This window comes from Catenovulum agarivorans YM01 (assembly GCF_000281085.1).
Lineage (GTDB): Bacteria > Pseudomonadota > Gammaproteobacteria > Enterobacterales > Alteromonadaceae > Catenovulum > Catenovulum agarivorans.
The window spans coordinates 366,401-424,071 of the sequence record NZ_JH767522.1; the positions used below are offsets into that span (position 1 = coordinate 366,401).

The 57,671-nt window shown below is 39.3% G+C and carries 58 protein-coding genes (1 of these 58 cut by a window edge); 20 read left to right on the top strand and 38 right to left on the bottom strand.

Features of this window, described 5'->3' with window-relative positions:
• Positions 1 to 460: 460 nt before the first annotated feature.
• The 9 genes from WSC_RS24820 to WSC_RS0104320 all read right to left on the bottom strand — a co-directional run bounded on the left by WSC_RS24820 (position 461) and on the right by WSC_RS0104320 (position 10,507).
• Positions 461 to 637 carry a hypothetical protein gene (locus tag WSC_RS24820; protein ID WP_157447180.1) on the bottom strand — a complete coding sequence of 59 codons (177 nt, stop codon included), beginning with the start codon at positions 635 to 637 and terminating at the stop codon, positions 461 to 463.
• A gap of 1,084 nt (positions 638 to 1,721) precedes the next feature.
• Positions 1,722 to 2,030 carry a hypothetical protein gene (locus WSC_RS0104290; protein WP_016954675.1) on the bottom strand — a complete coding sequence of 103 codons (309 nt, stop codon included), beginning with the start codon at positions 2,028 to 2,030 and terminating at the stop codon, positions 1,722 to 1,724.
• A 181-nt stretch (positions 2,031 to 2,211) separates the two neighbouring features.
• Positions 2,212 to 3,609 carry an MFS transporter gene (locus WSC_RS0104295; RefSeq protein ID WP_016954676.1) on the bottom strand — a complete coding sequence of 466 codons (1,398 nt, stop codon included), beginning with the start codon at positions 3,607 to 3,609 and terminating at the stop codon, positions 2,212 to 2,214.
• Between the two features lie 40 nt (positions 3,610 to 3,649).
• Positions 3,650 to 3,838 carry a response regulator transcription factor gene (locus tag WSC_RS24590; RefSeq protein ID WP_237716285.1) on the bottom strand — a complete coding sequence of 63 codons (189 nt, stop codon included), beginning with the start codon at positions 3,836 to 3,838 and terminating at the stop codon, positions 3,650 to 3,652.
• Positions 3,839 to 3,867: 29 nt separating this feature from the next.
• Complete coding sequence (locus WSC_RS0104300) at positions 3,868 to 5,976, bottom strand: peptidase domain-containing ABC transporter (RefSeq protein WP_016954677.1); 2,109 nt, start codon at positions 5,974 to 5,976, stop codon at positions 3,868 to 3,870.
• The gene (locus WSC_RS0104305; RefSeq protein WP_016954678.1) at positions 5,976 to 7,220 is read right to left on the bottom strand and encodes a beta-barrel domain-containing protein; all 1,245 of its coding nucleotides are present in this window, start codon (positions 7,218 to 7,220) and stop codon (positions 5,976 to 5,978) included. The genes WSC_RS0104300 and WSC_RS0104305 overlap by 1 nt, the downstream gene beginning before the upstream one ends.
• Positions 7,221 to 7,378: 158 nt before the next feature.
• Positions 7,379 to 7,810 (bottom strand): hypothetical protein, encoded by a 432-nt coding sequence (locus WSC_RS0104310; RefSeq protein WP_016954679.1) that lies wholly within the window; start codon positions 7,808 to 7,810, stop codon positions 7,379 to 7,381.
• Positions 7,811 to 7,859: 49 nt separating this feature from the next.
• The gene (locus WSC_RS0104315) at positions 7,860 to 8,354 is read right to left on the bottom strand and encodes a DM13 domain-containing protein (protein ID WP_016954680.1); all 495 of its coding nucleotides are present in this window, start codon (positions 8,352 to 8,354) and stop codon (positions 7,860 to 7,862) included.
• 80 nt (positions 8,355 to 8,434) lie between these two features.
• Positions 8,435 to 10,507: a TonB-dependent receptor plug domain-containing protein gene (locus WSC_RS0104320; protein WP_016954681.1), complete on the bottom strand. Its 2,073-nt coding sequence runs from the start codon at positions 10,505 to 10,507 to the stop codon at positions 8,435 to 8,437.
• A 189-nt stretch (positions 10,508 to 10,696) separates the two neighbouring features.
• On the opposite strand from WSC_RS0104320, the gene WSC_RS0104325 reads away from it, so the two are divergent.
• From WSC_RS0104325 to WSC_RS0104350, 6 genes are read left to right on the top strand one after another with little or no spacing between them, the layout of a single operon-like run.
• Complete coding sequence (locus WSC_RS0104325; protein ID WP_016954682.1) at positions 10,697 to 11,557, top strand: MipA/OmpV family protein; 861 nt, start codon at positions 10,697 to 10,699, stop codon at positions 11,555 to 11,557.
• Positions 11,558 to 11,568: 11 nt separating this feature from the next.
• On the top strand, positions 11,569 to 11,970 hold the full coding sequence (locus WSC_RS21855; protein ID WP_016954683.1) for a DUF3019 domain-containing protein: 402 nt from the start codon (positions 11,569 to 11,571) through the stop codon (positions 11,968 to 11,970).
• Positions 11,955 to 12,665 carry a response regulator gene (locus WSC_RS0104335; protein ID WP_016954684.1) on the top strand — a complete coding sequence of 237 codons (711 nt, stop codon included), beginning with the start codon at positions 11,955 to 11,957 and terminating at the stop codon, positions 12,663 to 12,665. Before WSC_RS21855 ends, WSC_RS0104335 begins: the two co-directional genes overlap by 16 nt.
• Before the next feature lie 21 nt (positions 12,666 to 12,686).
• Positions 12,687 to 13,943, top strand: coding sequence for an ATP-binding protein (locus tag WSC_RS21860; RefSeq protein WP_016954685.1), 1,257 nt, complete (start codon positions 12,687 to 12,689; stop codon positions 13,941 to 13,943).
• Positions 13,940 to 14,278: a hypothetical protein gene (locus WSC_RS0104345; RefSeq protein WP_016954686.1), complete on the top strand. Its 339-nt coding sequence runs from the start codon at positions 13,940 to 13,942 to the stop codon at positions 14,276 to 14,278. Before WSC_RS21860 ends, WSC_RS0104345 begins: the two co-directional genes overlap by 4 nt.
• 47 nt (positions 14,279 to 14,325) lie before the next feature.
• Positions 14,326 to 14,970, top strand: a complete 645-nt coding sequence (locus WSC_RS0104350) for a YchE family NAAT transporter (RefSeq protein ID WP_016954687.1) — start codon at positions 14,326 to 14,328, stop codon at positions 14,968 to 14,970.
• Between the two features lie 27 nt (positions 14,971 to 14,997).
• Here WSC_RS0104350 and WSC_RS0104355 read toward each other — a convergent pair whose 3' ends face one another.
• Entirely contained in the window at positions 14,998 to 15,924 is a 927-nt protein-coding gene (locus tag WSC_RS0104355) for a LysR family transcriptional regulator (protein WP_016954688.1), read from the bottom strand.
• Between the two features lie 157 nt (positions 15,925 to 16,081).
• On the opposite strand from WSC_RS0104355, the gene WSC_RS0104360 reads away from it, so the two are divergent.
• Positions 16,082 to 16,834: an SDR family NAD(P)-dependent oxidoreductase gene (locus tag WSC_RS0104360; protein ID WP_016954689.1), complete on the top strand. Its 753-nt coding sequence runs from the start codon at positions 16,082 to 16,084 to the stop codon at positions 16,832 to 16,834.
• An 18-nt stretch (positions 16,835 to 16,852) separates the two neighbouring features.
• Here WSC_RS0104360 and WSC_RS0104365 read toward each other — a convergent pair whose 3' ends face one another.
• From WSC_RS0104365 to WSC_RS23940, 3 genes are all read right to left on the bottom strand, one after another.
• Positions 16,853 to 17,149, bottom strand: coding sequence for a type II toxin-antitoxin system RelE/ParE family toxin (locus WSC_RS0104365; RefSeq protein WP_016954690.1), 297 nt, complete (start codon positions 17,147 to 17,149; stop codon positions 16,853 to 16,855).
• The gene (locus WSC_RS0104370; protein WP_016954691.1) at positions 17,130 to 17,384 is read right to left on the bottom strand and encodes a type II toxin-antitoxin system ParD family antitoxin; all 255 of its coding nucleotides are present in this window, start codon (positions 17,382 to 17,384) and stop codon (positions 17,130 to 17,132) included. Before WSC_RS0104370 ends, WSC_RS0104365 begins: the two co-directional genes overlap by 20 nt.
• A 96-nt stretch (positions 17,385 to 17,480) precedes the next feature.
• On the bottom strand, positions 17,481 to 18,050 hold the full coding sequence (locus WSC_RS23940; RefSeq protein WP_016954692.1) for a peroxiredoxin-like family protein: 570 nt from the start codon (positions 18,048 to 18,050) through the stop codon (positions 17,481 to 17,483).
• A gap of 164 nt (positions 18,051 to 18,214) precedes the next feature.
• On the opposite strand from WSC_RS23940, the gene WSC_RS0104380 reads away from it, so the two are divergent.
• Positions 18,215 to 18,784, top strand: a complete 570-nt coding sequence (locus WSC_RS0104380) for a CBS domain-containing protein (protein ID WP_016954693.1) — start codon at positions 18,215 to 18,217, stop codon at positions 18,782 to 18,784.
• Position 18,785: 1 nt separating this feature from the next.
• Here the strand turns inward: WSC_RS0104380 and glmU are convergent, their stop codons facing one another.
• A complete protein-coding gene (gene glmU / locus WSC_RS0104385) occupies positions 18,786 to 20,159 on the bottom strand; it encodes a bifunctional UDP-N-acetylglucosamine diphosphorylase/glucosamine-1-phosphate N-acetyltransferase GlmU (RefSeq protein WP_016954694.1) in 1,374 nt (457 codons plus the stop codon).
• 279 nt (positions 20,160 to 20,438) lie between these two features.
• The gene (locus tag WSC_RS0104390) at positions 20,439 to 21,017 is read right to left on the bottom strand and encodes an LPP20 family lipoprotein (RefSeq protein WP_016954695.1); all 579 of its coding nucleotides are present in this window, start codon (positions 21,015 to 21,017) and stop codon (positions 20,439 to 20,441) included.
• A 264-nt stretch (positions 21,018 to 21,281) separates the two neighbouring features.
• Between WSC_RS0104390 and WSC_RS0104395 the strand changes: the two genes are divergently transcribed.
• From WSC_RS0104395 to WSC_RS0104415, 5 genes are read left to right on the top strand one after another with little or no spacing between them, the layout of a single operon-like run.
• Complete coding sequence (locus WSC_RS0104395; RefSeq protein ID WP_016954696.1) at positions 21,282 to 22,196, top strand: hypothetical protein; 915 nt, start codon at positions 21,282 to 21,284, stop codon at positions 22,194 to 22,196.
• Positions 22,197 to 22,218: 22 nt separating this feature from the next.
• The gene (locus WSC_RS0104400; protein WP_016954697.1) at positions 22,219 to 23,091 is read left to right on the top strand and encodes a hypothetical protein; all 873 of its coding nucleotides are present in this window, start codon (positions 22,219 to 22,221) and stop codon (positions 23,089 to 23,091) included.
• Positions 23,091 to 24,236, top strand: a complete 1,146-nt coding sequence (locus tag WSC_RS0104405; protein ID WP_016954698.1) for a hypothetical protein — start codon at positions 23,091 to 23,093, stop codon at positions 24,234 to 24,236. Before WSC_RS0104400 ends, WSC_RS0104405 begins: the two co-directional genes overlap by 1 nt.
• Before the next feature lie 2 nt (positions 24,237 to 24,238).
• Complete coding sequence (locus WSC_RS0104410) at positions 24,239 to 25,384, top strand: hypothetical protein (protein WP_157447181.1); 1,146 nt, start codon at positions 24,239 to 24,241, stop codon at positions 25,382 to 25,384.
• A 27-nt stretch (positions 25,385 to 25,411) separates the two neighbouring features.
• Positions 25,412 to 26,269: a hypothetical protein gene (locus WSC_RS0104415; RefSeq protein ID WP_016954700.1), complete on the top strand. Its 858-nt coding sequence runs from the start codon at positions 25,412 to 25,414 to the stop codon at positions 26,267 to 26,269.
• Positions 26,270 to 26,287: 18 nt separating this feature from the next.
• On the opposite strand, the gene WSC_RS0104420 is transcribed toward WSC_RS0104415, so the two are convergent.
• The 16 genes from WSC_RS0104420 to mnmG form a co-directional block, all read right to left on the bottom strand.
• Positions 26,288 to 27,379: a bile acid:sodium symporter family protein gene (locus WSC_RS0104420; RefSeq protein WP_016954701.1), complete on the bottom strand. Its 1,092-nt coding sequence runs from the start codon at positions 27,377 to 27,379 to the stop codon at positions 26,288 to 26,290.
• Positions 27,380 to 27,484: 105 nt separating this feature from the next.
• On the bottom strand, positions 27,485 to 28,303 hold the full coding sequence (locus WSC_RS0104425) for a hypothetical protein (protein ID WP_169315454.1): 819 nt from the start codon (positions 28,301 to 28,303) through the stop codon (positions 27,485 to 27,487).
• Complete coding sequence (locus tag WSC_RS0104430; RefSeq protein ID WP_016954703.1) at positions 28,266 to 28,658, bottom strand: hypothetical protein; 393 nt, start codon at positions 28,656 to 28,658, stop codon at positions 28,266 to 28,268. The genes WSC_RS0104425 and WSC_RS0104430 overlap by 38 nt, the downstream gene beginning before the upstream one ends.
• Before the next feature lie 110 nt (positions 28,659 to 28,768).
• Positions 28,769 to 29,191: a F0F1 ATP synthase subunit epsilon gene (locus tag WSC_RS0104435; protein ID WP_016954704.1), complete on the bottom strand. Its 423-nt coding sequence runs from the start codon at positions 29,189 to 29,191 to the stop codon at positions 28,769 to 28,771.
• A gap of 18 nt (positions 29,192 to 29,209) precedes the next feature.
• Complete coding sequence (atpD, locus tag WSC_RS0104440) at positions 29,210 to 30,595, bottom strand: F0F1 ATP synthase subunit beta (RefSeq protein WP_016954705.1); 1,386 nt, start codon at positions 30,593 to 30,595, stop codon at positions 29,210 to 29,212.
• A gap of 31 nt (positions 30,596 to 30,626) precedes the next feature.
• A complete protein-coding gene (gene atpG / locus WSC_RS0104445) occupies positions 30,627 to 31,487 on the bottom strand; it encodes a F0F1 ATP synthase subunit gamma (RefSeq protein WP_016954706.1) in 861 nt (286 codons plus the stop codon).
• 40 nt (positions 31,488 to 31,527) lie between these two features.
• A complete protein-coding gene (gene atpA / locus WSC_RS0104450; RefSeq protein ID WP_016954707.1) occupies positions 31,528 to 33,069 on the bottom strand; it encodes a F0F1 ATP synthase subunit alpha in 1,542 nt (513 codons plus the stop codon).
• 12 nt (positions 33,070 to 33,081) lie between these two features.
• A complete protein-coding gene (gene atpH / locus WSC_RS0104455) occupies positions 33,082 to 33,615 on the bottom strand; it encodes a F0F1 ATP synthase subunit delta (RefSeq protein ID WP_016954708.1) in 534 nt (177 codons plus the stop codon).
• Between the two features lie 12 nt (positions 33,616 to 33,627).
• Positions 33,628 to 34,098 carry a F0F1 ATP synthase subunit B gene (gene atpF / locus WSC_RS0104460; RefSeq protein WP_016954709.1) on the bottom strand — a complete coding sequence of 157 codons (471 nt, stop codon included), beginning with the start codon at positions 34,096 to 34,098 and terminating at the stop codon, positions 33,628 to 33,630.
• A 57-nt stretch (positions 34,099 to 34,155) separates the two neighbouring features.
• Positions 34,156 to 34,377 carry a F0F1 ATP synthase subunit C gene (atpE, locus tag WSC_RS0104465; protein WP_016954710.1) on the bottom strand — a complete coding sequence of 74 codons (222 nt, stop codon included), beginning with the start codon at positions 34,375 to 34,377 and terminating at the stop codon, positions 34,156 to 34,158.
• Between the two features lie 49 nt (positions 34,378 to 34,426).
• Positions 34,427 to 35,278: a F0F1 ATP synthase subunit A gene (gene atpB / locus WSC_RS0104470; RefSeq protein WP_016954711.1), complete on the bottom strand. Its 852-nt coding sequence runs from the start codon at positions 35,276 to 35,278 to the stop codon at positions 34,427 to 34,429.
• 18 nt (positions 35,279 to 35,296) lie between these two features.
• Positions 35,297 to 35,707 carry an ATP synthase subunit I gene (locus WSC_RS0104475; RefSeq protein WP_016954712.1) on the bottom strand — a complete coding sequence of 137 codons (411 nt, stop codon included), beginning with the start codon at positions 35,705 to 35,707 and terminating at the stop codon, positions 35,297 to 35,299.
• A 142-nt stretch (positions 35,708 to 35,849) separates the two neighbouring features.
• Positions 35,850 to 36,758, bottom strand: a complete 909-nt coding sequence (locus WSC_RS0104480; RefSeq protein WP_016954713.1) for a ParB/RepB/Spo0J family partition protein — start codon at positions 36,756 to 36,758, stop codon at positions 35,850 to 35,852.
• An 18-nt stretch (positions 36,759 to 36,776) separates the two neighbouring features.
• Positions 36,777 to 37,565: a ParA family protein gene (locus tag WSC_RS0104485; protein WP_016954714.1), complete on the bottom strand. Its 789-nt coding sequence runs from the start codon at positions 37,563 to 37,565 to the stop codon at positions 36,777 to 36,779.
• A gap of 15 nt (positions 37,566 to 37,580) precedes the next feature.
• Entirely contained in the window at positions 37,581 to 38,249 is a 669-nt protein-coding gene (gene rsmG / locus WSC_RS0104490) for a 16S rRNA (guanine(527)-N(7))-methyltransferase RsmG (protein WP_016954715.1), read from the bottom strand.
• A complete protein-coding gene (gene mnmG / locus WSC_RS0104495) occupies positions 38,249 to 40,141 on the bottom strand; it encodes a tRNA uridine-5-carboxymethylaminomethyl(34) synthesis enzyme MnmG (protein WP_016954716.1) in 1,893 nt (630 codons plus the stop codon). Before mnmG ends, rsmG begins: the two co-directional genes overlap by 1 nt.
• A gap of 637 nt (positions 40,142 to 40,778) precedes the next feature.
• Between mnmG and hemH the strand changes: the two genes are divergently transcribed.
• From hemH to WSC_RS0104510, 3 genes are all read left to right on the top strand, one after another.
• Entirely contained in the window at positions 40,779 to 41,864 is a 1,086-nt protein-coding gene (gene hemH, locus WSC_RS0104500; RefSeq protein WP_016954717.1) for a ferrochelatase, read from the top strand.
• 153 nt (positions 41,865 to 42,017) lie between these two features.
• Entirely contained in the window at positions 42,018 to 43,361 is a 1,344-nt protein-coding gene (locus WSC_RS0104505) for an MATE family efflux transporter (protein ID WP_016954718.1), read from the top strand.
• Between the two features lie 756 nt (positions 43,362 to 44,117).
• Positions 44,118 to 45,683: a DEAD/DEAH box helicase gene (locus WSC_RS0104510; RefSeq protein ID WP_026016660.1), complete on the top strand. Its 1,566-nt coding sequence runs from the start codon at positions 44,118 to 44,120 to the stop codon at positions 45,681 to 45,683.
• Between the two features lie 178 nt (positions 45,684 to 45,861).
• Here the strand turns inward: WSC_RS0104510 and WSC_RS0104515 are convergent, their stop codons facing one another.
• The 7 genes from WSC_RS0104515 to rpmH form a co-directional block, all read right to left on the bottom strand.
• Positions 45,862 to 46,662 (bottom strand): DODA-type extradiol aromatic ring-opening family dioxygenase, encoded by an 801-nt coding sequence (locus WSC_RS0104515; protein WP_016954720.1) that lies wholly within the window; start codon positions 46,660 to 46,662, stop codon positions 45,862 to 45,864.
• 147 nt (positions 46,663 to 46,809) lie between these two features.
• A complete protein-coding gene (locus WSC_RS0104520) occupies positions 46,810 to 47,394 on the bottom strand; it encodes a hypothetical protein (protein WP_016954721.1) in 585 nt (194 codons plus the stop codon).
• Between the two features lie 74 nt (positions 47,395 to 47,468).
• Positions 47,469 to 48,833 carry a tRNA uridine-5-carboxymethylaminomethyl(34) synthesis GTPase MnmE gene (gene mnmE / locus WSC_RS0104525; protein WP_016954722.1) on the bottom strand — a complete coding sequence of 455 codons (1,365 nt, stop codon included), beginning with the start codon at positions 48,831 to 48,833 and terminating at the stop codon, positions 47,469 to 47,471.
• Positions 48,834 to 49,182: 349 nt separating this feature from the next.
• Positions 49,183 to 50,814: a membrane protein insertase YidC gene (yidC, locus tag WSC_RS0104530; RefSeq protein ID WP_016954723.1), complete on the bottom strand. Its 1,632-nt coding sequence runs from the start codon at positions 50,812 to 50,814 to the stop codon at positions 49,183 to 49,185.
• A 6-nt stretch (positions 50,815 to 50,820) separates the two neighbouring features.
• Positions 50,821 to 51,084, bottom strand: coding sequence for a membrane protein insertion efficiency factor YidD (yidD, locus tag WSC_RS24595; RefSeq protein ID WP_082196113.1), 264 nt, complete (start codon positions 51,082 to 51,084; stop codon positions 50,821 to 50,823).
• A complete protein-coding gene (rnpA, locus tag WSC_RS0104535) occupies positions 51,051 to 51,410 on the bottom strand; it encodes a ribonuclease P protein component (protein WP_016954724.1) in 360 nt (119 codons plus the stop codon). The genes yidD and rnpA overlap by 34 nt, the downstream gene beginning before the upstream one ends.
• Positions 51,411 to 51,416: 6 nt before the next feature.
• Positions 51,417 to 51,551 carry a 50S ribosomal protein L34 gene (rpmH, locus tag WSC_RS0104540; RefSeq protein ID WP_016954725.1) on the bottom strand — a complete coding sequence of 45 codons (135 nt, stop codon included), beginning with the start codon at positions 51,549 to 51,551 and terminating at the stop codon, positions 51,417 to 51,419.
• A gap of 347 nt (positions 51,552 to 51,898) precedes the next feature.
• Here rpmH and dnaA point away from each other — a divergent pair, with 347 nt between their 5' ends.
• The 4 genes in view from dnaA to gyrB are tightly spaced (at most 18 nt apart) and all read left to right on the top strand, a layout consistent with a single transcriptional unit that may run on beyond the window.
• The gene (gene dnaA / locus WSC_RS0104545; RefSeq protein WP_016954726.1) at positions 51,899 to 53,311 is read left to right on the top strand and encodes a chromosomal replication initiator protein DnaA; all 1,413 of its coding nucleotides are present in this window, start codon (positions 51,899 to 51,901) and stop codon (positions 53,309 to 53,311) included.
• An 18-nt stretch (positions 53,312 to 53,329) separates the two neighbouring features.
• On the top strand, positions 53,330 to 54,433 hold the full coding sequence (dnaN, locus tag WSC_RS0104550; RefSeq protein WP_016954727.1) for a DNA polymerase III subunit beta: 1,104 nt from the start codon (positions 53,330 to 53,332) through the stop codon (positions 54,431 to 54,433).
• Between the two features lie 15 nt (positions 54,434 to 54,448).
• Positions 54,449 to 55,576 carry a DNA replication/repair protein RecF gene (gene recF / locus WSC_RS0104555; RefSeq protein WP_016954728.1) on the top strand — a complete coding sequence of 376 codons (1,128 nt, stop codon included), beginning with the start codon at positions 54,449 to 54,451 and terminating at the stop codon, positions 55,574 to 55,576.
• Between the two features lie 12 nt (positions 55,577 to 55,588).
• Positions 55,589 to 57,671 carry the 5' portion of a DNA topoisomerase (ATP-hydrolyzing) subunit B gene (gene gyrB, locus WSC_RS0104560; protein WP_026016661.1) on the top strand. The gene runs 332 nt beyond the window's last position, so 2,083 of the gene's 2,415 nt are visible here — the first part of the coding sequence; it begins with the start codon at positions 55,589 to 55,591; the stop codon falls past the right edge of the window.

Below are 57,671 nucleotides of genomic sequence, written 5' to 3' on the forward strand. Positions count from 1 at the left end.
ACCAAACATTGTCAACAATCAAACCTGTTCCATGCTATAGTTTTAATTACTTGGTTATTCCATGCTTATTTCGTTTAGGTGCAAAATTAAATTGTGATGATTAGTAGCTTTTTTATTCGGTACTGTTCAATGTACAAAGTTTGGGATTTGGAGAACATTTCCAAGTGGGAACGTCAAAAACACGGTGGGATAATAAAATTCATTTGTTTAGAAGGCGTCATGAAATGGGTGATATTGTCTACTCTGATTTTTCTAAGTTTAAGCATGCTAGGCAAAGAAATGGAACAAGAAGAAATTGTTACCACATGTTTAATCTGGTTGTTGGCGTCCCTTATATACGGCTAGTCGATGTGGCATGGAACAACCCTGTCTTATAAAGCATTCAGCAAAACTAAATCAGAACACAGCTATTAAATGGTTTTGTTAATACGAAATTGGCGATAAGTCACCATTTCAAAAATTACAGTGTTTTTGATTTTTGTTTGGTAAATTTATCAGCAAACCAAGCAGCTGTAATCCAACCGGCTAACGCCTGCATTGCAAAATTAAAAGATACGTCAATAGGCACATCCACCATTCTACATATTATATTTGGAACTCCTGTCATTACAGCAGAAAGCAAAACATATCTGAGCATAAATTGCAGTACTAATCTATTAGTTAAAGCTACGGCGATGCCCTCCTCTATAAACCCCTAAAAATAGTCAAGTACCTAACCTAATATCCCACAACCCAAAGTATTAAAGGCAGCAGCCTATCATATGGTTAACCCCAGACCATTTTAAGGCTCCCTAAATTCAAATTTGCTTATTTATACAGCCAAATTTGTTGAAGAAAATTTACAAAGAGTAATATCGATACAATTGCAAATACCTTTACCGCAATACCACACAGCACCATAGAGAAACAAAGCATTATCATAGATATATAAAGTATTGGCCGGTAGTACTTACTCTGTTTTTTCACGTATAAAAATGCACATTGCAAAAACATTGTTACAGCGGGAACCCACCTTGAACGCTCAACATTTAGCGGAAAACTGTCAATTTCATTAGCAGCCCATGTGAAACAACACAAAAAGAGGCAAAATGCCGACATAAACTGCAAGCTAAACAGAGTAAATATATAATCTCTCCGACTATATTGTGCACCCAACTGTTTCAGCGTAATTTTAAGCTCATGAATTATTTTGGTATTCAGCATCAAATGTAATCATTATGAAAAGGCTTAACTAAGCCATTAGCATGCTTCTTTAATATACCTTTTCAATGTGTTTTTCATTAGCAACCAGCAGACACATATTGAAACGAAACCAGCAAGAATGAATTCTAAGGGCTCCATTCCAGTGATATTCAGAGATTTGAAGCGAGAAAAAATAATTGGGCTTAGTATTAAGAGCACTTGTGAGAACCCGTGATAACCTTTGGTTACTAGAATTGGATAAATCGCAGCAATCACACCTCCCCAAAGTAGTCCTATTAAGGTAACCGCTAAAGATATACCGGAATAAAACACTGCTACTGAATAAAGAAAAATGCTAATTAACAGCATTTTGGGTAAATAGGTAATAATTCGTGTGTCCATAATCGACCTTTATTAGCTGAAAGTTTAAAGAGCTACTCACTCGAAAAAACCTCAAAGCGGTATCAATAGTTCCTAGGGCAAAATGAAATTCAAGCTCTAAAGGCACTCAAGCTTGAATTTCATGTCAATTTAATTAACTAAAATTGGTCTATTTCATAACCAAAGCCAGCGCCAGCCATGCCGATCCCGCCACCCATAGTAGTATTTCCAATCGCAGCGAGCGCCGCTCCGGTATTCCTAACTGCAAAACCAGGTGATACGAAACCACCAGCGAACCCAGCTGCAGCCGCTCCAATCACAGACCCCATCGAAGGGTTTCCGCCTGAGCCTAAATAGGCCGCAGCAGCTCCTGTAACCGCTCCTATTGTGCCCGAAATAGCGTTAACTAAAAATGCTCCGTTAACTTCTTCAATTTCTTCAAATGTTAATTCTCTAATTTCGTTCATGTTCCTTCTCCTTACAATTAGTTAGCGCAAAAAACGCCACCAAAAGACTACAATATACAGCCAACAATTAAACCTACCCAAAAGTATAGTTTTGCAAAATTTATTGTCCAAAAAATTTCAATAGCAAGGGATTCAGTCATACCATTTAATACCCAGTTAACTACAGGTAAAACTTTAGGGTCTAAACAACGCTTCCTCTGATCGATTCAAGTTTTGCTCTTAATTCAAGTACTGTATCTTTAGTTAATGGGTACAGTAAAATTACTACAATGCTTATGCTATATAACGCGATGGGAAGCCAAATACACAATTGTTTCATTTCAAGCAAACTTTCCATTGAAGGAGTTGTGATTTCACCTTCAAAGCCTAAGTAAGATAAAGTTGCCCCCGCCAACATAACACCCAAAGCCATAGCGGCTTTATTAAACCAGCTAACTATTGAAGAAACGCTGCCTTCACGCCGAACGCCGGATTTATATTCATCCCAGTCACAAAAATCGGCAATCATCGAAATAATAGAGATCCAAAATGCTGAAGATGAAAATGCAAGCATTACAACGCTGACAAATAGTAAATTTGGTGACGACTGTGACAATGTCCATTCTTTAGATACCGACGCCAAAAGACTTATAATAAGCCCCCACAAGATAATTTTTTCTTTGGATACAAGATTAGAAAGTTTATAAACCAACCATGAAGAGCACATGCCCGCTATAACCGATGCAGTCCCTAAATAAGCACTAAATTCGGTAGCGCTTTGAATATCACCAGAAAACACATAATAAGTTGTAAGGTAAAAACCCAAAGAGCCAACAAATGCACTGGATAACAGCTCAATAACCATTAAAGTCACAAGAATCCATATTGTTGTATATTGTTTTAATTCTTTGATTGATTGCCAGAAGCTTATACGTTGTTGATTTTTTGCAAGTTTGTAATAACGTTCTTTGCTAAAAAATGCAGTCAACAAACCACAAACAATGATCAGTGCGCCTACCAATGTGGTTACAATGTGCGTTCCTTGAATTGGTGATGAAAAAATATCTGAGTAAATAAATGCCATTAACCAAAAAATACCCATGGTTATTGGTTGGGCGAATAAATTTCTAAATGCGTATAACTTTGTTCGTTCTGAATAACATGGCGTCATTTCAAACGAAAGTGAATTGTAAGAAACTGAAAACACGGTATACGCTGTGTAGTAAAGCAACATAGCCACTGAAAAATAGATTATTTTTGTATTTTCTGACCAACTTAAATCAACAGCCCACAGCAGTGGAAATAACCCGCCAGTCAAAATAGCACCTGCCAGTATAGCAGGTTTTCGCCTACCTGTTCGGGTTCTCAAGTTATCGGTAATACTACCAACTATTGGATCTGATATAGCATCCCAAAACCGACACAATCCCAATATAAAGCCCACAGCGGCCGGGTTAACAGCAAATAGTATATTGTAGATTGGAATTGCCAAGTAAATAATACTTTGTGAAGCATAGTGGTCGGCAATTAATCCTGATGAAAAACAAATTTTTTCTTGCCTAGAAATTTGTGTGCTTTCTTCTACCTGTGCGTTTTTCATTGATATTCAAGCCTATAAAGTATTACATTTTTCATGTGAATTATCCCTGAACTTTAGCTATGCAAATTAACTCAACTCTATTTTTTACACTTAGCTTTGAATATATATTTTTGCAGTGAAATTTAACTGTATGTTCTGTTACATACAATTTTCGAGCGATTGCACTGTTTGTTAATCCTTGAATGATACAATGCAACACTTCTTTTTCTCTGTTGGATAATTGAGACATTTTTTCTACGGATTGCACAAAATTTCTCCTTATTTGAGTTCAATTATTCTATCGGCCATCGCGATTGTTTCAGGTCTGTGGGCGACCATTACACGAGTAATGCCAAGCTGTTTTATGTTTTCATTCACTTGCGCTTCATTTCCTTTATCTAAATGGCTGGTCGCTTCATCTAAAAAAAGTATCTTGGGATTTCGATATAAGGCTCTAGCCAAGATAACTCGTTGCTTTTGACCACCGCTTAAATTGGAACCCATGTCACCAATGAGTGTGTTGTATTGCATCGGCAAACTTAAAATGTCATTGTGAATGCATGCGATTTGAGCGCAAATTACAACTCTATCCATATCAATTTGTTCTTCAAAACAGGCTATATTTTCCATAATGCTGCCACTTAACAATTGGTCATCTTGCATGACTGCTGCAATTTGCGTCCTATATTCAGTAGCTTTGTTTAAGGGTTGGCCGTCTACAATTATTTCGCCCCTACTGATAGGTATTAAACCCATCAAACATTTCAGTAAAGTTGATTTACCACACCCACTTGGGCCAACTATAGCAACACACTCACCTGCCGCTATTTCAAAACTAATACTTTCAAATACGTATGGTTCTATTTCGTCGTATTTGTAGTAAATGGATTTAACGCAAATGTGACCTAAGTGACTGCTCTGTTGTTGTAGAGTATTGATTGAGTTGTGGACTTTAGGGATCATGCAATCTTGCTGCTGATAAACAATATCAGCGAGGCGTTCAAAGTGTAGGCCAATCATTCTAAATTCGATAAATTTTTCAATTAGACTTTGCATCGAACCAACAAAACGACCTTTATAGCTCATAAACGCAAACAACATCCCTACTGTCATTAAATTGTCCATCACCAATATCGCCGCGAAATAAATTACCAAGATATTCTCTACACCAAATAAAATTTGATTAGCGCTGGCAAAACCAATATTCCATTTTTTTAGTCGAATACCTTTGTTAATGCTATTTGCTAGTTTGTTTAACCACTGGCTTTGTCTATCATTTTCTTTTTGGAATAGTTTTATAGTTTGAATGGCACGAACACTTTCCATAAAGTGGCTACTGTCTTTAGCTGCTGTCGTGATACTTTCTTCAGTTAAGATACGAATAGGTCGGTATAAAATTGCGCGTAGCACCGCATAAACAATGACTGTAAATAAAACGATAAAGGATAACTGACTGCTATATATAAACATCATGACTAGAGTGACTATTGCCATCAAACCATCTAGTAGTGCGGCGATCAAGCCTGTAGTTAATAGCGTCCTAATTTGCCCCAATGACGAAAAGCGCGAAACAATATCTCCCATATGTCGCTTAGAAAAATATTCCATGGGCAAACGGATTAGATGCCTGAATACATTCAGCGCCATTTGGACATTTAATCGACTGGATAAATTCAAAATTACCAGCTCTCGGAAAAGCGAAGTTAAGGTGTTGATGATTAATAACAACCCAAACCCAAATGCCAAAGCTACGAGTAAATCTTGGTCGCTGCGCAGCAAAACATCGTCTACCACGGTTTGCATGTAATATGGAGTTATCAAAGAAAAGAGTTGAAGCAGCAGCGACAGCACAAAAATATATATTAGCGTGCGCTTTAAACCAAAAATACGAGACCAGAAATGCGACAACGTTAGTCGGCTTTTTTCTTCTTTTTGTTCAAACTCTGGAGTTGGCGTTAATTCTAGGGCAACGCCAGTAAAACTTTTTGAAAATTCATTGGCAGATAATACACGCTCACCATGTGCTGGGTCGTGTATCGTATATTTATTCCCATTTATTTTTTTTAAAACCACAAAGTGATTTAAATCCCAATGCAGGATACAAGGCATTTGCAACTGAGGCGCTTGTTCAACTTCCAACCTTAAAGCTCGGCTGGATAGCTCTATTTCACTACTAATGCTCATCAATTGTTTAAGTGTAGCCCCACGAGAGGATATCGAAAACTTGCGCCGAAGGGATATAAGATCGGTTTCATAACCATAATAACTAGCTATCATTGCCAAACATGCGAGCCCACATTCTGACGCTTCGGTTTGTATAATTACAGGTAGTTTATTTGGACTAAAATGGGTAAATAAATTATCCAATGGTGTGGAAACTAATGACATTATAAACGTCCTTGTACACTCAAAATAGGTTCTAACAACCACTCGAACAAGTTTCGATTATCCAACACTATATCGGCGGAAAGTGTCATGCCCGACTTCAATGCAATTTGCTGATTGTAAGCACTAATTTTGTCTTGTTTTATTTGAGCTTTAACTAAATATACAGGCTCTTGTACTGCAATATGAGCATGCATGACTTCGTTTGGTAATATAATACTTTGCGAAATTGTAGTGATTTCTCCATCAAACAAACCAAATTTTTGATAAGGAAAAGCATCGTAACGAATTTTTAAACTTTGACCTTGCTGCAAAAAACCAGCAGCGCGAACCGGAACTAAAACATTAGCGATAAACGCTCCATCTAAGGGGTTTATAGTAGCAAGTAAGTCTTGTGACGATACAACATCTCCTTGTTGCATCTGCAAATTGCCAATAACCCCATCCACTTTTGCTTTAACAACATATTTTTGCTGACCGGTTAATTGCAATATATGCTGGTTCAATTCGCTCAATTGTCTTTCAAGCTGGGTAATTTCATTTTTATGTTGCTGAGGCAATATTTTTTGTTGGTAAATAAGCTCTGATAACGAGTGCTTAAGTTTAAGTTGACCTCTTACCGCTGTTTGATATTCGGATTGAATACTGAGCTTTTGCTCTTTAACAGACATATATTGATCTTTAGATACATAGCCTGGGGTTTGTAAATTTTTAAAATTTTCTTCACGAAGATTCACCAGCGCTAACATATCTTTCAGCGTAGCTATCTGTAGATTTACCTGTGAGATCTCTTGGACTAGATTTTCTGCTCGCTGTTTAATTTGTTCAACTTCGAGCGCATTTATTTGTTTTACACTTTCGATACGGCTAGCGATCGCTTTTTGCTGCTCCTTATATTCTCCCAGCAACTCAAATTCTAATTCTTTACCGCTTTCGAGCGCTTTTGTACTTGAGATAACAAAAAGTTCATCACCTCTTTTAACCGTCTGGCCGACCTGAATATTTATTTTTTCAATGGTACCTATGTTTCCATCTGCAAATACTCGTAAAACCCCTCCCGATGGCTCAATCCAACCTGAAACTGTTTCTTTTCTTGCATAATTAGCTGAATATAACCAGACACCAACTAAAACGACCCAAAGTACTAAAATTACAATTGTGGTGACAACAGAAGCTTTTGGCACGATAACAACGTCACCATGCAATTTATCAAATTGATTTTCTAGAGCTTCCTTTCTAAACAACATTCCATAAACACTTAGACAAAGAAATACAAAACACAAGAAACAAAAATACAACAAACAACAAAACATTGTCAACAATCAACACAAAATTCTATTTTTTGAAAATTAAGGAATTACAAGAGGAAGGATCGTGTCTTCTTCAGCTAAAAATACAGATTAGTCTAAAATTTTTGCATACGAAAACCAAACAGAAACAATAAACCCGCAATAAACCAAATAGCACCAGCGGTAATTGAAAAGCCGCTTACCATTTGTGGATACAAAAACGACAGTGGAATAGTTGCTACCCCTCGAACTAAACACACAGCTGAAATGCCATAACTTGCAGTAGTTAGGAAAGGTAGTATTTTAATGAGCCCTGCAGCCGACAAAGCAAATAACCCACAAATAACAAAAAGAGCAGATACAAAAACAGTCGCTATCGGCGCTAATAAAGTCCCGTTTTTTGCAGATTCAATTAGTTGTGGCGGTGCCATTTGTGCTTGGTAACAGCCTGGCCCTAAATAAATACACGACATGTGCGCAAAGGCGGTGAATCCCGCAATAGCTGCAAATGCACACAACATAGCGGTTGAGATGTTTTTCTTGTACATAATACGTCCTTGTAAAATTTAATTACTCTGTAGTTTGAGCCATTTTTTACTACATAAACAACCCATCACCAAAACTAACATTAAAATCCGCACACCAGACACTGAGACCGTTTAGTTTGTCGAGCTGGTCTGCTGAAGTTAACATCACGTCTATACTGTCGCCACTATAAACAGTGCCATTGAGCATAGGGCCAATCGCAAAACCAGCGCCGTCATCTCGGTAGTTACCATCAATGCCGCCATAAAAATAAACAGCTGGGCCACCACCGTCATAGTTAAAAGCAGAAACCCGAATGGTACAGTTATCAATGATTTGTGCTGAACCACTAACATCATGGGCTAAAGAGCTAAATACCATAGTTTTACCAACACTCGGATGGTCATTCTGGCCACATTGATAATCAGCCATCATGTCCATGTCATCATTCATTTGTTCTGAATTTGAACCACCTGCATCTATATCAACTTTAGTATCACTGCCACAGCTAGCTAACGTTAATACAGCCGCCAATAACACAGTATACTGACTCAGTTTAACCTTCATCTCGCGAATCCTCTGTTGTTTTTCACTTAAAACCTTGCATGAAAAACTAGACCGAGAAACGATTAAAAAACTTTCATTGGTTAAAAAGTAATACTCATACCAACGGATGGAAAAATGCCGAGATCTTGTTCTTCTTCAATAAACAATTCGCCTGTTTGATTTACCCGTTTGTAGTCTAAATCTCGCCCTATGGTATTACGTCGATTCAGTGCGTTTATCACATCAACAAAAAATTTAGCCTGGTTGTTCATTAAGGTAAATTCGTGTTGCAAACGTATATCTAAGCGCGCATACACAGGTAATCTATCGCCATAAGGCTCGTCATAAACGCCTATATATCTGTCTGGAAACAATGGATTTTCCTCAATGCCGACAGGTTTGTTATAGGCTTCACCAGATTTAGCAACAAAACGAAAACCAATATCCCAAGTTGGACTGAATTGATAATTGGCGACTAAATTAAACACCAGTGGGGTATCAAGTCGGTAATCTGCAGTTTGGCCGGTTAAATTGTTGCTTCTTTGACTGCGTGAATAACTAACTGAGGCCCAACCATACCAATTATTTGCACGATCGCGATTGAGTAATAAATCAACACCTTTGGCATCACCCGAAGTTTGTGCAACATAATATTCTTGTTCTGGGTCGTCTTCTTCGGCTAACGCTGTTGGTAGTCGATCAAAGGTTTTGTAATAACTGTCGATTTGCCAGTTCCAGTTTTCGGCTAAATCACCTTTAAAACCAAATGTGTAATGATTTGACACTGGCTGTTGCATATTTGGGTTACCAATTTCAGGTAAAACAGTGCCTATATCAGCAAAGCGGTTATAACGTCCGGCTGACGACAACAAAGTTAAGTTGCGCAAAATATGCCAAGTGAATGCCATGCGCGGATGGACAAATTCTTCATCTAAATAACTGTTGTAAGTAGCTTGCACGCCCGTTTCTAAACTGACATTCGGGTTAAGTTGCCAATAGTCACTGATGTAAAATGAGCTATCTTCACTGTTAAGTTGATGTTGAATTTGGATATTGTCGCGCCGTGTCGTTTGGCACTGGCTGTCAAACTCAGTGCAGACAAAATGCACTGAGTCGAGATCATATTTAAATTGTGTTTTTTTGTGCTCTGCGCCGACAGTAATATTGTGCGCTTGGCCAAGTGCAAACTTAATTTGCCCTTTGATATATTGCTCAACAAAATCAATTTTTTCGTAGTAGTCTTCACCCCATTCTGTGGTCATTTTGTCTTGGTAACGGGCAAGTATCCACTTCATTTCTGTACTGTGACTTGGGTTGTACAACCAGCTAATTGCTTGGCTATCGAACCCCTCATCAATTTTTGCTTCCCCTGCAAAATCTGGATTTAATGCGGCCATATCGGATGCTTGAGTAAACTCGGCTTCGGCATAATCACTGGCACCAACAGCCATTAAGGTAATTTGATGATTTGAGTTAATATCCCAAACATATTTGGCTAAATAATCACTGTCTTCTGGTGGGCTAATAATTCGAAAACCATCTTCATCCGCTTCATCTTCTTCTGGGATAAAATATTGAATCAGACCTTTACGTGCTGATAAATAAAATGCTGAGTTGTCTGTCACTTGTCCTTCAACAAACACACCTGCGCGCAATAACGACGCATCTAAAGTAACAGCTAGCTCTTGTTTTTTCGGATCGCGTAAACGCACATCAAAAACAGCACCAGTTGCACCAGTATACTCAGCACCAAATCCAGCAGAATAGAGTTGAAAATCTTGAATGGTTTGCGCATCAAATATCGAGGTATTAAATTGATGGAAAATATAACCTGCCGGCATGCCGTCTATATAATATTTATTATCTGCTGGTGATGAACCACGCACTGCTGGTTCGCCGCCAGAAGTTGGCATAATCACACCAGGCAAGGCACTCACTGCTGCAATAGGATCGCCCATAGACCCCGGCATACTAGTAAGTTTTTCAGCATTTTCGGTAATTTGTGTGTAATAAGCACGGCGACTGCCAACTACGATAATTTCTTCAGTTGCTGACGATTTTTCTACTGATTCTGCTTGCGCCAATTCTGAGGGTAATTCACCATCTTGGGCAAATACATTTTGGCCGACTAACATTAGCCAAGCGAGATAACTGGGTTTGAGTGAAAATTGCATAACAGGATTCCTTTCAAATAATATGCAGCAAGCTTACACAACAAGTTCAATTGTTTTTGTATCCGAGCTTTGCTGTTATGTATCAATTTGTAACGCTTTGATTTAACTAAAGCTCTGTTACACTCGGTTACACATATAACAGAGATAATCGCGCACAATTCAATAACGGATTATTAAGGTTTCAGTTTTATGCAATTGTTTAAGTTTTACCTCAGCTGTGTGTTAGCTGTGGCAACATTATCCAGCCCATTACAAGCAGACGATATAAGCCACTCAGTCCGGGGAGGCGCGAGTATTCCAGCTGATCAAAACGGCGGATTTTTAGATCTTGGGTTAGGCATTAGCTATTATAAAAGCCCGCTATGGGGTTATCCTGAAGACAATATTGACCAAGATTTTGGTTGGGCACCTGAATTCTATTTAAATATTAATGGCCGTTACCAATATAAAGGTTTTTTTATAGAAGCTTATGCGGAAGGCATTAACGGCTTTAACATGGGCTATAACCTAGTGAGTGATTCTACTTGGTCTGTTGATATCATAGGTGCGCCAGTGCATTACGGCATGGGGGATGATGATGACAACAAAACGTGGAAAAACTCTAAGTTAAAACCACGTGAAGGCGATTTTAATTTAGGTATTAGAGCCAACTACGCCCACCCAGATTACATGGTAGAAGTACGGCTGTTGCAAGATATTTCAGGCTCGCATGACGGCCACACCATCTCCACTTTATTGGGTAAAAACTGGCAGCAGCGTAATCTAAATCTGCACCTGTTGGCTGGGCTGGTTTATCACAGTAAACACGCCGGAGAATATTATTTTAATGTCAGTCCAGAAGAAGCCAGTGAAACAATTTCAGCTTACTCAGATGCAAAAGCTGGTCTAGGGGCCAATGCTGAGTTTGGTTTGACTTATCCAATTAAAGAAGACTGGGTATGGCGTGGTTTTTATCGATATACAAAAATACTCTCTGGTGTTGACGACAGCCCACTACTAGTTCATGACGAAGCACATATCTTTGCTTCGTCAGTAAGCTACGTATTCTGAGGAACAAGGATTTGTTTAAAACAAGCTTAACCAGTTTATTGCTAATTGTTAGCCTAAGTTGGCAGCCAAACGCTAACGCCGAGCAGCTTGATGCAAGCATGCAAGCCACTCCGGCTCGCTGCGTTGCATTACACCAAGGGCAAACTTGTTATCAACTGGTTGATATTAACTGGCAGATAAACACAAAAGGCTCTTATTGTTTATTTATTAGCTCATCGCCTCAAGCTTTAACCTGCTGGCAACAAAACGGCCAACAAGCTGGTTTTTTCCAATACGATGTGCAAAGTACTGAAGATGTTGTCTTTAGTATTAAAAATAGCTACTCGCAGCAAACCTTAGCCCAATTGCGCTTTGAAATTGCTTGGGTATACAACCAATCGCAACAAAGGCGTTCGTCATGGCGACTGTTTTAACAGACAAACTAAATATTTTATTGGTAGAGGATGATCAGTCGCTTGCCCAATGGATCAATGACTATCTAGTTAGCCATAAGTTTAATCTTATCCATGCGGCTGATGGAGAGCAGGCGATTAAACTATTTAATCAGCACTCGATAGATTTAGTCATACTCGATTTAAACCTACCTAAACTCAGTGGTTTTGAGGTCTGCCAGCATATCCGCAGCCAACAACCAACACCGATTCTAATGTTAACCGCCAGCAGCGAAGACAATGACGAAATAAAAGGTTTAGAGTTAGGCGTAAGTGACTTTATGCACAAGCCCGTGCGCCCTCGGGTTTTATTAGCACATATTCAAGCATTGTTGCGCCGAGAGAAACCAACAACCACAGAGCAGCTGCAATTCGGCCAATTGTTGATAGATAAAGTCAGCCGAGGGGTAAAACTAAACAAGGAAAAAATTGATCTTACCGCCAATGAATTTGATCTTTTATGGTTACTTGCAAGCCAAGCCGGTCAAATTGTTTCACGGGAAACATTGTTAAAAGCATTACGTGGTTTGGAATACGATGGTTTTGATCGTTCGATAGATATCAGTATTTCGCGTTTGCGCAAAAAACTCGGAGATACGGCACAGCCTTCAGAAAAAATAAAAACCATACGCGCCAAAGGTTATTTGTTTAACCAACAAGCTTGGCACAATAGTTAGCTGGCTCTAGGCTCAACAACAATGCGAACTTTCACTCTATCATTAATAACAGTGACTTTATGTGCGGCGATAGGGTTAGGCTATTTGTTAGATTATAGTTACCTTAAAATTCAGCGGCAGCAACAACAAGACATCCAGCTCAATCAGCAACAAAGTTTTTTATTTGCATTAGCAAAACAGCTGACAACTGCAAGCCAAGTTCAAGCCCCTTTAACTTTGAGCTTAACCAGTGTATCCGACTTCGCTTTACCCGCTGAGTTAACCACGCATATACAAACTGGTGAACCGTTATTTTTACAGTCTAGCCAACAAATGTCGTTACATTGGTTAGATACCAACAATCCACAACAGATAATGAGTTTAAGTTATCAACTACCCGCCGAGCAGTTAATACCGGCACAAACAACTGACTATAGATTATGGTTCACACTGTTTTTTTATGCGGGTATCGCCTTGTTGGTTATGTTGTGGTCTGCTCCCTTGATCCGCCGGTTATTTGTTATTCAAGCGGCATTAAATAAATTTGGCAGTGGCGAACTCAGCCAGCGTATTCCCAATAGCCATTTTAGTTACATTAAACAAATAGAAATTGGTTACAACCAAATGGCGCAGCGCATTCAAACCTTATTAGATGACAATAAATTGCTCAGCCGCGCTGTCTCTCATGATTTACGCACACCCATTGCGCGTTTGCGTTTTGGCATAGATTGGCTCGAAGAAAAATTTGAAGATGATGCAGATGCACAGCAACATATAAACCGCCTGAGTCGTGATTTAGACGAAATGTCTAACTTAGTTGAAACCCTGTTGCAATTTGCCCGCTTAGAGCAACAAACAATTGCGCTAAAACTACAAAGCTACCGAGTAAAACAACAGCTGCATAATTTATTGCAGGTCAGCAGCGAACATTATCCAGATAAAAATATTCAGCTAGATATTAACGACAATGCCAGTATTCAGGTTGATCACAACTATTTTAATATGTTGCTGAATAACCTAATCACTAATGCATGTCGCTACAGTAAACAGCAAATAATAGTGTGTTTTAAACAAAACAAACAAAGCTGGCAACTGAGCATAAATGACGACGGCAAAGGTATAGCCGCAGATATTAGAGACAAAGTTTTATTGCCTTTTTACCGTGAAAAAAATTCACAAGGTTATGGCATGGGGCTGGCAATAGTCGCGCGAATCGCCAAATGGCATAACTTAGACCTGCGGTTAGATGAGTCTGAGTTAGGTGGTTTAAAAGTAACTTTACAAGGAAAACATAAATGAAACTGAATACAAGATGGCAAAACTTACTGGTGGCATCAGCACCTATCATATTGGCAGCTTGCATAGTTGTACCGCAAAAAATTCAGTACTACGACAAAGACTGCCAAGTCGTCAGTAAAAAATACACCTTAACCACACAAGAAGTACAAACTTACCGCCCCGTCGGTAACTGCTCAAATGATGAATGCGTAAAACAATTTGCCAGCGCTGTGTTTAGCGCAGTTATTATGGTGCCAATTAGCGCGGTTGTATCTGGCTCTATTGTGATTGTTGGCAATACTTTTTATTGGCTCGAAAAACAAGGTGAGTGTATATCAGCTGTAGAGGATGAATAAATTCAATTTTAAGCCATACTAAAATTACCGCCCACTGTGAGAATACGATGTTAGATTTAAGCGAATATTTAAAGATATTTATTGGTCTGCTCGCGATTATCAACCCAATTGGCGCTGTACCTTTATTTATCAGCATGACACACAATTTCAGCCAAGTTGAAACAAAAAGCACCTGCAATCGCGCCAGTTTAACTGTCGCTGTTATTTTGTTATCCGCGCTGTTTTTAGGCGACTATATTCTTGCTGTATTCGCCATTACCATAGACTCGTTTAGAGTAGGCGGCGGTATTTTAATTTTGATTATGGCGATCTCCATGTTGCACGCCAGCACCAGCCCAATTAAACAAACTGAAGCTGAAGCACATGAGTCAATAGATAAAAGCGCGGTAGCCATTGTCCCCTTGGCCATGCCTTTATTAGCAGGCCCGGGCGCTATTAGTACGGTTATTTTAGCCGCACATAAAGGCGATACGATTGGCCATTATCTAATGCTGGCTTTAACCTTATTAGTCTTAACCGCCTGTTTATTTGCGGTATTACGCACAGCCCCGTGGTTAGCAACCAAAATTAGCACTACAGGCATCAATGTATTTTCACGCATTATGGGCTTAATTTTATCCGCTATCGCAATTGAATTTATCGCCAATGGTTTGCGCGGATTGTTTCCGTTGTTAACAGCTGCACAGAGTTAACCTGACCACATATTAGTTAGATGAGTGTTAAACCACATCCACTTGCAACAATTCTGGCATTCTTACGTTTAATACGCGCCATACTTCATCTACCGCTTTGCTACGCGCTTGTTTACCTAAACAAACCAAATGAATCGGCATGGTATTTGGGTGGTGGTAATCGGTAAAAATAGCCACCAATTTACCTGCGGCAATTTCTGGCTGAATTAACAAAGGGTCAACCATCAAAATACCTTGGCCTAAACAAGCTAACTGTACCAAAGTTCGGCCATCGTCTACTGTAACCTTTTGTTTCACTTGGTAATTGATAATCTCTCCTTGTTTATCAATAAACTGCCAATGATTCAGACAGATATGTGAATTTTTAAAAATTAAACAGGCGTGTTTATCTAATTCTTGTGGTGTACTTGGTGTACCAAACTTGTCTAAATAACTTGGACTGGCATACCAAGCCCACGACTTTTGACCTATTTTACGCGCAATGAGTGACGAGTCAGGCAACTGCCCCACCCGCACAGCTATGTCGACCTTGTCGGCAATTAAATCAACCACATTGTCAGTTAAATTGAGATCGAGCGATATTTGTGGATAAGTTTGGGTAAGCTCAGCTATTAACGGCAATAAAAACTTCTCACCAATAACGGTAGAGCAGCTTATTTTCACCCGTCCAACAGCTTGTTGTTGGCGTTTCGACAACATCTGCTGGGTATTATTCAGCACCTCTTTTAAACTTTCGGTTGCTTGTAACAAAGCTAAACCATTTTCGGTTAACGATAGTTTTCGGGTAGAGCGCTGTAATAATCTCAGCTGTAAATCCTCTTCCAATTGCTGAATTTTTTTACTGACAGACGAGCGCGGCAAACTTAAAACATTTGCTGCTGCTTGAAAACTGCCTTGTTGTGCGACCAATCTGAATAGATACAAATTGGGTAAGTGTTTGTGTAATTCTTGCATAGCCGCCTCGTTATTCGTTCCGCAACTTACCAGCATTCGTTCCGAATGGGAAACAAAGTGTTCATCCATAACCATCTAATCAGCAACAATTAAAACCAATAAACTCTGTTGTGTAAATAACCAACAGATTAAATTTATTCACAAAAAGGAAATAGCTATGAATACACAAACCGTTTTTATTACAGGTGCAACTTCAGGTATTGGTTTGGCTACAGCAAAACATTTTGTAGACCAAGGCAAAAATGTTTTATTCACAGGCAGGGATGAGGCAAAAGTAAAACAGACGGAGCAACAATTAAGTGAATTAGCTGGAACAAATCAGATCACAGGTTTTGTCTGTGACAATGCCGATTTTGACCAAATTAACTCTTTAGCCGCACATTTAACTAACCAACAAATTAAAATTGATAGTTTAATTTTAAACGCAGGGGTATTTTACCCAGCCATGTTTGCAGACAATAGCCAACAGATGATGCAACAAACCATGGCAATTAACTTTTTTGGTCCAGCAATTATGTTGCAAAGCTTTATCCCTGTATTGGCTAACCCGTGCAGCGTGGTCTATGTATCTAGCGTTGCTGTTGAAAAAGCTTGGCCGACCGCTTCAGTTTATTCCGCCAGTAAAGCCGCGTTTGAAGGTTTAACAGGCTCAATTAATTTAGAGTTAGCTACACAAGGTGTGCGTATAAACCATTTACGCCCAGGTGTGACTTTAACTGAAATTCAAACTAAAGCTGGTATGTCAGATGAACAAATCACAGAGTTAGTAGGCAATATGAGTGGCACACCTATGGGCCGAATTTTACAACCAGAAGATATGATTGCCGCCATTGACTATTTAGCATCAAATGCATCTAGCGGTATGCGTAATGCGGCAATACGAGTAGATGGCGGTTTTTGTTTAGGGTGATTGTTGCTAACAATATTCTTATAGGTGTGCTAAGTAATCCATTCTTTTATGCAGCACACCTATTATCAAAATATACTCTTGTTCAATAGAATAAAAAACAAGATGCTGTCCTTGTGGATAACAAAAGTATCCTTCTCTTAAGTCTTTGCGGTTAGTACCAAGTTTTGGATGCTTAGCTATCCATATGAATCGGCTACGTAATTGTGACACATATTTTAGTGCTTGTGCTTTTCCCCATTCCTTAGCTGTATATGTAGCAATATCGATTAGGTCGGCTGCAGCCCTGTTAGATATTTTAACCTTCAGTCCCGTCAATTTTTCGCTCCAACAACTCCATCATGTTGCCTATATCCATATCGCTATAATTGCCAGATACAGTATCACTTGCACCTTCATCCAAATGTTTGCGCAAAGCCATTATTTTTTTATGTTTAACTTCCATATCACGAAGCGCTTGCTCTACTACATCACTCTCAGAGTGGTAGCGACCACTACTAACTTGATTCTGGATAAAAACCTGCCAATGTTCATCTAAATCAACTTGAGCCATGTATTCGCACCTCTATTGCATCACAATACCTGTTACACTTTACACCTAGTCAAACTGCAATTCCAATAAAATACTTGGCGATTAATGCTAATAAATCTACAAAAATTTCTGCAACACAGTGCGAATTTGTTCACCTGTTGGGCGAGTTTTATAGTCTTTATCTACATAAAACCATACAACTTCCCCCCCTTTTTTAACCAAAATAGTTGCCGGATGTGGCGTAGTTGCATCTTTTTTCAAACCTAAACTATCAACAAATTTAAGCTCGGGATCTGTTAAAAACAAATAACCTTGGCCAAATTGCTTCTGGGTATTTTTAGTCGTAGCTTCATCATCGGGGCTAATTGCGACTAAACGTGTATTATGATTTTTTAATTCAGGCAACGCAGCTTCAAATGATTCCAATTGATTAACACAAAACGGACACCACTCACCACGATATATAACAAGCAATAAGTTTTGCTGATTAGCTAAGTTGCGTAAATTAAACAGCTCCCCCTGCCCATCTTTTAATGCAACTGACGGGATATTATCACCCGTATTCAGTGTAAAAGTTTCAACTGTTGTATATGTATCTTTAGTTAAATATCTATCTTCGATAGCCGCAACCGAGCAGCCAGCCAAAAACGCCAATAAGATAACTGGAACGAATTTTTTTAAATTCACCTAAAATCCCCTAAACAATAAATTATGCAATATATACAACTATAACCGCTTATTTAGCCAATAAATTTCAAATAACTAAAATATTTTTGCGACTGTGGGTCATAAAAGCTGAAAAGACGACTACATTTATTGATGGACAAGGTAAAAAATAGTTGAGGATAACTATGAAAAATTTATCGCTACACTCAGTCGAACAACAAGATCACTTGGTTCAACCAGAAGAGTTTGAAGAAACTAACCTTCGGTCAGCCGCTATCGCAATATTTACCGACTTTAAAAAACACAAACCTTTGATGATAGATAGCCAAACTTCGGCTTTAGAGGCCGAGCAAGAGATGATCCGCACCCATGTAAAAATGAAACTTGTGGTTGACCAAAACAAAGAGTTGATAGGTTTAATTAGTTATGACGATATTTGTAAACAAAGCGTCGTCAGTATGGTCGTCAATGGTTTTCAGCAACATGAAGTATTAGTTGCCGATTTAATGCGGCCGCGCGACAGCTTACGAGCACTCGACTATTCAGACATAATAAAATCAAGCATTGGTGATGTGGTTAATACTTTGCAAAAAAATGGTGTGCAACATTGTTTAGTTGTTGACCAACAAAACAATCATATTCGAGGATTAATCTCGGCAAGTGATATTGCCCGCAAACTCAGGTTGAACATTTCAATTAAAAAAGCGCCGTCGTTTGCAGACATATTTACCGCAGTTAGAGGGTTAACTGACTAGCTTATTGTTTATTTTTAACTGGTCGTTCCCAACCGCTGATATGGCGTTGCTTGGCACGTGCTATTACTAACTCATCAGCTTGTGAGCTTTTGGTCACAGTTGAACCCGCGCCTATGGTTGTGCCTTTAGCAATAGTGATTGGCGCAACCAAAGATGAATTTGAACCAACAAACACTCCGTCTTCAATAGTGGTACGGAATTTATTCGCACCATCGTAATTACAAGTAATAGTACCTGCGCCTACGTTTACCCCAGAGCCAATATCAGAATCACCTAAATAAGTTAAATGATTGGCTTTCGAACCTTTGGCTATTTTAGTGTTTTTGGTTTCAACAAAGTTACCAATATGCACACCTTCAGCAAACTCAGAACCTGGACGAATACGCGCAAATGGACCGATAAAGCAGTCATTAGCAACTTTAGCATCTTCAACAATTGTATTGGCTTTAATTAAGGTGCCATCGCCAATTGAACAATTGCGTAAAATACAATTCGCTTCAATTTGCACACCATGACCCAAAGTCACTTCGCCTTCAAAAATAACATTTATGTCCACAGCTACGTCTTGGCCAACAGTTACACTGCCACGCACATCAACACGGGCAGGATCACGGAAAGTAACGCCTTCAACCATTAAAGCTTCAACTTGTTTCTGTTGATAAATACGCTCTAGTGCAGCTTGTTGCAAACGGTTATTCACACCTTCAACTTCATAACTTTCAGCAGGTTGCGCTGTTGCAATTGGATAACCTTGCTCTGCACACATAGCAATCACGTCGGTTAAATAATATTCACCTTGCGCGTTGTCATTGCTGAGCTGCGACAGCCAAGTTTTTAATAAACCAGCAGGTGCCGTTAAAATACCTGTATTAACTTCGTTGATTTGTTTTTGCTCATCAGATGCATCTTTTTGTTCAACAATAGCAACCACATTGTTTTCGCCATCACGAATAATGCGGCCATAACCTGTTGGGTTAGGTAAATTAACCGTTAATAAACCAATACCTTTGGCCGGAGCTGCTGCCATCAAAGCATTTAAAGTTTCAGTGGTAATCAGTGGCACATCACCGTACAAAATTAAAACTTGCTCGTCATCGGCAACATGCGGCACTACTTGTTGCACGGCATGGCCTGTACCCAATTGTTCTGCTTGCTCAACCCAAATAAGTGATGGTTCAGCAATGTGTTGTTGCAGTTTTTCACCACCGTGACCATAGATCAAAATAACTTTTTCGCTATTAATGGAACGGCTCGCATCTATTACATGTTCAACCATAGCTTTAGCACCTACTTTATGCAGCACTTTTGGCAAGGATGATTTCATGCGAGTGCCTTTGCCCGCGGCTAAAATAACACTGGTAATTGGTTGAGACATGCTCACGTCCTTTTAATTATTAATCTAGTATTTAATGCCGCTTAGGATAACCAAGCTAAATGACGATGTGAAGACGAAGGACACTAAATTTGTTGGTTTGGGATCTTGTATTGGTGTCAATTCGGATACTGGTTACATATGTCATCTATACGAAAAAGATGTATGGAAGTGATTTTTGGAAAACTTCAATCAACATGGATGTTGTTTGAGAGCGTACATGGAAGTATTTACAGCGTTTTTCCGAAAAATACTCCATGCAGCTTTTGGCCATAGTTGCGTCTAGTTAGTTAAACGCTCAATTTCAGCCGCTAAATCTTGCTCAGCTTTGTATGCTTTAAATTCTTGATACAAAAACTGCTGATCTTCAGGATTAATTTTCTTACCCGCTTTTTCAACTAAAGTCGCAAATAAGTTTTCTGTAGCAGACGGATTTAACTCCATTAAAGAACAAACATGATCTTTACCAGCAATGTTAACAATGTCAGTTTTAATTACACGCGCACCAGATAAAGTTTGATTAGTAATTTGTTTTGAAACCGAGCTAAAAGTTGTACCAACAGTCGTCTCTTCATTCGCGTCAGTGCGGCTGCTATAAGTTTTATCTAAAGCTTCCACTTTCGTTTGAATTTGCTGCGCCAATGCAACACGACTGTTCGCTGCTGCCATTTTAGAATCAACCGACAAATTACCCGAAAATTTCACACAATCCGTAGCGGCAATGCCATTTTCAACCAATGGGTTTAATACCCAATCAGGGATATTTGAACCAACAGATGATGTTGTACCTTGTTGTGTAGAACCACATGCAGCTAAAACACTCATAAAACCCGTAGCCAAAACAATGCGTTTGATATTCATATCAATTCCTTTCCAATAAACAATAGAAGTATTTGCTGTACATGAAGCCCTACAAATCCCTTCATGCATAACCTTATTAACCGCATAAGCATGTAAAATATTTAGGAAGGAGTAAAGTTAAATTTTGTAACCTTTCACAAACAAAGCAAAAGCTGTGGGATATTTAACACTTTTGCCTGCAAAATTAATTATAACTAGACTAAAATTATGCTCTAATTAACGTTCAACAAAGCAGTATAATTTTATCAACAGGGAGTCGCTTGGATGCGATTATTTAAGTTAGTTATTACAAGCTGTTTTTTATTACTATCAGCATGTGCAAATACTGCCCAATTCGAGTTTAATGCTCCTGCCGACGATAACCGTAATTTATATACGCTTGGCACTGGTGATAACGAAAAACTCGCGATTGAAGATGCCTTGGCCAATTTAAGCTTACGTCTAAGTTCAGATGTAAGCAGTCAAGTTCATACTTTATTACAGCAAAGCCGCAACAACTTTGCCGTACATGACAGCAGTGTTTTTTTTCAACAGAGCAGTCAAATCGCCCGTCCGTTCACTTTCAATAACTACCAAGTTATTAAAACCAATAAGTTAGCCGAGCAAATTCAAGTAACAGTGTCTGTTGCAAAACAACCATTTTTCTCTAGCTTGCATAGAGAAGCGACCCAACGATTAACCGAGCTTGAGCAAGTGCAAAGCTTGGCCAAGCAGCAAAATAATTTAGCACACTTAGCGGTTAGTCAATTTCAGCTCAAGCAAATGCAGAGTAAATTGTTCAAAGACATAGCGCTACTCAAGGCTTTTGCTTACTCAAATTCTTTGTATCAAGATTACCAAGCGTTATTACAAAACGCGATAAATGCATCTGCTGGTTTTAGCTATCAATTTGTTGTCCCTAATGAACTCAAATATCTATTTGCTCAGAATAATTTATACCAAAATGCAGTTGGTTTTATTGGTCAACAACCGTTAACTATTTTTGTTAGTGGTGAAGTGATATTAGGCCAATACCAACAAAAAACAGCGGAGAAATTACAATTGGCAATAAACCTGTTGGTTACCAGCAGCGAACAACCGCAAAATTTAAATCAGTTGAATTTACAAGCAATTGCCAACGACAGAAGTGAACGTCAGCAACAACTTATTAGCGCATTTTCCGAAAAAATGTGGTTATAAAAGGTCATAACAAGGACAGATAATGTCGAACAAAATTTTAATATTATTGTTAGGTATAGGTTTAACTGGCTGCAAGTCAACAGACATACAAAGCTTTCAACAAGCAGTTAGCCAAGCAACCACCAACATAGTTAATAACGCTAATAACAAACCACAAGCGAAAAAAAGCAAACAGCAACAAACCGCAAACCGCTTGTCTATTGTGGATACCATATCAGGTGTACACTTGTTAGATGACGGGCAAACCCGTGAGTTAATTGAACAAGATTATCAAATTATTACACCTGAAGCTTTCGCCACATTAGAGCGAGCAGAAAAAGAAACTCGGCTCAAACAAGACATGGATACGCTAGGTTTTGGGGTACTGAATATTTCAAATACCTTTAATAAAGTTCAACAAACAGCTTTGGTATACGCGAAACAACAATACGACTTAATAGAAAGTTATAACACGCTGGCGTTAAACCACAGAGATGTGCAATCATTTTTACGTGCGAATCAAGGTAAAAGTGAAAAAGAACTGTCACTTGCAATTGCCGAATTTGACAAGGGTGCAAAAAAACCATCAGAAAAAATAGCCCCTAAAATCAAGGCATACGAAAAAGCCAATCAACAAATATTTAATAAAAACGCCGAGCTAACCGCCATTATTACTTTGCAAGTACTTGAACTGGGCACAGTAGTGTTAGATGACCCGAGTCAATTCTTAAAAATGGAAGGATTATTGTTATTGGCCAATTATTACAAAGTTGAAAAAGCCAGCAGTATCTTAATGGATAGATTAACCCTAGCTCAACACGCTAATACATTAATAGCAGATGACAAAGCACTGATAGACATCACCAAACAAATTCAACTAAAACAAAATCAAAGAGCTCAACCTCAGAGAAAATAATGAATACATTTAAACTAGCATTAACGACTTCAATCACGCTGTTACTGAGTGCCTGTGGTTCAACGCCAAAAGCTAAAATTGAATACCCTAGTCAGCAAACTAATCAACAAGCTGTCAGCACTAACCCCAGTGAAATGCAGGTCGCCAAATCAGCATTTGCTTTTAACGATGCCGACATTCAAGTACCCGCTTATTTTGATACACAAGGGTTAAAATACTGTACCTTTGAGCGCAATAACGAAGACGAACGATGCCCGCTAAAAAAACCAACCATTCGGGTATATTTTGATAAAAATACCGTACAAGCCGAGAAGGCAGAGCAACAAGCTCTGGCGGCGGTAAATAATCAGCAAATTGAGCTAATGTTAGAAAACATGGTTGCAGGGTTAAACCGATTTCGCATTATCACTCAAGATGATAAAACCATTCAGCAAGAAATCGAAAAACAATTAGCCAATAATGCAGCTGCAACAGCGCAAAAGTTATCAACAAATCGAGCAATCAACCCAGATTATATTTTAAAAGTCGATACACTTAAAACCGCTGACCGTTTTTATGGTGAATACAATGGTGTTGCACAATACTTTTTAGAGATGACAGCATCAGTGCTAGACCCTTTCACCCAAGAAAAACTTGCAAGTCCCAACATTGGTAAAATTAGAGTGGAATCGAAAGAAGTGCGCAGCCACGACGAATTAGTTTTTACCGAAGTGTCTGGCCGATACTACACTGGTTTTAATTATCAAGATCAGCAAAACGTGCAAGCCGTTATGTCAGATATGGCCAGCCGAGGTTTGAGCGTTATGGTTACACGCCTACTTTCAGAGCTACCGGCAAGCGGCGAAGTTATGGGCATTAAAGGCAACCAAATTTCTATCGACCGCGGACAAAACGCGGGCATTTTACCGAAAGAAACCATGATAGTGTTTGTTTATGAAGCCGGTTTTGTCGATCCAATAGGTGTAGCAGAAGTTAATCCATCTAAAACATCGGCGAATGGCCGTATCGTCCAATGGAAAAACTCTAAACTAGCGCAAAAAATTCAACAACAAAGCAATGATGGGATTTTCCGTCCCAACAGTAATCAAAAAATATATGTTGTTTCAGTTGGCGCGCCTCAAGAATACGTAGATAACAGGTTATAAACATGAGTACTAAGGCTTGGATACAAGGAATGATTGTTGCTGTGGTTAGCTTACCATTGCTAACAGCCAATGCTGCAAATGTACAACCTAGCATGCTACTGATAGAACAGGGTGTCGAATTAAACCTGAATAATTGTGAATACGGACGTGGTAGCCGAGTGACAGAAAGCTTAAAACAGTCGCTAACTGACTCGTTTATTCAATACCTAGCTAATCAAGCTAGAATGGATTTAGCCGATTTGTTGGCAAATAGCTCGACATCAACAAGGGTTGATTCAACTGCTGCTATTGATTTTACTCAAATAGCATCCGCGTTAAAAAATCATCAGCAACAGCTAGATTTTGCCGAGCCTTATTGGCAAGGCAATGAAACCTGTATTCAAGCCAAACTCATTTTATCGCCTAGCGCCCAACAAACCGCCCCTAGCCTAAATATCGACTGGCAAACATCACCAACGACAGTGTGGCAATTTAGCCAAGCCCAAGTAGACATGTTGCAGGTAGATAAAAATCAACAAGCTTTTGATGCTGCTATGCAGCAAGCACTGCAAAATTCAGTATCAAACAATATTCAATTAGTTGCCGAACAAGGTGCGGGAAAATTTGCATTGCTAACAAAACACGCGAACAAAATTAAATTAGCAGATGTGCAAAATTTGTTTAATGATTGGCAAGTGCTTGGTCAACAACAAACTCAACAAAACTTTACTGTACAAGTGTTAGTTAGTTTAAACCGGCAAAAACTCGAGCAACAACTTAACACCCTAGTGAAAAAAATTGCGACTAGCAGCATATATGTATCTGCAGAGCCTTTTGCGCTTAAACGTCAGCTACTCACTTTGTTGACAGAACACAATATAACTATAGCCAATTCAGTTACAGCTGCGGACATGCAGGTTACAGCAAAGTCTTCTATGCTTGAACAGGCAAATGGTTACCAAAATTTAATTGAACTTGAAGTAACCAATTTAAACAAACAGATTATCTGGCAATGGCAAAATGATCCCAGTTTAATTACTGTATCGAACAAACAATCGCATCAAGTTAATCAACTGATTCAGGCGCATATGTCATTACCTCAGCATCAGCAAACAATAATACAGCAGCTAGAATATCTATTAATTGAACAGGCTTTAATTGCCAAATAACAGCTGAAAAAGTTAAAGGAATTTAAAATGAAAGTATTAGCCCAATTATTCAGCTTGATGTTGGTTAGCATCACACTAACCACACAAGCTAACGAGGATAAAACCTATCAAACTTTATTGGATAACCTTAAACAAAGCCATTTAGCTCAGTTAGTCACACAAGAACAACAACAAAAACTAGAAACCAGTTATCAGGCCTGCCAAGCCAAATTAGCCAGCATTAAAGATAGAAACCAATACCTACAACGCCAACTAGAACAGCAGCAACAAATAATGAATAGTGCTGCCCCACAAGCTGAACGCCAGTTTGCCGAAATGGAAGTGATGTCACTACGTGAACAACGAGACTCGATACAAAAACGCAGCGCTCAGTGTAAAGAAATTGAATTAAAATATGCGAGTTTACATGAAAAAATTAGTGATGCAGTCAAACAACATACGGCGACAAACAAAACGAATAAACAAAAATTAATTGACTACCTTGTTAATAAAAATCAGTTATCAACAGACTCAGTCACTGACAGCATTGAGTACCCATGCCCAACCAACAACAAAATAAGCTGTAGAAAAGAAGCAACCAGCGCGCTACTTAAACAAATCAGTGAACAGCGCAGCATTAAATTAACAGCGGGCACTGTTATCAATAATTACATGCTTGAACAAGATACAGTCGCGACCCACAGTGAAGCAGAGTTTGATAAAGTTGAAGTATTAAAAGCTGAATATAAACAAACAGGCAGCGAGTCTGCGTATTTTATTCAACTTAAAGCCCAGTTTAAAAATGACGTAGACAGTGCGCAGCACAAAGTGGATAAAATACGCATAGAAGCCGCGATTGGGCGCTATTTAAAGGCGTTAAATAAAGAGTTTAACGGCGAGTCATAGCCTCGCCGTTTATTAAAGCTAGCTTGTTTCGGCTTGATTGGGCGTACGCTTACGCCACCAAGCTGCCAGAGCCGAACCAGATATGTTCATAAAAGGGCCAAAAACGGCCGGAGCCAGTCCCATAGTGGCAACCTTACCCATTTCCACAGCTATGCCTGATGCAAGCCCTGAATTCTGCATACCAACTTCAAATGAAATTGTTCGAGCGGAAGCTTCATCTAAACCAAATAATTTAGCCAGCCGGTAACCTAGAATATAACCTAGTACATTGTGGATAATTACCACAGCAACAAGTACTAGACCTATGCTCAACAAGGCATCACGCCCAGCAGCGGTAATAATAGCAATAATTAACGCTATGCCTGCCATGGAAACCAAAGGCATAATTTTATTGATAAGGGTTAAATTCTTCTTAAACAAAGTGTTCACAACAACCCCCAAAACAATTGGCAATATAACGATTTTTAAGATGCTTAAAAACATGCCTATCACGTTAATTTCTACATACTGATCAGCCAGTATACTCATCAAAATAGGCGTAACGAACGGTGCGAGTAGAGTTGCGACAGCAGTTAAGGTTAACGACAACGCCAAGTTAGCCCCTGAAATAAAGGCCATGACATTTGATGCTAAGCCGCTTGGTGAGCAGCCAACTAGTATGATACCCGCGGCGATTTCAGGTGGTAAATCAGTCATGCTCGCCAACACAAAACCTATAATTGGCATTAAACTAAACTGACATAACAGCCCCACCCCAACAGCTTTGGGTGTTTTAATTACCGCAGCAAAATCTTTTGCTGATAACGAACAGCCCATGCCAAACATAATCAGCATAAGCAAAGGGACAATCAGTTGTTTTAAATTGAATTCGCCAATATGGCTAAAAGCTTGTGGATAAAAAAGCGAGGCACTAACAGCGGCAAAAATAAGTAAGGTAAAAGCTAAGTTGTTAAAATTATCTGTCTGTTTTAATGCCTGTGCAGCAAATATAAACCCCAGTGTAATAAACACACCGCCAATATCCGTGCTAAGAGCGAACAGCAGAGCAAGCCCAGCGACTAATGCACCTATAGTACAAACCGGCCAAATTTTATTATTGTTTACGACCATCTAATAATTCCTTGAACATTTATTCAACAATTAAAAGATAGTCGCAAATAATATTCACTAGCTCAAAGTTGCTAAAACTATAAAAGATATTAGTTTGCTGAATTGTTAATCAGCTATTAATTCGAATTCAGCTTTTAGTGCATCTAAGCCTATTTTGTTGGTGATAACATCTGTGTCATCAAACGGATACTGTTCACTGTTTGCAGCAAAGTGAAGGCCAAAGTGTAAACTACCTTCTATTTGAGCGATAAAACATTCGGCTGAATCTTCTGTTTCATATCCAGCAGGGAATGGTACAAAATACAAAGTTTCACCGTTAACAACCTGTTCTGTTAAACCAGCTTGAATGCTTATCTCACTAGTATTTTCAAACTCGTCTTCTACTTGAAAACGAATCTCCCCTGCCTGGCTAAAACGAATATGGGTAATAGATAAATCATCTTTAGTGATAGAACTGCCCTCTGTCGGTAAAGCTAACCAAATATCCTTAAATTCGCTATATAATTCAGATACCTCTGTTAACGCCTGTTCAATATCAGGCTGCTTTATTACCGCTTCTTCAGTTTCGCAATACTCAAGGCGTATTGGATCATCACTTCCGTCCATACTTACATATTCAACTATGCAAGTTTCTGTGGCTGCAACTCGATATACACTTAAAAGTCCTTCAAATTTAGTAGTAAATTGTATTGCGCCAGCAGGAAAAACATTACCAGTAGGTGTAACATTTTCATCCTCAATATCTAAAAAATCGGCAATGGGTTTGCCTGAGATATCTTCTTCATCAACCAAAGAAAACTTATAGCTAGCTACAGTTGTTCCATCAACTTTATAGTGGCTGAGTAAATTACCTTGTTTATCGTAAGAGTGCTCTACCAACAACTGATTAGCTGTAGAAGACTGCCATCCAGTATCGAGCAACATGTAAACAGGTGAACAGGTGAACAGGTGAACCAGAATCATCATCTTCATCTGGCAGAAAGTCTGTCTCTAATTTCCAGCTCTTAGACTCATTATTCCATGCATATTGTTCACTAAACAAATCGATATATATATCAGAGGTAGGAAAAGAAAAGCCATAGTAATTAGCGATACTGTCCGACGAAAAAATAGTTGAATAAGTGTGACCATAAAAATTATATAAGTCTTCGCTTTCAACTAAATTTTTGTATGAAGGAGTTTGTTCACCGCCATCAATATCAACTTGGATATTTTGGCTATTACAGGCGGTCAGTAAAAAAGTGAATATGCTCGATAGGGCAATAGATTTAAATTGCATAAAATCCCTTTAATAAGTTTAAATTGAATAGAAAGTTTAATTAAAACATAAATTTAAGACAATAAAAAACCGCGATAAACGCGGTTTTTTTAAAGTTCTTTCCAGCAGAATTATTTGCGGCGTTTAAGCTCTTCAATAACTCTAATCTGGGCTACGGCTTTTGCAAGCTCCATAGCAGCTTCAGCATAGTTAAGATCAGAAGAAGCATTGTTAATATGCTCTCTTGCTCTACGTTGAGCTTCAACAGCTGCTTGCTCATCAAGGTCATCACCGCGTACCGCCACATCAGCCAAAACGACAATGCCGTCAGGTTGAACTTCTAGTACGCCACCAGATAAGTAAATCAGCTCTTCTTTACCAAACTGCTTAACCAGTTTAATCATACCCGGTTTAATTGGTGTAATAAGTGGAGCATGGCCATATTGAACACCAAGCTCACCTTCAACACCCGTTACACGGATAGATTCAACTAGACCGGAGAAGATTTTCTCTTCGGCGCTGACTACGTCTAATTGAGTTGTCATAGCTGCCATCCTTCACCTCCGGCTGGTTTATAGATTTTTAGCTTTTTCAACAGCTTCTTCGATGGCACCAACCATGTAGAAAGCTTGCTCAGGTAGGTGATCGTACTCACCATCCAAAATAGCCTTAAATCCAGAAATAGTATCTTTTAATGGTACGTAGCGACCAGGTGTACTGTTAAATACTTCAGCTACGAAGAAAGGCTGAGATAAGAAACGTTGGATCTTACGAGCACGAGCAACGATTTGCTTATCTTCTTCAGATAATTCATCCATACCTAAGATAGCGATGATATCTTTTAATTCTTTGTAACGTTGTAAAACAATTTGCACACCACGAGCAACTTCATAGTGCTCTTGACCAACAACTAATGGGTCTAATTGACGTGAAGTTGAGTCAAGTGGGTCGATCGCTGGGTAAATACCCAAAGAAGCGATGTTACGTGACAATACAACTGTTGCATCAAGATGCGAGAACGTAGTTGCTGGAGACGGGTCAGTCAAGTCATCCGCAGGTACATATACCGCTTGAATTGAAGTGATTGAACCAGTTTTAGTAGAGGTAATACGCTCTTGTAAAACACCCATTTCTTCAGCAAGAGTAGGCTGGTAACCTACCGCAGATGGCATACGACCTAACAATGCAGATACCTCAGTACCAGCAAGTGTATAACGGTAGATGTTATCTACGAAGAATAATACGTCACGACCTTCGTCACGGAATTTTTCTGCCATAGTCAAACCAGTTAACGCTACGCGTAAACGGTTGCCCGGTGGCTCATTCATCTGACCGTAAACCAACGCAACTTTATCAAGTACGTTAGAATCGTTCATTTCATGATAGAAGTCATTACCTTCACGAGTACGCTCACCAACACCAGCGAATACAGAGTAACCACTGTGCTCGATAGCGATGTTACGGATAAGCTCCATCATGTTTACGGTTTTACCAACACCAGCACCACCGAATAAACCAACTTTACCACCTTTAGCGAATGGACATACTAAGTCGATTACTTTGATACCAGTTTCTAATAAATCGTTTGAGTTAGCTTGCTCTTCATAGCTTGGTGCTTCACGGTGGATAGACCAACGCTCTTCTTCACCAATAGGACCCGCTTCATCAATTGGGTTACCTAAAACGTCCATGATACGACCCAAAGTTTTAATACCTACAGGTACTGATACTGGCTCACCAGTATTCACAACTTTAAGACCACGACGTAAACCATCTGAAGAACCCATAGCGATGCCACGAACAACACCACCACCTAATTGCTGCTGAACTTCTATCGTCAGACCAGCGATATCGCCTTCTTCTACTTTCAACGCATCGTATACTTGCGGTACAGAACCTTGTGGAAACTCAATGTCCACAACCGCGCCGATGACTTGAACGACTAGACCTGAACTCATTATCTTTCCTCTAAATCGTTGCTGCCTTTGCCTAAACTGCCGCTGCACCAGCGACGATTTCACTCAATTCTTGAGTAATCGCTGCTTGACGCGCTTTGTTGTAGACTAATTGCAATTCTTTAATCAGGTTGCCTGCGTTATCGGTTGCAGCTTTCATTGCTACCATTCGCGCTGCCATTTCTGACGCGACATTTTCAACAACAGCCTGATATACCTGAGACTCAATATAACGAGTTAATAATTGTTCCAGAATTGCTTCTGCACTTGGCTCGTATATGTAATCCCAATTATGTTTTTGTTCGCTCACCTCGCCTTTAGGCAAAGGTAAAAGCTGATCGATCGTAGGGGTTTGTGTCATGGTGTTTACGAAATTATTGTAAACCACATACAAGCGGTCGATTTGACCTTCTTCGTATGCTTTTAACATAACCTGCACAGAACCTACTAAGTCGGTTACTGATGGTTTGTCACCTAAGCCAGAAGCTTGAGCAACAATATTGCCACCAAAGTTGTCAAAGAATGAGGTTGCTTTAGCGCCAATTACGCCAAAGTCTACTGCCACATCTTTTTTACGCCACTGAGCGTACTCTTTGATAACTTGCTTAAACAAATTGGTGTTTAAGCCGCCACAAAGACCACGGTCAGTTGAAACAACAATGTAACCTACGCGCTTGATTTCACGTTCTTCCATATAAGGATGCTTATAGTCAGAACTTGCAAGCGCGATATGACCGATCACCTTACGCATACTTTCTGCGTATGGACGAGAAGCTGCCATGCGATCTTGTGCTTTACGCATTTTACTCGCTGCAACCATCTCCATTGCGCTGGTAATTTTTTGAGTGTTTTGAACACTGCCAATTTTACCTTTTATCTCTTTAGCGCCGGCCATTTCTCTTCACTCCGATTAAATTAATCGTAGACTCAACTTATTACCAAGTTTGAGTCGATTTGAATGCTTCTAAAGCAGCTTTTAATGCAGCTTCGATGTCAGCGTTATAGTCGCCTTTCTCATCGATTTTAGCCATTAATTCTGCATGCTCAGATTTTACATATGAATGAAGAGCGGCTTCAAAAGCAAGGATCTTGTCTAATTCAACATCATTCAAGAAACCTTTGTCCGCTGCGAACAATGAAACAGCCATTAAGCTAACACTCAATGGAGCAAATTGCTTTTGCTTCATTAATTCAGTTACGCGTTGACCGTGCTCTAATTGTGCACGAGTTGCGTCATCTAAATCTGAAGCGAATTGAGCAAAGGCTGCAAGTTCACGATACTGAGCTAAAGCTAGACGAATACCACCGCCTAATTTTTTGATGATTTTAGTTTGCGCTGCACCACCAACACGAGATACCGAGATACCAGCATTGATTGCCGGACGGATACCTGAGTTGAACATGCCAGTTTCTAAGAAGATCTGACCGTCAGTAATTGAAATTACGTTAGTAGGTACGAAAGCAGAAACGTCACCAGCTTGAGTTTCGATAATAGGTAATGCAGTTAATGAACCTGTTTTACCTTTAACTTCACCTTTAGTGTACTTTTCAACGTAATCCGCGTTAACACGAGATGCACGCTCAAGTAGACGTGAGTGAAGATAGAAAACGTCACCTGGGTAAGCTTCACGACCTGGTGGACGACGTAACAATAATGAAACTTGACGGTAAGCAACAGCTTGCTTAGACAAATCATCATAAACAATCAATGCATCTTGACCACGGTCACGGAAGTATTCACCCATAGTACAACCAGCATAAGGTGCTAGGTACTGAAGTGCCGCTGATTCAGAAGCATTTGCTGCTACGATAATAGTGTGCTCTAACGCGCCATGTTGTTCTAATTTACGAACAACGTTTGAAAGCGTAGATGCTTTTTGACCAATCGCAACATAGATACATTTAACGCCTGTACCTTTTTGGTTGATGATTGCATCGATAGCAACAGCTGATTTACCGATTTGACGGTCACCTATGATAAGCTCACGCTGACCACGACCGATTGGAACCATAGAGTCGATTGCTTTATAACCAGTTTGTAAAGGCTCATCAACTGATTGACGATCGATTACACCCGGAGCAATTTTTTCAACTGGTTCAAAGCCATCATTTTCGATTGGGCCTTTACCGTCGATTGGTTGACCTAATGTGTTTACCACACGGCCTAATAAACCAGGACCTACTGGCACTTCTAAGATACGACCTGTACCTTTAACTTTAGCGCCTTCTTGTAAGTCTGCATATGGGCCCATTACAACCGCACCAACAGAGTCTCTTTCTAAGTTTAATGCGATAGCAAAACGGCTACCTGGAAGCTCAATCATCTCACCTTGCATTACATCGGCTAAGCCGTGAATGCGGATGATACCGTCAGTAACAGATACGATTGTACCTTCGTTACGAGCTTCACTGACGATTTCGAACTTCTCAATACGTTTTTTGATTAGTTCTGCAATTTCAGTGGAATTCAGTTGCATGCTCTTATTCCCCTACGACTGCAAGCTAGTTGCTAGTCGATCCAATTTTCCGCGAATCGTGCTATCAATCACTGTATCACCAGCTTTGATTAACAAGCCCCCAACAATGGACTCGTCTACACGACAATTAAGCTTAACTTTTTTGGCTAAACGCTTTTCTAATGATTGAACTAAACTATCTTGCTGTTTCGCAGATAACTCAACGGCAGATGTAACAGCCACTTCAACTGTTTGTTCATACTCGTTTTTCAGTTCAGAAAATAACGTCGCCACGTCAGGCAATAAACTCAAGCGATTATTTTCAGCCATCAGTTTAATTAAGTTTTGACCATTTTGGTCAAGCTGCTCTTCACAAACGCCGATGAAAACTTTAGTCACTTCTTCTTTGTTAGCTGTACTTTTAATTAACTGCTTGATAGTTTCATTTTTAGAAACTTCCGCAGCAAACACTAACATAGCAAGCCAGTTATCAATGGCATTGTGCTCAACAGCATAATCAAAAGCTGCTTTGGCGTATGGTCGGGCAACAGTTGTCAATTCAGACATAATAATTACCCCTTATAGTTCCTCAACCAATTGGTCAAGGATATCCGCTTGAGCTTTAGCATCGATAGAACGTGCAATAATTTTCTCTGCACCTGTAACCGCTAATACAGCTACTTGTGCACGTAATTCAGCACGAGCTCTATTGCGTTCAGCTTCTAACTCAGCTTGGCCTTGAGCTAAAATCTTGTCACTTTCAGCACGTGCTTTATCAGCCGCTTCTTCAATGATAAGAGCTTCGCGTTTCTTAGCCTGCTCAATAATAGCTGCAGCTTGAGATTTAGCTTCTTTCAACTTATTAGTCGCTTCTTTTTTAGCTAACTCTAAGTCTTTTTCAGCTTGTTCTGATGCTGCTAAGCCTTCTTCAATTTGCTTTTGACGAGCTTCAATTGCACCATTTAGTTGTGGCCAAACGTATTTCATTGTAAAAACAACAAATACAAAAAATGCTATCGATTCGCCAATTAGAGTTGCGTTGAAATTCACAACGACCCCCTTAGTAAGTTATCAATGTTTAACAAGAAATAGCTACTTAAAGTAATCTTAAACACCAATAACAAATAGCATGTATAACGCGATACCAACACCGATCATTGCGATCGCATCGATAAGACCCGCTACGATGAACATTTTTACTTGCAATTGAGGCGCTAATTCAGGTTGACGAGCAGAAGCTTCTAAGAACTTACCACCTAATAAACCGAAACCAAGTGCTGTACCTAATGCACCTAGACCAATCAAAATAGCAACAGCGATTAATGTCATTTTATTTCTCCAAAGATTTGAAAGTTAAAGTTAAAGTTAAATTAAAAATTTAGTGTTTTTCACTCATCATGCTTAGATAAACAATTGTCAGCATCATGAAGATAAAAGCTTGTAACGGGATAACTAATAAGTGGAAAGCCGCCCATACAAAATGCACTGGTAATTGGTATAAACCAATAGTTGCAATTAGGATGAAGATAAGCTCTGCCGCATACATGTTACCGAATAAACGTAATGCCAAAGAAACTGGTTTAGCGATTAATGCGATAGTTTCTAAGATTAGGTTGAACCAATATAACCAAGGTGTATTAAATGGATGTGCGTAAAGCTCTTTTAAGAAACCACCAACACCTTTGATTTTAACTGCGTAATAAATCATTAACGCAAGTACAGAGATAGATAGACCAAAGGTCATGTTCAAGTCAGTTGTAGGTACAATTTTGTGATAAACGTGAGACTGACCAGACTCAATAATCTGCCAAGATTCACCTGCAATCACTGCAGTCAAGGTACCAACCCAATCAACTGGGATCCAGTCCATAAAGTTAAGCAAAAATACCCAAACGAAGATGGTTAACGCTAAAGGAGCAATTAATTTGCTATCACCGTGGTAGGTGTCTTTAACACTTTTGCCAACAAACTCAACAATCATCTCAACTGCACATTGAAACTTGCCAGGCACACCTGTTGTTGCTTTTTTTGCTGCACTGCGGAAGGTTAGAATAAATATGAGGCCTAAGAAGATAGACCAGCCTAGAGTGTCTATATGCCAAGTCCAAAAACCAGCGTCGCTACAAGCATAATTGAATGACAGACCTTGGTCTGTAAAACATGCTTTGGCGTTGGTTAAGTGGTGCTGGATATAGCCCTGAGAAGTCAGAGACTCACCATTTGCTGCCATTGTTATTACCCAATAAAGTTAATGAAAAAAAATCGGTGCTAATACATGCGCGACCAGCGCCAATGCAAAGCCAAAAAAAACAAAACCGACTAAAAACAACTGCGATTTTAAAATAACGGCCAGCACTATGCTGGTTAGAATCAATTTGATCGAACAACCTCGATAAAATCGACTCATAGTGGTTTTAAGTTGTGAGGCCCCAGCGCTGGAAAATAAAAACATCGCTAAAACAATATTGGGCAAAATGCCACAACTACCACCCACAAACGAAGACAATGCAGCGTTTTGGTTTTGAATTATTAAAATTAATAAGCTCACGCAAGCAACTAGGAAAAACTGAAAACCTATTATTTTACTTGCGGTTACAAGTCCCGCTAAGGCCAGTTTGTTCAAAATAATATAACTCTTTACGTTGCTAGCAAGCACCACGCGTTAAATCAACGCACAAAAGTGATGCAAAATTTTTCGCAGAGTATACAGAATATTCCATGGTTTTCAATGAAAACAGCTAAGCAAACCAAGCTTTGTATACGCAAGAATGATCGAAAATGATCATTCAGTTAATACTTTGTTAAGCTTGTTGTCTTAACCTTTCGATAATGCCTTCTAATGTATCTAAGTTGGCAAAATTAATAACCATTTTACCTTTGCCAGCACGGTTATGACTAATGCTCACATTTGAACCAATGCGCTCAGATAATTCGTTTTGCAAAGCTTCGATATCCGGATCAACTTTTTTGTCGGCTTTCTCAACAGGTCCAGCCAAAATTTTATTAACGAGCTTTTCTGTCTCACGAACCGTTAAACCTTTGGCAGCAACAATACGCGCTGCTTCAACTTGCTGTTCACTTTCCAACGCAAGCAAGGTACGAGCATGACCCATTTCAATGTCACCATGCTCCAATAAAGTTTTAACTTCGTCTTCAAGGCCATTTAAGCGCAATAAGTTAGTAACCGCAGTACGCGATTTGCCCACAGCGTCGGCAACTTGTTGATGGGTTAGTTCAAATTCTTGCATCAAACGATCAAGTGCGATCGCCTCTTCCATCGCGTTTAAATCTTCGCGTTGGATGTTTTCAATCAGTGCAATGGCAACAGCCGCTTCGTCAGGAATGTCTTTAACCAAACACGGAATAACATCTAAGCCAGCTAATTGCGCTGCCCGCCAGCGGCGTTCACCGGCAATAATTTCGAATTGATCTTCACCGGTTTGGCGAACAACGATTGGTTGGATGATGCCTTGAGCGCGGATAGAACTGGCGAGTTCTTCAAGCGCTTCTGGAGACATGTCTTTACGTGGTTGGTATTTACCTGGTTTTAAAAACTCGACTGGCAGTTTACGCAACTCGCCTTTTTGCGCTGTTTGAGTTTCTGATGAATTTTCAGCAGCTGCATTGTTTGCCTCTACCTGACTTTTGGCACTGCTTGTTGCAAGCAAGGCGTCTAGTCCGCGCCCTAAACCACGTTTTTTAACCGACATGAATTTTTTACCTGATTTTTATGCTACTTGTTTGGTTTTTTGTTTTTCTGCTCGACGGATCATCTCACCAGCCAAAGCTAAATAGGCGCGAGCACCAGCAGAAGCTTTGTCGTAATACATAACTGGGCTACCAAAACTCGGTGCTTCAGCCAGTCGAACATTTCGAGGAATGACAGTGCGATAAACTTTATCGCCAAAATGAGTTTTTAATTGCTCTGAAACATCATTGGCTAGTCGATTACGCGGATCGTACATGGTGCGTAAGATACCTTCGATGGCCAAATCTGGATTCACCACAGATGCAAGTTTGTTGATGGTGTCCATCAAGGCGGTTAAACCTTCCAATGCGTAATATTCACATTGCATAGGTACAAGCACAGAATCGGCTGCAGCCATAGCATTGACAGTCAACATGTTGAGCGAAGGCGGACAATCTATGATGATAAAATCATAGTGATTTTTAAAACTGGCCAAAGCGTTGCGCAATTTTAATTCACGCGCAAAACATTCCATCAATTTGATTTCAGCAGCTGTTACATCTGAATTTGCCGCAACAAGATCGTATTTACCCGTTGTATCTTTTTCAACCACTTGGTCAAGTGGCATTTCTTCAATCAACAACTCGTAGGCTGTTGCCGCAACTTCGTATTTGTCGACACCACTTCCCATGGTTGCGTTGCCTTGCGGATCTAAATCAATTAACAATACTTTGCGTTTGGTCGCAGCCATTGACGCGGCTAAATTAACCGCGGTTGTGGTTTTGCCAACACCACCCTTTTGATTTGCGATTGCTATGATTTTTCCCATGACCGCCTCACTGTGTTATTCAGATTCTGTGTCTACAACTAAGTCGACTAAATGACGCTCTTCAGCTAATCCCGGTACGTTAAGTTTAACGACACGTTCAATTTTGAAATTCGCCGCCAGTTTATCAATTTCTTCCTGCGGATAAACGCCTTTCATCGCAAAAAAGTGACCTTTTTTTGCAGATGGATTATCAGCGTCGGCTTGTTTGGGTAGATGTTGACACCAACTGAGCATATCTTCAAGTGAAGCAAAAGCACGGCTGATCACGCCATCAAATGAGTTAACCTCTTGATATTCCTCAACTCTACTTTGCACAGCTGTGACATTGGTTATACCTAATGCAAAAACAGTTTGTTGAATGAACCGAATTCGTTTACCCAAACTATCGAGCAAAACAAACTGACTATCCGGCATCATAATCGCCAAAGGCAGGCCAGGCAAACCGGGACCTGTACCTACGTCTATGTATTTTTGCCCTTTAGGTAAGTGCTCGACCAAAGCAAGTGAATCGGCAATATGGCGGATCATCATGTCTTTGGGATCGCGCACTGAAGTTAAATTATACGCTTTGTTCCACTTGTCTAACTGAGCAACTAAATCGAGCAATTGTGATCGCTGATGATCACTTGCCGCTAAATTTAGATCAGCCAGTATTTGTTGAAGTTGGCTTGGCAAATTCGACATTAAGCTGATTTCCTCAACAAACCTTGTTTCTTCAAGCAAACTAACAACAAAGAAATTGCCGCTGGTGTAATACCTGAAATTCGCGACGCTTGACCTATGGTTTCTGGTTTATATTCCTTGAGTTTGGCGATGACTTCGTTTGATAAACCAGACACTTGCGAATAATCAAAATCAGCTGGTAAACGGGTATTTTCGTTACGCATAGTTCGGTCGATTTCATCTTTTTGACGTTCGATATAACCTGCGTATTTAACCTGAATTTCAACTTGGTCACCTGCCGCCTTGTCAGCTAAACCAGGGCCTAGCGACTCAACTGACATCAATTTTTCATAAGTTATTTCAGGACGACGTAATAATTCTTCAAGCGAATGTTCACGCTGCAAAGGATTTTTTGTCATGCCATTAACCGCTTCAATCCCAGCGTGTTTGCTGTGAACCCAAGTGGTTTTTAATCTTTGTTTTTCTTGCTCTATGCTTTCTAGTTTGTTGTTGTAGAAAGCCCATTGCTCATCGCCAATTAAACCTACTTGTCGGCCAGCTTCAGTCAAACGAATGTCTGCGTTGTCTTCACGTAATAACAAACGATATTCAGCACGACTAGTAAACATGCGGTAAGGCTCTTTGGTGCCAAGCGTTGTTAGATCATCAACTAGCACACCCATGTATGCTTGATCACGTCTGATCACAAATGGATCTTTTTCAAGCGCAGCTAAAGCGGCATTGGTACCGGCCAATAAGCCTTGAGCGCCCGCTTCTTCGTAACCTGTTGTGCCGTTAATTTGTCCGGCGAAAAACAGTTTTTGAATGAATTTGGTTTCAAGTGTTTGTTTTAGATCGCGCGGATCAAAAAAGTCATACTCAATTGCATAACCTGGACGGGTAATATGCGCATTTTCCATACCGCGAATCGAGTGAACTAAATTTAATTGCACATCAAATGGCAAACTAGTTGATATACCATTTGGATATAGTTCATGAGTGGTTAACCCTTCTGGCTCAATAAAAATTTGATGCGAATTTTTATCAGCAAAACGAACAATTTTATCTTCAATTGATGGACAATATCTCGGACCTATACCTTCAATCACCCCAGAATACATAGGCGATCTGTCTAATCCACCGCGAATAATCTCATGGGTTTGTTCATTGGTATGTGTGATATAACACGGGATCTGTTGTGGGTGATCAGTTTGTTTACCCATAAACGAAAAAACAGGTGCTGGATCGTCACCTGGTTGTTCTTGCATCACAGAAAAATCGACAGATCTTGCATCAATACGCGGTGGCGTCCCGGTTTTTAACCGGCCAACTCGAAAAGGTAATTCACGTAATCTATTGGCTAATGCGATTGACGGCGGATCACCTGCACGTCCACCGCTGTAATTTTGTAAACCAATATGAATTTGTCCACCTAAGAAAGTACCCGTTGTTAAAACCACTGATTTAGCAAAAAACTTCAAACCCATTTGGCTGACAACACCAACAACTTGCTCTTGTTCAACAATTAAGTCGTCACAAGCTTGTTGGAATATTTTTAAATTAGGCTGATTTTCTAATGCTTGTCTGACAGCTGCTCGATATAACTGTCTATCTGCTTGTGCACGAGTTGCACGAACAGCAGGACCTTTACTCGAATTTAATGTTCTAAATTGAATACCACCTTTGTCGGTTGCTTTTGCCATTAAGCCACCAAGTGCATCAATTTCTTTAACTAGATGACCTTTGCCGATTCCACCAATTGCTGGATTACAAGACATCTGGCCTAAAGTTTCAATATTGTGGGTCAACAATAAGGTATTTGCGCCCATACGCGCAGCTGCCATTGCGGCTTCAGTACCAGCATGACCACCACCAACTACAATGACATCAAAATTTTGTTCAAAAGAATGCATATACACCTGTCTTACGTCGATCCCAAAAAAAGGGCGGCTATTTTATAGCCAAAGCAAATTTTTGGAAATCAATTTATAAAAATATATATATTTATATATAGATCTTTATTGTTACTGTTATTACTGAAGCCGTTTTCTGTGGGTAACGGCAAAAAAACCTTAATGATCATGAAATTACAAATTGAATAATAAGTGATCATCATTTGATCAATCTTTGATCAAGCTGCAAATAACTTGCCCTTTTATCCACACCCATATGTTACACCAATTTTTATCCCTTGGTTGATCAAAGTTTATCCGCTTGATATTCAGTGTTTATCCACATCCAGATCTTTTTTCAACAGCAAATGTGGATAACTTGTGATCTTGCAGTGATCAAACTCTGATCAACCTTTGATCAAATATTGATCAGGCCGATGAATACTGACTTGGTGCATTTCGTACAAATTTGCAGCAAATGCTAGTTTAACGCATTTTTGTATAAAAAATAACCTATTAACAGTGGTTAACTAATAATCAGTATTTTCGATTAACTCAATTGATTGTTTACGCCAGATCAGTGATCTAATTTAATTTTTGCGGTATATACTGGTGAAGAATTTATTGATGTATTTAGTTATATAAGAAGGGGTCTTTAATGTATCGAACCAATTCAGGTTTTAGTCACGAACAACAAGATAAAGTGGGCGTGTTGTTAGTCAATTTAGGCACACCTGACAAACCTGAAAAAAGTGCGCTCAAAAGATACCTTAAAGAATTTTTGTCTGATCCGCGAGTAGTAGAAGCGCCACGTGCACTTTGGTGGTTTGTTTTAAATGGGGTTATTTTAAATTTTCGCCCAGCTCGTTCTGCAAAAGCTTATCAAACTGTATGGACAGAGCAGGGTTCACCTTTGTTAATTCACACACAAAATCAGGCTGAAAAATTACAGCTTAATTTAACCCAGCAATATGGTGACAATATAGTGGTGGATTTTGCCATGCGTTACGGCAGCCCAAGTATTGGTAATAAACTAGAAAAAATGTTGAGTTCTGGTGTACGCAAATTAGTTGTTTTACCTATGTACCCTCAGTATTCGGCTACAACAACGGCCTCTACTTTTGATGCGGTGGCACGTGATTTTGCTACACGCCGTTGGTTACCAGATTTCAGGTTTGTCAGCCATTATCACGACAATGTCCTATATATAAAAGCACTTGCCGACAAAGTTCGTTCGCATTGGCAACAAAATGGCCAAGCTCAAAAATTGCTAATGACTTATCACGGCATTCCCAAACGCTATTTAACTAAAGGCGATCCATATTATTGTGAATGTCATAAAACCAGTCGTTTACTTGCAGAAGAACTGGGTTTAAACAAAGAGCAATATTTAACTTGTTTTCAAAGCCGTTTTGGTCGCGAAGAATGGTTAAAACCTTATACTGACCATACGCTAAAACAATTAGCTCAAGATGGCATAAAATCAGTTGATATGGTTTGCCCTGGTTTTAGTGCGGATTGCCTTGAAACAATAGAAGAAATTGGCGAAGAAAATCGCGAATATTTTATTGAAGCGGGCGGTGAAACTTACAATTATATTGAAGCACTGAATAGTGATGAGCAGCATATTCAAATGTTGGCTAGTTTAGTCGCTGATAATATAACTGGCTGGCAACTAACGCCTCAGGACTTAGATCAAAGGGCAGCCGAATATAATAACAAAAAAGATCTATTTGACTGTTAGTTATTAAATTTCGGTTAGCAGTTATTTAAAATTAGTTTAAATGACTTTAAGGGGCAAAATAAACTTCGAACTTTAGCTAGATTTGCTGGATTTTTAACCTATATTCATGTTTAATGCGCGCCCCTATGAAAGCGCTTTAATAATTGGTTATACATGCAGATAAGTTCGGTTAAAAAATATTCTTTGTTCGCACTCACCTGGCCATTGTTCATCGACATGGCTTTGCACTTTTTTACTGCGGCTATGAATACTTTTATGATTGGCCATATCTCATCGCAAGGTGTTGCTGCACTGGCAATTGGCAATCAAGTTTTTCAACTTGCGATCACTGTTTTTAGTTTTGTCACCATAGGTGCCAGTGTGGTGTTAACCCAATACTTGGGTGCGGATAATAAAACGGCAGCGCGCCATGTGGTTTATTCATCAATTGGTTTTAATTTATTTGTAGGTTTAGTTGCCGCATTAACCATTATTTTTGGTGCCGATAGCATAGTTCATTTAATGAATTTGCCTGAACATTTACACTCTGATGGCAAAATTTATCTGCAAATTATCGGCTTATGTTTGTTACCCGAAGCTATAGGTTTGTGTTTAGCTGCAACCATACGCGCGCATGGATTTACTCAACAAGCTATGTGGGTAACCTTGATCATGAATTTAATTACCTTTGTTGGTAATTTATTTTTGTTATACGGCTGGTTTGGTATTCCTGAATATGGCGTAGCTGGTGTTGCTATTAGCACAGCTGTTGGCCGTGTTGTTGGTATGATCATTTTGGCTGGATTAGTGGTTAAATACACTGGTATTCACATTTATATCAAACCCATTTTAAAACCGAAAAAACACATTTTAGCCAAGGTGTTTCACATTGGCTTACCCGCAGCGGGTGAGAACTTATCTTGGATGCTGCAGTTTATGTTAATTACCTCGTTTGTTGCTTTAATGGGTGAAAAAGCATTAGCGGCACAAACTTATTATTTCCAAATCTGCACTTTTATTTTGTTATTTAGTTTGTCTATTGGTTTGGCCAACGAAATTATTATTGGCCATATGATAGGCGCTAAACAAGTTGAGCAGGCGAGAGCGCAGTTATTTAAAGCGTTAAAGTTAGGCTTTATTGTGACTGCCATTACGGCTGGGGTTGTATCTGTTACCGGCCCAAGTTTTATTGATGTATTAACCCAAGACCAAGCTGTGCTGAGTTTAGTTAGCCAGTTATTTATTATTACTTTGTTTATGGAGCCTGGCCGTACCTTTAATTTAATTGTGATTAACGCGTTACGCGCAACTGGTGATGCAAGATTTCCTTTGTATGTGGGCGTTTTGTCTATGTGGGGCATAGCTGTACCACTTTCATATTGGTTGGGCATTGTGTTGGATTATGGTTTGGTTGGTGTGTGGGTTGCTTTGGCTATTGATGAATGGACGCGTGGTTTGTTGATGTTTTGGCGATGGCGCAGTGGACGTTGGCAAACTAAGTCGTTTGTGTCGGCTTAGTTTGGGTGATTCACTATCTTTGATGGCATCTATATCGCTAGATTAATGTGCTAATTAAGGTCAAGTTGGTTGCGATATTTTTCGCAAAATACCAGAAGTAATTTTAAGGTTTTGGTTAAATATTTCGTCCATGAAGCTTCTGTCCTGTCGCCTTCCTTGGCTCCACCTCATCAAACTGCGAAGCGGTGCTTCGGTTTTGATTCGCCCCTGCCGAGTGGAAGTTTTGCGAAAAACAATCCCAACCACCTTATTTGCTTTAATGTTGTGGTTGGTATTTAAACTGGGTTAATAACGCGCTGGGGTATAGTGCATTTATGCCCATTTGAAGCATAATTTTCTAAAAACGCTGTTCACCTTTCATGGTCGCTCGCATAAGGCATCCATGCCTTATGAAGTTTTAGAAAATCAGCATTCAAATAGACACTTATCTACCTCGGAATTGCTGCACTAAAAAGTTGGGTGTTTGAAGCTAACCTGCAAACTTTAGTTAGTAGTTGTTGATAAATGCTTTACACTTGTCGCTAATTCAATTTCGGTTATCTAGGTTTTTTCACGATAGTCGAAAGTAATAGTTTGCAGACATTATAGGTAGTAGAGGTTAATTTAGAGCAAAATTTCTTTTTCAGGGATGAAAAAGCGAAGCTTACATGGACGTACTTGCTGCGGTTTTGCGATAATTAACCTCTACTGCCTGCCGATACTTGCAGTTGGCACCTATCTTTTTTATACCACTGAAGAGTTTAAATGACAGATCAAATCAGTTTTGCCGAGCTTAAATTAGCCGATCCAATATTACGCGCAATAGACGCTAAAGGTTATACAACCGCATCGCCCATCCAACAAAAAGCTATACCTGTGATTATGGCGGGTAAAAATGTCATGGCGGCGGCGCAAACAGGTACTGGCAAAACCGCAGGTTTTACCTTACCTATTTTGCATAAATTATTAGCCAGCAATAAAAACAATAAACAAAGCGGTAACCAAGTTAGGTGTTTAATATTAACGCCAACACGAGAGCTCGCGGCACAAGTAGCAGATAACGTAGCAACTTATGCTCAGTTCTCCAAAATAAAATCTGTTGTGGTATTTGGTGGGGTTAAAATTAATCCACAAATGCAAAATTTACGTGGTGGGGCGGATATTTTGATTGCAACGCCAGGTCGTTTGCTCGATTTGTATCAACAAAATGCAGTTAGGTTTGATGAGCTCGAAGTATTGGTATTAGACGAAGCAGACCGTATGTTGGATATGGGCTTTGTGCGTGATATCGAAAAAATCGTAAAACTTTTTCCAACACAAAGACAAAACTTATTATTCTCTGCGACTTTTTCAGCTGACATTCGCCAACTTGCTAAACAAGTGATTGGCCCTGCAACTGAAATATCAGTGAATACTGAAAATAGCACCACCCATTTAGTAGAGCAGTCGCTCTATTCGGTGGATAAAAACAATAAAAATGCTTTGTTGATTAAATTAATTGAGCAGCAAAAGTGGACTCAGGCAATTGTGTTTACTCGCACTAAACATGGGGCGAATCGAGTTGCGCGTAAATTAATTCAAGAAATGATTAATGCAGCTGCTATTCATGGGGATAAAAGCCAAGGGCAACGCACTAAAGCATTGGCTGGTTTTAAAGCTGGTGAAATACGTATTTTAGTAGCAACGGATATCGCTGCACGTGGTTTAGATATTCATCAATTACCACAAGTTGTGAATTTCGATTTGCCACACGTTGCTGAAGATTATGTGCACAGAATTGGTCGTACTGGTCGTGCTGGTGCAACTGGCCATGCAGTGTCATTTGTCTGTGCGGATGAAATTGATCAACTTATTGCTATTGAAAGACTAATTGGCAAAAAGATTAAACGTTTTGAACATCCAAAATTGCCTGCGCAAAATTCATTGCCAGAAACCCCAGAAGATCCAAAACCGTTAAAAGCAAAAAAACCTAAGAAGCTGAAAAACGCTAAAGCGCAAAGTGAAGCAGAGCAAGGGCAGGGTAAGGCTAATTCGAGTGAAAATTGTCGTAAGCAAAATTCAAAATCTGACAATGCTCGACGTGGTAAAGCTGAACAAAAAAATAAAACATCTGCTAAACCTTCAGGTCAGAAACGTGCGAATACCTCAACTCGTGCAAACAACAATGCGGACAATTTTGTTGGTCGCAGACGGGTAAAACAGGCTGATGATAAATCAAATAATGCTGATCCTTATGCGAATTCGTTGACGGATAAACCACAAACACCTTCGCGCGCTGACAATAATAACAATGGCAAACGTCGCCCTGCTGGTCGAAGGTTTTCTATTAAGCAAGGTGACTAGTTTTACGCTGCAAAAGGCATAGAGTTTACTAATTTTTCCTGATTAAAATTACAAAAAATCTCAAAACGATATATATCGTTTCGAGATTTTCCCAGCTTGTTCCTAAAAATCCTCGTTGATTTTTAGGGTAATTTTCTGATTTTATTTATTATTCAGGATTTAGATTAGCCACACATTATTAACTAAAGATAAAACTGCTGTTGTTTAAGTTGGCGTATTCGTAACTGTCATGCAGTAGCTTGGATTGCATATTTTTCTTTGAAGAATGAATGCCAGTGGCAATCAACAAAGGTAAATAATGATCTGGTCGTGGATGCGCCTTCTGCATATGTGAGTTTGATAGATAGGCACTAGCTAATGCAGTTAAGTTATTTTCAGCAACTTGCTGCTGCAGCCATTCGCTAAATTCGACTGCCCAACTGGATGTTTTTCCATTTAAACTCAGCCTAGATAAATTGTGGGTTGCGCTACCTGAACCAATAAAAATAATACCTTGCTCGGCTAAAGCTGAAAGTTTTTCACCCAACTGTATATACGCAGACATATTTTCACCCGGATTAAACCCAGTTAATACAGGTAAACTCATTGCTAATACAGGCAATTGTCCATTCGGATTTATTAGTTTTAATACAGTCCAAGCACCATGATCTAACCCTTGTTTAACGGTAGAAAAGTCAATTTTTCCATTGGATAAAACATTACTGACAGCGTCAGTTAACCACTGCGCCTGTTCTGCTTGATATTGTTGTTGGTATAACTCAGGCTCAAAACCGCCAAAGTCATTTATGCTGGATAAAGTGCCCGTTGCGCTAATGCTGAGTTGTTTAGTTATCCAATGTGGCGACATAATCACAATCGCTTTTGCTTTGGTAAACAAATCTGTTGTGGCTAAATTTTTCAAAAAATCATTAGCAGGATGCGTCTTTAGTATTCGATTTGGCGCACCATGAGATAAAAATAAACTGGCGGTTTTATGCATATTGATTGTTCGCTGCTAAAAAGCTGTTGATACCACCAGTTTAATAACTATAGATAGCTTAACAATATAGCTTGCATGTATAACACTGTTGCTTAAAGGTTAACATTAAACTTGTTATCAGAGAGCTGGTTATCTAATCTGTGTATATCAGTTGCACTTACCTATATGGGTATTGGCCATATGTTCATGCGATAAAATATCTAAGTCTTCAACAAATAATAAATAACCGTCTTGTGGATCAAACTGAATAAAAATGTCTGTTGGCAGACTTGTGGGTTGTTTCGCGCTTTTATAACAACCACCATTAACACTGGCTATCAACCAACCTCGACCTTTTTTGCTTGTTTGTTCGTATTGGCTAATGAGCTGCTGGCGTTGTTTAAATTGTGCTGCGTCTGCTGCTGTTAGTTTTAAAATAATCACTTGTTGATTATCTTCTAGGTTATTCAGCAAAGCTGTTGGTAGTTGATTGTGCTTTTGAGAGAATTCTTGCACTTCAACAAAATAGATATCGTGAATATCTAGCTGATTATCCGCTGTTTGGTAACCCAGCTCTAATTGCACATTTCCTTGTTTTATTTGTAGGTTTTTATCGGCACGAATAGCCACTCGAATATGCTCAGCCGGTGCTTGCAAAGGGCTTGCATTTCTAAGTTTGTATAAGGTTTTAAGTGGAATACTGGTACAGGCAGTTGCGGTTACAAGCAGTAGTAAAATTGATAGGTATTTCATTGGCTGTCCATAATGTTATTCGTAAGCTTGAATAACATAGAGCTTCAGAACAGCCAAAAGTTGCAAATGGAATTTTATTTCCCAATACAAAAACTACTAAAGATCCGCCCTAATAAATCATCGCTGCTAAATTCGCCGGTTATTTCATTTAAAAACTGTTGAGCTAAACGTAATTCTTCAGCCAGTAATTCACCTGCGTGCATTTCTTGCAGTTGGTATTTACCGTTTTCTAAATGTTCCATTGCTCGGTTTATAGCATCTATATGGCGGCGGCGGGCTAAAAACTGTCCTTCGGTTGAAGCTTGGTAACCCATTATTTTTTTCAAATGTTCGGTTAAGTGCTGCATGCCTTCACCAGTTTTTGCCGATAAACGAATAATAGGGTAGGGGGTCGTATCCTCAAAACCTAGTGTTTCACCACTTTGGTCGGCTTTGTTACGAACAACAGTTACGCCAACAGCTTTATCACCTAAGCGGGTAAAAAACTCTGGCCAGTCTTGTTCAACAGCGTGTTTGCTTTCTGTGCTGTCGACCATTAATAAAATGCGATCTGCTTGTTCTATTTCTTGCCATGCGCGCTCTATGCCTATTTGTTCAACTTCATCTGGGCTTTCACGCAAACCAGCTGTGTCGATAATATGCAGCGGCATGCCATCAATGTGGATATGTTCACGTAACACGTCACGGGTTGTGCCTGCTATGTTGGTAACAATCGCGGTTTCTTTACCGGCTAACGCGTTTAATAAGCTAGATTTACCTGCGTTTGGTTTACCGGCTATTACCACGCGCATGCCATCTTTAAGCAGCGCGCCTTGGCGTGCTTGCGCGAGTACATTGCTGGTTGAGTCGATAATCTTGAGTAAATCACTTTCAATTTTTCCGTCTGATAAAAAGTCGACTTCTTCTTCTGGAAAATCTATTGCGGCTTCTACATAGATACGCAAGTGGATTATTTCTTCTGATAAAGCATGGATGCGTTTGGAAAACTCACCTTGTAAAGTTTGTAGTGCACAACGTGCAGCTTGCTCTGAAGATGATTCAATTAAATCAGCTATCGCTTCCGCTTGGGCTAAATCTAGTTTGTCATTTAAAAATGCGCGCTCAGAAAACTCACCTGGGTTGGCCAAACGCACGCCTTTTATCGCGACTACTTGTTGGAGTAGTAAATCGAGGATAACTGGGCCGCCATGGCCTTGCAGCTCTAGTATGTCTTCACCGGTAAATGAATTTGGCCCTTTAAAAAATAGAGCTATGCCTTGGTCTATTACTTGGCCGTTGAGATCGTAAAATTTTAAATACTCAGCTTGGCGAGGTTTAAGTTGTTTTTTGACTAATTGCTCGGCAACTGTTGTGGCTAAACTGCCGGATATTCTAATTATACCTACACCACCACGACCCGGCGCGGTAGCAATTGCAGCAATTGTATCTTGGTTCAACATCTTAGACCTCTTTATAAAGCTATAACGTGCAACAAATTCTAGAATGCAGGCAGGCAATGATTTAGAGCAAAATTTCTTTTTTATGGGCGAATCAAGACCGAAGCAACGCTTCGCAGCTTGATGAGGTGGAGCCATGGAAGGCGACAGGAGCCCAACCTTCATGGACGAATCCAAACTTCTTAATCCCATATATTGTTGTTTTGCGAAAATTATTGCTCTGTGTGCATTCGTGTTCCCTACTGGCACTTAATTATAACGCTATCTGCTTTAAGTGTTTTATGGTTTTGTACAGATAACAAAAACGGGCATTAATGCCCGTTTTAAAAGCTAGTTATTTAAAGCGAAGTGGTTATTTTAAACCCTTTTTCTCCATCGCTTTATTAATCATCAACATTTGTACAATTGAAATAATGTTGCTGACTAACCAGTATAAAACTAGACCCGCCGGGAACCATAAAAAGAAGAAGGTAAAGGCAACTGGCATATACTGGAAGATTTTTTGCTGTACCGGATCTTGCATAGGCGTAGGTTGTAATTTTTGCATTACAAACATACTTGCACCCATCAAGATAGGTAATACGTAGAATGGATCTTGTTGTGATAAGTCGTGGATCCATAATGCAAATTCAGCATGGCGTAATTCAACACTTTCAACAAATACCCAGTATAAAGCTAAGAAAATAGGCATCTGTAAAAGAATTGGTAAACAACCACCCATAGGGTTAACTTTTTCTTTGCGGTATAACTCCATCATAGCTTGTGAAAACTTTTGTCTGTCTTCGCCATAACGGTTTTTAAGCTCAGTTAACTTAGGTTGTAACTGGCGTAACTTTGCCATTGAAGTGTATTGTTTTTTGGTTAAGCCGTACATTAAACCTTTCACAATTATTGTGATAAGAATGATAGCCACACCCCAGTTAGCAACTAAGCCGTGTAAAAATTGTAATAAGTGGAATAGTGGCTGTGATAAAAACCACAACATACCGTAGTCAACTGTTAGGTCTAAGTTATCCGCTAGCTCGGCTAATTTGTCTTGCGCTTTAGGGCCTGCATATAAAGTTGTTACTAAGCTTGCTTGTTGGCCAGGTGCAACTTGAACTGCTTCACCTTTATAACGAATCAATACTTTGCCACCGCTTAACGCTTTGGTTGAAATCTCAATATTTTCGTCAGCGCTAGGAATAAATGCGGTTACGAAATAATGTTCGATCATTGAAATCCAACCGCCAGTTGAAGCAACTTGTAATTTAGAATCTACAATATCGTCGAAATCGATTTTTTCGTAAGTTTCGTTCTGAGTTGAGTATGCCGCGCCATGGTAAGTTGGCATCATCATTGAACTTTGTGCTTGTGCAGCATTTTGTTTTAACTGTGCAAACAATTGCACGTTCTTCACAGCTTCAGATGTATTGGTCACATCAAAACGAATTTGAATATCGTGTTCAGCTTTGCGGAATACAAATACTTTTTTAACTGTTAAACCTTGGCTGCTTTTAAAGCTGATTGGCACTTCTAAAGTATCACCTGACATTTGATAGTCAGTTTGTGCCGCGACATACAAAGGGCGACCTTTAGGGCTAGCATCTGGGCCATGTGCACCAGTTAAGCCAGATTGTGCATGGTATAAATCAGCGCCTTGTTCAACTAACAAAGAATAAGCTTCAGAACCATCTTTTTCTTTAGCAAACTTAAGTAAGTCTAGCTGAACAATATCACCACCTAACAAGTCAATTTTCACTTTAACAGTATCAGTTGTTACTGTAATAAAGCTGCTACCTGTAGCCATTGACTCAAGTACACTTTGTTCTGCAACAGGTACGTCGGCAGAAATTTGTGCAGGCTTTTGTGCAATTGCTGTGGTTGTGCTCTCTGCTGTGATAGGTGCCACAGGTTGAGGTGCTTGGTCTATTTGCCATTGGTTCCATAATAAAAAGGTAACCAAAGCTAAACCTATCAATAGAAAACTTCTTTGCGATTCCATAGAACTCTATTTCTCTTTGTTTTTTGATTTAGGGACAGGATCATACCCGCCAGACGAAAACGGGTGACATTTTATAACGCGTTTGACCGTTAACCAACCTCCAATACGCACTCCGTGGCGATTAATTGCTAAAATTGCATAATTTGAGCAAGTTGGATGGAAACGACACCTAGGTCCAAGTAACGGACTCAAGGTCAATTGGTATAACCTAACTAGGCCATAACATAATTTTCGAGCTAATTTTTGAACTGACGTTGGATTTTTTTCCATGTGTAGTTTAGCTCGTGGCGTAATTCTGCATTGGTTGCATTGGCAATACCTTGTTTACCAATAAAAACCAAATCGACATTATTTAGGTTGTGTTGATTTAACCTAAAATATTCGCGTACAACACGTTTGACTTGATTGCGCTCAGTTGCAAATTTTGCTTTCTTTTTTGAGATGGTAAAACCAATGCGTGCATTTGCGAATGAGTTTTTTGCAGCAAGAATAGTGTAATAACGACAAGAAAATTTTTTAGGATTGGCGTCGAAAACGCTTTGAAAGTCGGCGGGAGTGAGGAGTCTCGACTCCCGCTTGAACGGAAAAGTTTTCACGTAATATTACGCGCTTAAAACTTTACGTCCTTTAGCACGGCGACGAGCTAAAACTTGACGACCGCTTTTTGTAGCCATACGAGCACGGAAACCGTGACTACGCTTACGCTTTAAATTGCTAGGTTGAAATGTACGTTTCATTGCAATAATTCCGATTAATCTAAAATTGTGCCTGCCGGCACGGCCTTATAAGGGGCGCGAACTATAGCAAAATTATTCGTTTGAGACAAGTATGATCTCTATCATCAATGCGCTTTTTGGATAACTTTTTTAATTTGCTGATTTTATCCACATTTGTTGTTTTAATAAACAATTTGTTATTGAAATTTAGTTGGTATAGAACAAAAAAGAATTAAAAAATAAAGTTAGATAAATCATGTGGATATACGTTATTTTTCGGTTAAATAGCCTTTTGTAATTTGTCAATATTGAACTTGTGGATAAAATTTGATGAGATCCACCGTCCAATAAATAAGTGGAGAAGTTCCTTGAGCGAATCGCTATGGCAGGCGTGTTTAGATAATTTACAGCGCGAATTGCCCTCACAACAATATAATATGTGGGTTCGTCCATTACAGGTCCAAGCTTTAAACCAAGATTTGATTCTTTACGCACCAAACAAATTCGTTTTAGATTGGGTGCGTGATAAGTATGTTGACCGTATTACCGAATTGCTAAAGGAACTAGCAGGGGACAAAAGTCCTAACCTTAAAATGGAAGTGGGTTCAAAACCTGCTGCACCTATTGCTAATCCAAAACTCGAATTAGGCAATAAACCAGCACCTACACAGGGTGGGCATACTCATGCACCTGTGACAAATGGTTTTAATCCACAAATGGCCAACCCAGCACAAATAGGGCAAACACCACCAAGCGGTTTGCGTTCTAACCTGCGTGAAAATTATACTTTTGATAACTTTGTTGAAGGTAAATCTAACCAATTGGCGCGAGCTGCGGCAACACAGGTTGCGGATAATCCAGGTACCGCATTTAACCCATTGTTTTTATACGGTAGTACAGGTTTAGGTAAAACTCACTTAATGCACGCTGTTGGTAATGAAATTCGACAGCGCAACCCGGATGCAAAAATTGTTTATATGCATTCAGAGCGTTTCGTGCAAGACATGGTGAAAGCCATTCAAACCAATTCAATTGAAGATTGGAAGCGCCATTATCGTTCAGTTGATGCACTATTAATTGATGATATTCAATTTTTTGCTGGTAAAGAGCGTTCACAAGAAGAGTTCTTCCACACTTTTAATGCGTTATTAGAAGGCAATCACCAAGTTATTTTAACCAGTGATAGATACCCCAAAGAAATCGACGGCGTAGAAGAAAGGTTAAAATCTCGTTTCGGTTGGGGCTTAACCATTATTATTGAGCCACCAGAGTTAGAAACCCGTGTCGCTATTTTGATGAAAAAAGCACAAGAGTCTAATTTTGATCTTCCACACGAAGTGGCGTTTTTTATCGCGAAACGTTTGCGTTCAAATGTACGTGATTTAGAAGGTGCATTAAACCGCGTAATTGCCAATGCCAATTTTACTGGCAAAGCAGTTACAATAGACTTTGCTAAAGATGCGCTGCGCGATATGCTCGCATTACAAGAAAAACTCGTTACAATAGATAACATACAAAAAACTGTCGCTGAATATTATAAAATTAAGTTGGCAGATATGTCGTCTAAAAGTCGTAGTCGCAGTGTTGCGCGTCCACGACAAATAGCCATGGCACTATCAAAGGAATTAACAAACCATAGTTTGCCTGAAATTGGAGCGGCTTTTGGTGGGCGTGATCATACAACTGTATTGCATGCTTGCAGAAAAGTCGTTGAATTAAGAGAAAAAAATCACGATATTAAAGAAGATTTTTCAAACTTAGTTCGCACACTTTCTTCGTAAAGATTGGATAATAAAAATATGAAATTTTCAGTTAGTCGAGAAGATATACTTAAGCCATTGCAACTTGCAACTGGTACAGTGGAACGCCGCCATACCTTACCTATTTTGTCGAATGTATTGTTAGACATAAACGATGGGGTATTGTCGATTACAGGTACAGATTTAGAAGTTGAATTGGTTGCATCGGTTGAGTTAGTGCAAGCATCGGATGATGGGCAAATTACTGTACCAGCGAAAAAATTATTTGATATCTGTAAAGGGTTGAGTGATTCGGCACTGATTGAATTTTCATTAACTGATACTAAATTGCAAATTAAGTCGGGTAGAAGTAAGTATTCACTATCAACCCTGCCAGCGAAAGACTTCCCTAACTTAGAAGAATGGGCGAGCGAAATTAACTTTGCGGTTAAACAAAAAGATCTAAAAACTATGATAGATCGCACCGCATTTTCTATGGCCAACCAAGATGTGCGTTATTATCTCAATGGTATGTCATTAGAAACCTCGGGCAATCAAATTCGTTGTGTAACCACTGATGGTCACCGTTTAGCATTAATGCGTTTAGATTTAGAAAACGAATCGTTAGATGAAAGCCAAGTAATTATTCCTCGTAAAGGTGTTACTGAGATCAGTCGTTTAATTGAAGACTCAGACGACAATGTATATATCTCAATTGGTAGCAACCATATCCGTTTAAGCAGTGGGTCTTTTACTTTTACCAGTAAATTAGTTGATGGCCGTTTCCCTGATTATCGCCGTGTCTTACCTAAAGGTGGTGATAAAGAAATTATTGCTGATAAAGGTTATATCAAACAAGCTTTTGCGCGGGCAGCTATTTTATCTAACGAAAAATTCCGTGGTGTGCGTTTAAACTTAGCCAGTGGTGAATTAACCATTACCGCAACCAACCCTGAACAAGAAGTTGCTGAAGAGGTGGTTGAAGTAAATTACCAAGGTAGTGAGTTAGAAATTGGTTTTAACGTTGCTTACATTATTGATGTATTAAATTCTTTAGAGTCAGACGAAGTTAAGATCACTTTAGGTGATGCAAATAGCAGTGCCTTGATTGAAGATAATCAAGATGATGCTGCTATTTATGTTGTTATGCCAATGAGGTTGTAATTCAACTTCCTTTTTATGCATATTTCAAAGTTGGCGATTCATAACGTGCGTAATATTTCGCAGATAGAAATGTTACCGCACGCCCACTGTAATATCATTGTCGGTGAAAACGGCAGTGGTAAATCGTCAATTTTGGAAGCCATTCACTTGTTAGGCTTCGGCCGCTCTTTTCGAAAATCTAAAACGCCAGAACTTATCCAGTTTAGTCAAACAAACTTAACCGTATTCGCCGACTGTTTTACTGAGAAGCAACAAGCGGATGACTACGAACAAAATATAAAGTTTGGTTTAAGTAAAAATCAAAGTGGTGACAGTGAAGTTCGCATTCAAGGGAAAAAAGCCGCTAGGTTAAGTGAGCTATCTAGTCAATTTCCAATTGTCGCTTTTACTTGTGATAGTTTTGATTTGGTTGATGGCAGCCCAAGTATACGCAGAAAATTTTTAGATTGGTTGGTGTTTCACGTGAAACATCAGCAAAATGTTTCATCGATTTATCGTGACTATGCTCGAGTATTAGAACAAAGAAACTCAGCTTTACGTCGTGGTTTGGTTGAACAAATTCGTTCGTGGGATAATAGTTTTATTCAGCTGAATAAACAGATTCAACAATTACGTCAGCAAGCAGTGGATTGGTTAAACAAAGAAATCTACCAGTATCAATCTTTATTAACTAAAGAAAACTTTACTGATGGCGATAGGCAGCAAAGTATTCAATTAGAATATAAACCTGGCTGGAATCAACAATTTGATTTAGCCGAGTTACTCACAAAAAATTTGCAAACCGATCTTAAGCGTAAAACAACTGGGGTAGGTGTGCATAGAGACGAATTGATTCTTAAATATAAAGAACAACCCATTAGAAATATTTTGTCGCGTGGTGAATGTAAGCGTTATGTATTGGCGTTGATGTTTGCTGCGGAAGAAGTTATAAAAAAGCAAACCGACAAAAACTGTATTTGGATAGTTGATGATATTGCGGCTGAGTTAGATTTAACTTCTATCAAAGCTGCGTTTAGCACTAACAAGAATAATCAAAACCAAATGTTTTTTACTTGTATTGAAAAAGATTTAGCGCTTATTCAACAAGTTATAGAGTATGAACATGCAGTGTTTCACGTGAAACATGGCAAATTGATAAATTAATAAGGTCAGAAAATGTCAGAATATGATTCATCGTCGATAAAAGTCTTAAAAGGACTAGACGCGGTAAGAAAAAGACCCGGCATGTATATTGGTGATACCGACGACGGTACCGGCCTGCACCACATGGTATTTGAGGTTGTCGATAACAGTATAGACGAAGCGTTAGCTGGTCACTGTAAAGACATTATTGTAACCATACATTCTGATGGTTCTGTATCTGTTCGCGACGATGGTCGTGGTATTCCGGTTGCAATGCACCCTGAAGAGGGCGTTTCTGCTGCACAGGTAATCATGACTGTATTGCACGCCGGCGGTAAATTCGACGATAACTCATATAAAGTTTCTGGTGGTTTGCATGGTGTAGGTGTATCGGTAGTTAATGCACTTTCTGATGATTTACAACTTACCATTCGTCGTGAAGGTAAAGTTCACCAACAAAAATATAAATTAGGTGATCCGGTTAAACCAATTGAAGTTATTGGTGAAACTGAAGGCACAGGTACAGAAATTCGTTTCTGGCCATCGCCGACTATCTTTAGTGATACCTTGTTCCACTACGATATTTTAGCCAAGCGTTTACGTGAATTGAGCTTCTTGAACTCTGGTGTTTCAATTAAATTAAAAGATGAACGCGATGGTAAAAACGACCACTTTATGTATGAAGGTGGTATTCAAGCATTTGTTGAATATTTGAATCGCAACAAAACACCAATTCACAGCCATGTATTCCACTTTGTTGCTGAACGTGAAGATGGCATTACTGTTGAAGTGGCTGCACAGTGGAATGATTCTTATCAACAAGAAAATGTATTTTGTTTTACCAATAATATTCCACAACGTGATGGTGGTACCCACTTAGCAGGTTTCCGTGCTGCATTAACTCGTACGCTAAATACCTTTATGGAAAAAGAAGGTATGTCGAAAAAAGCTAAAGTTGCTACTACAGGTGACGATGCTCGTGAAGGTTTAACCGCAGTTGTATCAGTTAAAGTGCCAGATCCTAAATTCTCATCACAAACAAAAGACAAGTTAGTATCTTCTGAAGTTAAGGGTGCTGTAGAACAAACTATGGCTGAAAAGCTTAATGATTTCTTATTGGAAAACCCGACAGAAGTTAAATCTATCGTTACTAAGATTATGGATGCGGCTCGTGCACGTGAAGCTGCACGTAAAGCGCGTGAAATTACCCGCCGTAAAGGTGTGTTAGATATTGCAGGTTTACCAGGTAAATTAGCTGATTGCCAAGAGCGAGACCCTGCGCTTTCTGAACTATACATAGTGGAGGGTGACTCTGCGGGCGGATCAGCTAAGCAGGGTCGTAACCGTAAGAACCAAGCAATTTTGCCATTAAAAGGTAAAATTCTAAATGTTGAAAAAGCACGTTTCGACAAAATGCTTAGTTCAGCTGAAGTTGGTACTTTGATTACTGCGTTAGGTTGTGGCATCGGCCGCGATGAATATAACCCTGATAAATTAAGATATCATTCAATTATCTTAATGACGGATGCTGACGTCGATGGATCGCACATTCGCACATTACTATTGACCTTCTTCTACCGTCAAATGCCAGAAATTATTGAACGTGGTCATGTATTTATCGCTCAACCACCTTTATTTAAAGTTAAAAAAGGTAAACAAGAGCAATACATTAAAGATGAAGCTGCGTTCGAAGGTTATTTAACTAACCTTGCATTAGACGGCGCTGAATTGCATGTGAATGAAGATGCTCCTGCAATCAGTGGTAGTGCGTTAGAGCAAATCGTTAAAGATTTCCAACGTTGTGAACACATCATTGAGCGTTTATCGCGTACAGTTAATCCAGCATTAGTTAATGAACTTAAATATGTTGAAGCATTAACGGCTGACAAATTAAAAGATAAAGAGTTTGTTGAAAAGTGGGCTGCTGGTTTAGCTTCTCAACTAGAAGCTAAAAAAGATGGTAGTTCTATCTTCGAACATCATGTTGATTTCGACCAAGAGATTCACTCTTACATCCCACGCTTTAATGTACGTACGCATGGTGTTGATTATGTGTATAAGGTAGATGCGGATTTTGTTAGCTCTGCTGATTATCAAAACATTGCTAAAACCGGTA

Bases quoted from the DNA above. Each gene is read 5' to 3' on its own strand.
- WSC_RS24820 (WP_157447180.1), bottom strand. From the start codon at position 637: ATGCTCAGATATGTTTTGCTTTCTGCTGTAATGACAGGAGTTCCAAAT.
- WSC_RS0104290 (WP_016954675.1), bottom strand. From the start codon at position 2,030: ATGAACGAAATTAGAGAATTAACATTTGAAGAAATTGAAGAAGTTAAC.
- WSC_RS0104295 (WP_016954676.1), bottom strand. From the start codon at position 3,609: ATGAAAAACGCACAGGTAGAAGAAAGCACACAAATTTCTAGGCAAGAA.
- WSC_RS24590 (WP_237716285.1), bottom strand. From the start codon at position 3,838: ATGTCTCAATTATCCAACAGAGAAAAAGAAGTGTTGCATTGTATCATT.
- WSC_RS0104300 (WP_016954677.1), bottom strand. From the start codon at position 5,976: ATGTCATTAGTTTCCACACCATTGGATAATTTATTTACCCATTTTAGT.
- WSC_RS0104305 (WP_016954678.1), bottom strand. From the start codon at position 7,220: ATGTTGTTTAGAAAGGAAGCTCTAGAAAATCAATTTGATAAATTGCAT.
- WSC_RS0104310 (WP_016954679.1), bottom strand. From the start codon at position 7,810: ATGTACAAGAAAAACATCTCAACCGCTATGTTGTGTGCATTTGCAGCT.
- WSC_RS0104315 (WP_016954680.1), bottom strand. From the start codon at position 8,354: ATGAAGGTTAAACTGAGTCAGTATACTGTGTTATTGGCGGCTGTATTA.
- WSC_RS0104320 (WP_016954681.1), bottom strand. From the start codon at position 10,507: ATGCAATTTTCACTCAAACCCAGTTATCTCGCTTGGCTAATGTTAGTC.
- WSC_RS0104325 (WP_016954682.1), top strand. From the start codon at position 10,697: ATGCAATTGTTTAAGTTTTACCTCAGCTGTGTGTTAGCTGTGGCAACA.
- WSC_RS0104335 (WP_016954684.1), top strand. From the start codon at position 11,955: ATGGCGACTGTTTTAACAGACAAACTAAATATTTTATTGGTAGAGGAT.
- WSC_RS21860 (WP_016954685.1), top strand. From the start codon at position 12,687: ATGCGAACTTTCACTCTATCATTAATAACAGTGACTTTATGTGCGGCG.
- WSC_RS0104345 (WP_016954686.1), top strand. From the start codon at position 13,940: ATGAAACTGAATACAAGATGGCAAAACTTACTGGTGGCATCAGCACCT.
- WSC_RS0104350 (WP_016954687.1), top strand. From the start codon at position 14,326: ATGTTAGATTTAAGCGAATATTTAAAGATATTTATTGGTCTGCTCGCG.
- WSC_RS0104355 (WP_016954688.1), bottom strand. From the start codon at position 15,924: ATGCAAGAATTACACAAACACTTACCCAATTTGTATCTATTCAGATTG.
- WSC_RS0104360 (WP_016954689.1), top strand. From the start codon at position 16,082: ATGAATACACAAACCGTTTTTATTACAGGTGCAACTTCAGGTATTGGT.
- WSC_RS0104370 (WP_016954691.1), bottom strand. From the start codon at position 17,384: ATGGCTCAAGTTGATTTAGATGAACATTGGCAGGTTTTTATCCAGAAT.
- WSC_RS0104380 (WP_016954693.1), top strand. From the start codon at position 18,215: ATGAAAAATTTATCGCTACACTCAGTCGAACAACAAGATCACTTGGTT.
- glmU (WP_016954694.1), bottom strand. From the start codon at position 20,159: ATGTCTCAACCAATTACCAGTGTTATTTTAGCCGCGGGCAAAGGCACT.
- WSC_RS0104390 (WP_016954695.1), bottom strand. From the start codon at position 21,017: ATGAATATCAAACGCATTGTTTTGGCTACGGGTTTTATGAGTGTTTTA.
- WSC_RS0104395 (WP_016954696.1), top strand. From the start codon at position 21,282: ATGCGATTATTTAAGTTAGTTATTACAAGCTGTTTTTTATTACTATCA.
- WSC_RS0104400 (WP_016954697.1), top strand. From the start codon at position 22,219: ATGTCGAACAAAATTTTAATATTATTGTTAGGTATAGGTTTAACTGGC.
- WSC_RS0104405 (WP_016954698.1), top strand. From the start codon at position 23,091: ATGAATACATTTAAACTAGCATTAACGACTTCAATCACGCTGTTACTG.
- WSC_RS0104410 (WP_157447181.1), top strand. From the start codon at position 24,239: ATGAGTACTAAGGCTTGGATACAAGGAATGATTGTTGCTGTGGTTAGC.
- WSC_RS0104415 (WP_016954700.1), top strand. From the start codon at position 25,412: ATGAAAGTATTAGCCCAATTATTCAGCTTGATGTTGGTTAGCATCACA.
- WSC_RS0104420 (WP_016954701.1), bottom strand. From the start codon at position 27,379: ATGGTCGTAAACAATAATAAAATTTGGCCGGTTTGTACTATAGGTGCA.
- WSC_RS0104425 (WP_169315454.1), bottom strand. From the start codon at position 28,303: ATGTTGCTCGATACTGGATGGCAGTCTTCTACAGCTAATCAGTTGTTG.
- WSC_RS0104430 (WP_016954703.1), bottom strand. From the start codon at position 28,658: ATGCAATTTAAATCTATTGCCCTATCGAGCATATTCACTTTTTTACTG.
- WSC_RS0104435 (WP_016954704.1), bottom strand. From the start codon at position 29,191: ATGGCAGCTATGACAACTCAATTAGACGTAGTCAGCGCCGAAGAGAAA.
- atpD (WP_016954705.1), bottom strand. From the start codon at position 30,595: ATGAGTTCAGGTCTAGTCGTTCAAGTCATCGGCGCGGTTGTGGACATT.
- atpG (WP_016954706.1), bottom strand. From the start codon at position 31,487: ATGGCCGGCGCTAAAGAGATAAAAGGTAAAATTGGCAGTGTTCAAAAC.
- atpA (WP_016954707.1), bottom strand. From the start codon at position 33,069: ATGCAACTGAATTCCACTGAAATTGCAGAACTAATCAAAAAACGTATT.
- atpH (WP_016954708.1), bottom strand. From the start codon at position 33,615: ATGTCTGAATTGACAACTGTTGCCCGACCATACGCCAAAGCAGCTTTT.
- atpE (WP_016954710.1), bottom strand. From the start codon at position 34,377: ATGACATTAATCGCTGTTGCTATTTTGATTGGTCTAGGTGCATTAGGT.
- atpB (WP_016954711.1), bottom strand. From the start codon at position 35,278: ATGGCAGCAAATGGTGAGTCTCTGACTTCTCAGGGCTATATCCAGCAC.
- WSC_RS0104480 (WP_016954713.1), bottom strand. From the start codon at position 36,758: ATGTCGGTTAAAAAACGTGGTTTAGGGCGCGGACTAGACGCCTTGCTT.
- WSC_RS0104485 (WP_016954714.1), bottom strand. From the start codon at position 37,565: ATGGGAAAAATCATAGCAATCGCAAATCAAAAGGGTGGTGTTGGCAAA.
- rsmG (WP_016954715.1), bottom strand. From the start codon at position 38,249: ATGTCGAATTTGCCAAGCCAACTTCAACAAATACTGGCTGATCTAAAT.
- mnmG (WP_016954716.1), bottom strand. From the start codon at position 40,141: ATGCATTCTTTTGAACAAAATTTTGATGTCATTGTAGTTGGTGGTGGT.
- hemH (WP_016954717.1), top strand. From the start codon at position 40,779: ATGTATCGAACCAATTCAGGTTTTAGTCACGAACAACAAGATAAAGTG.
- WSC_RS0104505 (WP_016954718.1), top strand. From the start codon at position 42,018: ATGCAGATAAGTTCGGTTAAAAAATATTCTTTGTTCGCACTCACCTGG.
- WSC_RS0104515 (WP_016954720.1), bottom strand. From the start codon at position 46,662: ATGCATAAAACCGCCAGTTTATTTTTATCTCATGGTGCGCCAAATCGA.
- WSC_RS0104520 (WP_016954721.1), bottom strand. From the start codon at position 47,394: ATGAAATACCTATCAATTTTACTACTGCTTGTAACCGCAACTGCCTGT.
- mnmE (WP_016954722.1), bottom strand. From the start codon at position 48,833: ATGTTGAACCAAGATACAATTGCTGCAATTGCTACCGCGCCGGGTCGT.
- yidC (WP_016954723.1), bottom strand. From the start codon at position 50,814: ATGGAATCGCAAAGAAGTTTTCTATTGATAGGTTTAGCTTTGGTTACC.
- yidD (WP_082196113.1), bottom strand. From the start codon at position 51,084: ATGGAAAAAAATCCAACGTCAGTTCAAAAATTAGCTCGAAAATTATGT.
- rpmH (WP_016954725.1), bottom strand. From the start codon at position 51,551: ATGAAACGTACATTTCAACCTAGCAATTTAAAGCGTAAGCGTAGTCAC.
- dnaN (WP_016954727.1), top strand. From the start codon at position 53,330: ATGAAATTTTCAGTTAGTCGAGAAGATATACTTAAGCCATTGCAACTT.
- recF (WP_016954728.1), top strand. From the start codon at position 54,449: ATGCATATTTCAAAGTTGGCGATTCATAACGTGCGTAATATTTCGCAG.